The sequence below is a fragment of the Klebsiella sp. KP20-425-1 genome, from assembly GCF_025813515.1.
In the GTDB taxonomy this organism is placed as follows: domain Bacteria; phylum Pseudomonadota; class Gammaproteobacteria; order Enterobacterales; family Enterobacteriaceae; genus Klebsiella; species Klebsiella pneumoniae.
Genome location: NZ_CP109614.1, coordinates 3718669 through 3775839 on the forward strand (window position 1 = coordinate 3718669; position 57171 = coordinate 3775839).

The 57171-nt window shown below is 61.5% G+C and carries 49 protein-coding genes (2 of these 49 cut by a window edge); 28 read left to right on the forward strand and 21 right to left on the reverse strand.

What is annotated here, in order from left to right:
* The 4 genes in view from entA to entC are tightly spaced (at most 13 nt apart) and all read right to left on the reverse strand, a layout consistent with a single transcriptional unit that may run on beyond the window.
* Positions 1 to 585 carry the 5' portion of a 2,3-dihydro-2,3-dihydroxybenzoate dehydrogenase EntA gene (gene entA / locus OHJ17_RS18350; protein WP_032432770.1) on the reverse strand. 171 nt of this gene lie to the left of the window's left edge, so 585 of the gene's 756 nt are visible here — the first part of the coding sequence; it begins with the start codon at positions 583 to 585; its stop codon lies beyond the left edge, outside the window.
* Complete coding sequence (gene entB / locus OHJ17_RS18355; protein ID WP_021313366.1) at positions 585 to 1436, reverse strand: enterobactin biosynthesis bifunctional isochorismatase/aryl carrier protein EntB; 852 nt, start codon at positions 1434 to 1436, stop codon at positions 585 to 587. The genes entA and entB overlap by 1 nt, the downstream gene beginning before the upstream one ends.
* 13 nt (positions 1437 to 1449) lie before the next feature.
* On the reverse strand, positions 1450 to 3057 hold the full coding sequence (gene entE / locus OHJ17_RS18360) for a (2,3-dihydroxybenzoyl)adenylate synthase EntE (RefSeq protein ID WP_032432768.1): 1608 nt from the start codon (positions 3055 to 3057) through the stop codon (positions 1450 to 1452).
* 9 nt (positions 3058 to 3066) lie between these two features.
* Positions 3067 to 4242 carry an isochorismate synthase EntC gene (gene entC, locus OHJ17_RS18365; RefSeq protein ID WP_032432766.1) on the reverse strand — a complete coding sequence of 392 codons (1176 nt, stop codon included), beginning with the start codon at positions 4240 to 4242 and terminating at the stop codon, positions 3067 to 3069.
* 188 nt (positions 4243 to 4430) lie between these two features.
* On the opposite strand from entC, the gene fepB reads away from it, so the two are divergent.
* Positions 4431 to 5390 (forward strand): Fe2+-enterobactin ABC transporter substrate-binding protein, encoded by a 960-nt coding sequence (gene fepB / locus OHJ17_RS18370; RefSeq protein WP_004147526.1) that lies wholly within the window; start codon positions 4431 to 4433, stop codon positions 5388 to 5390.
* Positions 5391 to 5534: 144 nt separating this feature from the next.
* Here fepB and entS read toward each other — a convergent pair whose 3' ends face one another.
* Positions 5535 to 6776, reverse strand: coding sequence for an enterobactin transporter EntS (gene entS / locus OHJ17_RS18375; RefSeq protein ID WP_004147525.1), 1242 nt, complete (start codon positions 6774 to 6776; stop codon positions 5535 to 5537).
* Between the two features lie 112 nt (positions 6777 to 6888).
* Between entS and fepD the strand changes: the two genes are divergently transcribed.
* From fepD to fepC, 3 genes are read left to right on the forward strand one after another with little or no spacing between them, the layout of a single operon-like run.
* Positions 6889 to 7896, forward strand: coding sequence for a Fe(3+)-siderophore ABC transporter permease (gene fepD / locus OHJ17_RS18380; protein ID WP_004176917.1), 1008 nt, complete (start codon positions 6889 to 6891; stop codon positions 7894 to 7896).
* Complete coding sequence (gene fepG / locus OHJ17_RS18385; RefSeq protein WP_004147521.1) at positions 7893 to 8885, forward strand: iron-enterobactin ABC transporter permease; 993 nt, start codon at positions 7893 to 7895, stop codon at positions 8883 to 8885. Before fepD ends, fepG begins: the two co-directional genes overlap by 4 nt.
* On the forward strand, positions 8882 to 9676 hold the full coding sequence (gene fepC / locus OHJ17_RS18390; protein ID WP_004223579.1) for an iron-enterobactin ABC transporter ATP-binding protein: 795 nt from the start codon (positions 8882 to 8884) through the stop codon (positions 9674 to 9676). The genes fepG and fepC overlap by 4 nt, the downstream gene beginning before the upstream one ends.
* Positions 9677 to 9740: 64 nt before the next feature.
* On the opposite strand, the gene entF is transcribed toward fepC, so the two are convergent.
* From entF to fes, 3 genes are read right to left on the reverse strand one after another with little or no spacing between them, the layout of a single operon-like run.
* Positions 9741 to 13622: an enterobactin non-ribosomal peptide synthetase EntF gene (gene entF, locus OHJ17_RS18395; RefSeq protein WP_032432764.1), complete on the reverse strand. Its 3882-nt coding sequence runs from the start codon at positions 13620 to 13622 to the stop codon at positions 9741 to 9743.
* Between the two features lie 10 nt (positions 13623 to 13632).
* The gene (locus tag OHJ17_RS18400; RefSeq protein ID WP_004176919.1) at positions 13633 to 13836 is read right to left on the reverse strand and encodes an MbtH family protein; all 204 of its coding nucleotides are present in this window, start codon (positions 13834 to 13836) and stop codon (positions 13633 to 13635) included.
* 27 nt (positions 13837 to 13863) lie between these two features.
* Positions 13864 to 15072, reverse strand: a complete 1209-nt coding sequence (gene fes, locus OHJ17_RS18405) for an enterochelin esterase (RefSeq protein ID WP_023328714.1) — start codon at positions 15070 to 15072, stop codon at positions 13864 to 13866.
* A 259-nt stretch (positions 15073 to 15331) separates the two neighbouring features.
* Between fes and fepA the strand changes: the two genes are divergently transcribed.
* The 7 genes from fepA (at position 15332) to OHJ17_RS18440 (ending at position 23704) form a co-directional block, all read left to right on the forward strand.
* Positions 15332 to 17560, forward strand: a complete 2229-nt coding sequence (fepA, locus tag OHJ17_RS18410) for a siderophore enterobactin receptor FepA (RefSeq protein WP_012737617.1) — start codon at positions 15332 to 15334, stop codon at positions 17558 to 17560.
* Between the two features lie 66 nt (positions 17561 to 17626).
* Positions 17627 to 18286, forward strand: coding sequence for an enterobactin synthase subunit EntD (gene entD / locus OHJ17_RS18415; protein WP_012068421.1), 660 nt, complete (start codon positions 17627 to 17629; stop codon positions 18284 to 18286).
* 117 nt (positions 18287 to 18403) lie between these two features.
* Positions 18404 to 19345 carry a D-ribose ABC transporter substrate-binding protein gene (locus OHJ17_RS18420; protein WP_004178959.1) on the forward strand — a complete coding sequence of 314 codons (942 nt, stop codon included), beginning with the start codon at positions 18404 to 18406 and terminating at the stop codon, positions 19343 to 19345.
* 10 nt (positions 19346 to 19355) lie between these two features.
* Positions 19356 to 19964: a DUF2291 family protein gene (locus OHJ17_RS18425; protein WP_025368359.1), complete on the forward strand. Its 609-nt coding sequence runs from the start codon at positions 19356 to 19358 to the stop codon at positions 19962 to 19964.
* On the forward strand, positions 19964 to 21490 hold the full coding sequence (locus tag OHJ17_RS18430) for a sugar ABC transporter ATP-binding protein (protein WP_012068418.1): 1527 nt from the start codon (positions 19964 to 19966) through the stop codon (positions 21488 to 21490). The genes OHJ17_RS18425 and OHJ17_RS18430 overlap by 1 nt, the downstream gene beginning before the upstream one ends.
* A gap of 1 nt (position 21491) precedes the next feature.
* The gene (locus tag OHJ17_RS18435) at positions 21492 to 22580 is read left to right on the forward strand and encodes an ABC transporter permease (protein WP_004885708.1); all 1089 of its coding nucleotides are present in this window, start codon (positions 21492 to 21494) and stop codon (positions 22578 to 22580) included.
* 155 nt (positions 22581 to 22735) lie between these two features.
* Positions 22736 to 23704, forward strand: a complete 969-nt coding sequence (locus tag OHJ17_RS18440) for an Rpn family recombination-promoting nuclease/putative transposase (RefSeq protein ID WP_032432761.1) — start codon at positions 22736 to 22738, stop codon at positions 23702 to 23704.
* Here OHJ17_RS18440 and OHJ17_RS18445 read toward each other — a convergent pair.
* On the reverse strand, positions 23694 to 24644 hold the full coding sequence (locus tag OHJ17_RS18445) for a sugar-binding transcriptional regulator (RefSeq protein WP_004893547.1): 951 nt from the start codon (positions 24642 to 24644) through the stop codon (positions 23694 to 23696). The genes OHJ17_RS18440 and OHJ17_RS18445 overlap by 11 nt on opposite strands.
* Before the next feature lie 312 nt (positions 24645 to 24956).
* Here OHJ17_RS18445 and OHJ17_RS18450 point away from each other — a divergent pair, with 312 nt between their 5' ends.
* The 4 genes from OHJ17_RS18450 to OHJ17_RS18465 are packed head-to-tail and all read left to right on the forward strand — an operon-like array spanning position 24957 to position 29697.
* Entirely contained in the window at positions 24957 to 25787 is an 831-nt protein-coding gene (locus OHJ17_RS18450; RefSeq protein ID WP_004178953.1) for a transketolase, read from the forward strand.
* The gene (locus OHJ17_RS18455; protein WP_004178952.1) at positions 25780 to 26730 is read left to right on the forward strand and encodes a transketolase family protein; all 951 of its coding nucleotides are present in this window, start codon (positions 25780 to 25782) and stop codon (positions 26728 to 26730) included. The genes OHJ17_RS18450 and OHJ17_RS18455 overlap by 8 nt, the downstream gene beginning before the upstream one ends.
* 34 nt (positions 26731 to 26764) lie before the next feature.
* Positions 26765 to 28183 (forward strand): L-fucose/L-arabinose isomerase family protein, encoded by a 1419-nt coding sequence (locus OHJ17_RS18460; RefSeq protein ID WP_032411800.1) that lies wholly within the window; start codon positions 26765 to 26767, stop codon positions 28181 to 28183.
* Positions 28184 to 28197: 14 nt separating this feature from the next.
* Entirely contained in the window at positions 28198 to 29697 is a 1500-nt protein-coding gene (locus OHJ17_RS18465; RefSeq protein ID WP_032411798.1) for an FGGY family carbohydrate kinase, read from the forward strand.
* A gap of 58 nt (positions 29698 to 29755) precedes the next feature.
* Here OHJ17_RS18465 and OHJ17_RS18470 read toward each other — a convergent pair whose 3' ends face one another.
* The gene (locus OHJ17_RS18470; RefSeq protein ID WP_020803773.1) at positions 29756 to 30361 is read right to left on the reverse strand and encodes a glutathione S-transferase family protein; all 606 of its coding nucleotides are present in this window, start codon (positions 30359 to 30361) and stop codon (positions 29756 to 29758) included.
* Between the two features lie 254 nt (positions 30362 to 30615).
* Between OHJ17_RS18470 and OHJ17_RS18475 the strand changes: the two genes are divergently transcribed.
* Entirely contained in the window at positions 30616 to 31509 is an 894-nt protein-coding gene (locus OHJ17_RS18475; protein WP_025368363.1) for a LysR substrate-binding domain-containing protein, read from the forward strand.
* Here OHJ17_RS18475 and OHJ17_RS18480 read toward each other — a convergent pair.
* On the reverse strand, positions 31506 to 32762 hold the full coding sequence (locus tag OHJ17_RS18480; protein WP_002893489.1) for a mechanosensitive ion channel family protein: 1257 nt from the start codon (positions 32760 to 32762) through the stop codon (positions 31506 to 31508). The two genes, OHJ17_RS18475 and OHJ17_RS18480, sit on opposite strands and share 4 nt — an antisense overlap.
* A gap of 224 nt (positions 32763 to 32986) precedes the next feature.
* On the opposite strand from OHJ17_RS18480, the gene ivy reads away from it, so the two are divergent.
* Complete coding sequence (gene ivy, locus OHJ17_RS18490) at positions 32987 to 33433, forward strand: Ivy family C-type lysozyme inhibitor (protein WP_004210923.1); 447 nt, start codon at positions 32987 to 32989, stop codon at positions 33431 to 33433.
* Positions 33434 to 33478: 45 nt separating this feature from the next.
* Here the strand turns inward: ivy and betT are convergent, their stop codons facing one another.
* Complete coding sequence (gene betT, locus OHJ17_RS18495) at positions 33479 to 35512, reverse strand: choline BCCT transporter BetT (protein WP_004142478.1); 2034 nt, start codon at positions 35510 to 35512, stop codon at positions 33479 to 33481.
* Between the two features lie 128 nt (positions 35513 to 35640).
* Between betT and betI the strand changes: the two genes are divergently transcribed.
* Genes betI through betA form a run of 3 tightly spaced genes read left to right on the forward strand, consistent with a single transcriptional unit; the run spans position 35641 to position 39392 of the window.
* Positions 35641 to 36228 carry a transcriptional regulator BetI gene (gene betI, locus OHJ17_RS18500; protein ID WP_004151671.1) on the forward strand — a complete coding sequence of 196 codons (588 nt, stop codon included), beginning with the start codon at positions 35641 to 35643 and terminating at the stop codon, positions 36226 to 36228.
* Between the two features lie 13 nt (positions 36229 to 36241).
* Entirely contained in the window at positions 36242 to 37714 is a 1473-nt protein-coding gene (betB, locus tag OHJ17_RS18505) for a betaine-aldehyde dehydrogenase (RefSeq protein ID WP_004147503.1), read from the forward strand.
* Positions 37715 to 37727: 13 nt separating this feature from the next.
* The gene (gene betA, locus OHJ17_RS18510) at positions 37728 to 39392 is read left to right on the forward strand and encodes a choline dehydrogenase (RefSeq protein ID WP_004142489.1); all 1665 of its coding nucleotides are present in this window, start codon (positions 37728 to 37730) and stop codon (positions 39390 to 39392) included.
* Between the two features lie 120 nt (positions 39393 to 39512).
* Here betA and OHJ17_RS18515 read toward each other — a convergent pair whose 3' ends face one another.
* Positions 39513 to 40208, reverse strand: coding sequence for a GNAT family N-acetyltransferase (locus tag OHJ17_RS18515; protein ID WP_004223536.1), 696 nt, complete (start codon positions 40206 to 40208; stop codon positions 39513 to 39515).
* 205 nt (positions 40209 to 40413) lie between these two features.
* Here OHJ17_RS18515 and OHJ17_RS18520 point away from each other — a divergent pair, with 205 nt between their 5' ends.
* From OHJ17_RS18520 to OHJ17_RS18540, 5 genes are all read left to right on the forward strand, one after another.
* Complete coding sequence (locus OHJ17_RS18520) at positions 40414 to 41982, forward strand: ABC transporter substrate-binding protein (protein WP_004142499.1); 1569 nt, start codon at positions 40414 to 40416, stop codon at positions 41980 to 41982.
* 119 nt (positions 41983 to 42101) lie between these two features.
* On the forward strand, positions 42102 to 43124 hold the full coding sequence (locus OHJ17_RS18525; protein WP_004176937.1) for an ABC transporter permease: 1023 nt from the start codon (positions 42102 to 42104) through the stop codon (positions 43122 to 43124).
* On the forward strand, positions 43124 to 43957 hold the full coding sequence (locus tag OHJ17_RS18530) for an ABC transporter permease (RefSeq protein ID WP_004142505.1): 834 nt from the start codon (positions 43124 to 43126) through the stop codon (positions 43955 to 43957). Before OHJ17_RS18525 ends, OHJ17_RS18530 begins: the two co-directional genes overlap by 1 nt.
* The gene (locus OHJ17_RS18535; protein WP_032432760.1) at positions 43950 to 44786 is read left to right on the forward strand and encodes an ABC transporter ATP-binding protein; all 837 of its coding nucleotides are present in this window, start codon (positions 43950 to 43952) and stop codon (positions 44784 to 44786) included. The genes OHJ17_RS18530 and OHJ17_RS18535 overlap by 8 nt, the downstream gene beginning before the upstream one ends.
* Positions 44773 to 45477 carry an ABC transporter ATP-binding protein gene (locus OHJ17_RS18540; protein ID WP_004176939.1) on the forward strand — a complete coding sequence of 235 codons (705 nt, stop codon included), beginning with the start codon at positions 44773 to 44775 and terminating at the stop codon, positions 45475 to 45477. The genes OHJ17_RS18535 and OHJ17_RS18540 overlap by 14 nt, the downstream gene beginning before the upstream one ends.
* Before the next feature lie 246 nt (positions 45478 to 45723).
* Here the strand turns inward: OHJ17_RS18540 and OHJ17_RS18545 are convergent, their stop codons facing one another.
* On the reverse strand, positions 45724 to 47061 hold the full coding sequence (locus OHJ17_RS18545; RefSeq protein WP_004214933.1) for an aspartate aminotransferase family protein: 1338 nt from the start codon (positions 47059 to 47061) through the stop codon (positions 45724 to 45726).
* A 180-nt stretch (positions 47062 to 47241) separates the two neighbouring features.
* Here OHJ17_RS18545 and OHJ17_RS18550 point away from each other — a divergent pair, with 180 nt between their 5' ends.
* Positions 47242 to 48006 (forward strand): SDR family NAD(P)-dependent oxidoreductase, encoded by a 765-nt coding sequence (locus OHJ17_RS18550; RefSeq protein ID WP_004176941.1) that lies wholly within the window; start codon positions 47242 to 47244, stop codon positions 48004 to 48006.
* 53 nt (positions 48007 to 48059) lie between these two features.
* Here the strand turns inward: OHJ17_RS18550 and OHJ17_RS18555 are convergent, their stop codons facing one another.
* From OHJ17_RS18555 to OHJ17_RS18570, 4 genes are read right to left on the reverse strand one after another with little or no spacing between them, the layout of a single operon-like run.
* On the reverse strand, positions 48060 to 48821 hold the full coding sequence (locus OHJ17_RS18555; RefSeq protein WP_004151676.1) for an amino acid ABC transporter ATP-binding protein: 762 nt from the start codon (positions 48819 to 48821) through the stop codon (positions 48060 to 48062).
* Positions 48814 to 49479 carry an amino acid ABC transporter permease gene (locus OHJ17_RS18560; protein WP_002893189.1) on the reverse strand — a complete coding sequence of 222 codons (666 nt, stop codon included), beginning with the start codon at positions 49477 to 49479 and terminating at the stop codon, positions 48814 to 48816. The genes OHJ17_RS18555 and OHJ17_RS18560 overlap by 8 nt, the downstream gene beginning before the upstream one ends.
* Before the next feature lie 14 nt (positions 49480 to 49493).
* A complete protein-coding gene (locus OHJ17_RS18565) occupies positions 49494 to 50135 on the reverse strand; it encodes an amino acid ABC transporter permease (RefSeq protein ID WP_002893187.1) in 642 nt (213 codons plus the stop codon).
* A gap of 47 nt (positions 50136 to 50182) precedes the next feature.
* A complete protein-coding gene (locus OHJ17_RS18570; RefSeq protein ID WP_032432757.1) occupies positions 50183 to 51034 on the reverse strand; it encodes a transporter substrate-binding domain-containing protein in 852 nt (283 codons plus the stop codon).
* Between the two features lie 241 nt (positions 51035 to 51275).
* Here OHJ17_RS18570 and OHJ17_RS18575 point away from each other — a divergent pair, with 241 nt between their 5' ends.
* Complete coding sequence (locus OHJ17_RS18575) at positions 51276 to 52739, forward strand: MocR-like pyridoxine biosynthesis transcription factor PdxR (RefSeq protein ID WP_023300819.1); 1464 nt, start codon at positions 51276 to 51278, stop codon at positions 52737 to 52739.
* On the opposite strand, the gene OHJ17_RS18580 is transcribed toward OHJ17_RS18575, so the two are convergent.
* On the reverse strand, positions 52736 to 54070 hold the full coding sequence (locus tag OHJ17_RS18580; protein ID WP_012068408.1) for an aminotransferase-like domain-containing protein: 1335 nt from the start codon (positions 54068 to 54070) through the stop codon (positions 52736 to 52738). The genes OHJ17_RS18575 and OHJ17_RS18580 overlap by 4 nt on opposite strands.
* 124 nt (positions 54071 to 54194) lie before the next feature.
* On the opposite strand from OHJ17_RS18580, the gene OHJ17_RS18585 reads away from it, so the two are divergent.
* A complete protein-coding gene (locus tag OHJ17_RS18585; protein ID WP_025368372.1) occupies positions 54195 to 55103 on the forward strand; it encodes a DMT family transporter in 909 nt (302 codons plus the stop codon).
* 103 nt (positions 55104 to 55206) lie between these two features.
* Here OHJ17_RS18585 and OHJ17_RS18590 read toward each other — a convergent pair whose 3' ends face one another.
* The gene (locus OHJ17_RS18590) at positions 55207 to 56475 is read right to left on the reverse strand and encodes a Zn-dependent hydrolase (protein ID WP_012068407.1); all 1269 of its coding nucleotides are present in this window, start codon (positions 56473 to 56475) and stop codon (positions 55207 to 55209) included.
* A gap of 97 nt (positions 56476 to 56572) precedes the next feature.
* Positions 56573 to 57171, reverse strand: partial view of an ABC transporter ATP-binding protein gene (locus tag OHJ17_RS18595; protein ID WP_004191439.1) — the 3' portion only. 412 nt of this gene lie beyond the right edge of the window; the window shows 599 of its 1011 coding nt (coding positions 413–1011); its start codon lies beyond the right edge, outside the window; the stop codon is at positions 56573 to 56575.

The window sequence follows — 57171 nt, forward strand, 5'->3', positions numbered from 1 at the left end:
CTCTGCATCGTCGCTGACCCACAGGGTGCGCTGCATATCGGTATCGGTGGAGCCCGGCGACACCAGATTACAGCGCACCCCGCAGCCCGCCAGCTCAAGCCCGACGGTCAGCGCCAGGCTTTTCAGCGCCGCCTTCGAGGCTCCATAGGCGCTCATGCCGATGCGCGGCGTGTGCGCAGCATCGGAGGCGACGGTGACGATCGCCCCGCCCCGCTGGCGACGGAACTGGGCCATCGTCTGCTGAAACAGGTTGAACGCCCCGCCGACGTTGACCGCGAAGGTCTGCTGCCAGTCTTCCGCGCTCAGCTGGTCGGTAGCGCCCATGCGCAGGATCCCGGCGGCGTTCACCAGCACGTCCAGTCGTTCGATGTTGTTGAGCAGCCGCGCGCACAGGTCGCGTACCTGGTCGGCATCGGCGACGTCCAGCGTTTCGGTGGCAAACGGGTAGCTTTCGCCGTCAAAGGCGAGGTCGAACCCGGTGACGTTAGCCCCGGCCTCGACGAAAGCCAGCGCGGTGGCATAGCCAATCCCTTTACCTGCGCCGGTCACCCACACGGTCTGACCGCGAAAATCCAGCGCCGCCATTAGTGCACCTCGCGGGAGAGCAGCGCCCACCAGGCGTCGATGGTCGGGTTTTTCGCCAGCATCACGAAGTCGATATCACCGTGCACTTTGCGCCAGCGGGCGGCCAGGGCCATCATCCGCACCGAATCCAGACCGTAGTCGATCAGGTTTTCATCATCCAGCGGTTCATCGGATTCGTCGAGCAGCGGCAGGATCAGCGCGCGCAGCGCCGCTTTGGAGGCTGGGAGCGGTAGCAGCTCTTCGGTCATCACCACCCGTCCGGAGCGGCCGGCAACGTATTTCAGCGCCATCAGGTGCTCTTCACGGCTGAAATCTGCCAGCGCGTCGGCGACAAAGAACGGTTTGATATCGCGCATGAAAGCATCGGTGGCGGTGGTCATGCAGCCGATATGGGCGTAAACGCCGGTGATGATCAGCTGGTCGCGACCGGTCTCTTTCAGCATCTCCTCCAGCGGCGAGCGATGAAACGCGCTGTAGCGCCATTTCACCAGCACGGTATCGTCTTCATCCGGCGCCAGCGCGGCAATCACCTGCTGCTGCTCCGGCGAGCGGGTCAGACCCGGCCCCCACATATCATTCAGCAGGGCGCGGTCTTCATCGCTCTGCTCTTTCGGCTGGGCGGTGTAGTACACCGGAATGCCGTTCTGTTTGCAGAAGTCGCGCAGGGCGGCGATATTAGCCACCACTTTCTCCATCATCGCGCTGTTTTCGCCCCAGAAGTTGAGGAAATACTCCTGCATATCGTGGATCAGCAGCGCGGCGCGCGACGGCTCAAAGGCCCAGTTGACCTTGTTCGCCGGGATATCGCTGGCTTCCGGCAGCGCATATGCCTGTAATTTAGGGATTGCCATTCTCTGTTCTCCTTCAGCCCAGCTTGCCTTCGGCCAGCCACTGACGTAATTGTTTTTTATCGACTTTGCCCACCGGCGTCAGCGGCAGCGCGGCAACGCACTCCACGCGGTCCGGCAGTTTAAATTCCGCCACCCCCTGCTCGCGCAGGAAGCGGCGCACGGCGACGGCGCGCAGCGGCGAGGTCACCACCAGATAAGCGCAGCTTTTCTCGCCCAGCAGATTGTCTTCGATGCTGACCAGCGCGGCGTGGATCACCGCCTCATGGCGCAGCAGCAGGTTTTCGATCTCTTCAGCGGCGATCTTCTCGCCGCCGCGGTTGATCTGATCTTTTTCCCGGCCCTGGACGGTGATATAGCCATCTTCATCGATCGAAATCAGATCACCGGAGCAGTAAAATCCATCGGCATCAAAGGCTTCAGCGTTATGTTGCGGACTGTTGTAATAGCCGCGGAAGGTATAAGGGCCGCGGGTCATCAGACGGCCCACTTCGCCGCGCGGCAGCGGGTTGCCGTCGGCATCCGCTACCCACACTTCATCGTCCGGGCACATCGGACAGCCCTGGGTATTGATGATCCGCTCCGGGCTATCGTTAAGGCGGGTGTAATTCACCAGCCCCTCCGCCATGCCGAACACCTGCTGCAGCTGGCAGCCGATTTCCGCCGGAATGCGCGCGGCGAGGGTCGCTGACAGGCGCGCGCCGCCGACCTGCAGCAGCTGCAGCGATTGCAGCTGGGCGTTGCTGCCCCATTCGTGAATCGCCTGCAGCCACAGGCTGACCGCCGGCGGCACCAGCGACGCGACGTTAACCTGATGTTTTTCGATCAGCGGGAAACAGAGCGTGGCGCTCGGGTCAGCGGCGAGGATCACCCGCCCGCCGGCGAGGAAGACGCCGAGCGAACCCGGGGAACTCATCGCATAGTTATGCGCCGCCGGCAGCGCGTTGAGGTAGCGCGTTTCAGCGTTAATCCCGCAGATCTCATTGCTGCGGCGGATACTGTAGTCGTAATCGTTATGGGTGCGTGGGATAAGCTTCGGCGTCCCGGTGCTGCCGCCGGAGAGCTGGAAAAAGGCCACTTCGTCGGCAGGGGTTGGATTGGCGATAAAGTTATCCGCCGGGCGGTTAATCTCCGTCGCCAGATCGCGCTCGCCGCCGTCGTTACGCAACAGTGCGACGCGCAGGGAAGGATGTTCCGCGATAAACGCGTGGAGAAAGCTATCGTCAGCAAACAGAGCGTGCTCGCGATCGGCAATCAGCAGCGCCGGTTTAATCTGCGCGGCGTAGGCATTAAGTTCGCTGCGCTGGTGGCTGAACAAAGCGTTCACTGGCGCGACGCCGATGCGCAGCAGCGCAAAGAAGGTCATGTAAAACTCGGCGACATTGCCCAACTGCACCAGCGCGGTCTCCCCGCGCTTCAGTCCCTGGCGCTGCAGCGAGCAGGCGAGGTTGTCCACCAGCTGGTTAAACTGGCGGTAGCTAATCTGCCGCTCGCCATCGATAATCGCCACGGCGTCGTTTTCCGCGTGACGGGTGATCAGATTGGTTAACGGCAGATCCTGCCAGTAGCCTTTTTGACGATAGCGGGCCGCAAACTCTTCCGGCCAACGGGTAAATGCAATCATCCTTGCCTCTTAGTTCAAGCCAAATACGTTAAGCATGGTGGTCAGTTTGACGTCGGTTTCGCGCCATTCGCCCAGCGGCGAGGAGGCCGGAACAATGCCCGCGCCGGCAAACAGGCGCAGCGTACGCTGCTGCAGACGCGCGCAGCGGATAGTCACCACCCACTCGCCGTTGCCTTCGTCATCGCACCAGCCGACGATGCCGCCGAACAGCTGGCGATCGAAGGGTTCCAGTTCAGCAATCAGGCGCTTCGCCGCCTGATGCGGGAAACCGCTCAGCGCCGGCGTCGGGTGCAGCAGACAGGCCAGCGACATGGCGTTTTCTTCCGCCAGCGCGGTACCTGCGATCGGCGTCGCCAGATGCCAGAGCGTCGGGGTGGTAATCAGCTGCGGCGACTCCGGTAGCGACAGCTGACTGCTGCGCGGGCCCAGCACGCTCTTCATCGCCTGGGTCACCAGCTCGTGCTCGTGGCGATCTTTGCCGGAGGCCAACAGCCTGTTGCCTGCTTCCCGGTCCAGCACATCGTCCGGCTGGCGACGGGCGGAGCCGGCCAGCGGCAGAGAGCTGAAGTGCTGTCCTTCTTTACGCAGCAGCAGCTCCGGGCTGGCGCCCAGCAGCACGCCGCCGTCGGAGAGCGGCACGTGGAAGTTAAAGCTGGCGGGGTTCTGGGCGATCAGTCGCTCCATCAGCGCGCCGCTGTCGACGCGGTCGCGGGTGGTAATATCGATAAGCCTTGATAGCACCACTTTGTCGACTTCCGGGGTGGCGGTCAGCGCGGCGGCGCGTTCCACCATGGCTAAAAACGCGTCCTGCTCCGGGATCTCCCGACGCTCCACCACCTCCATCGCCTCCAGCGGCGCGGCATAGCGGGCGGAACGCTGCTTTTCCGGGCGAGAGAACGCTTCCCAGCGCTCGGGGATATAGAGCTCGGAAGGCTGACAGGTGTCGAACGGGATAGCCCCGACCATCACCGGCTTGCGGATCCCCGCCGCCCGGGCCTCGGCAAAGGCGGCCGCCATCTGCTGCTGGAACTCGCCGTTCAGCGCATCGCCGCCAACGGCGGGCTGTGAGAAGCGACGGAAGCAGCCTGAAGTGGTAAAACTGCGGTACGGCGACATAAAGAAGAAGCTGTCCGGCGACAGGGTCCGGGTCGGTTTCTTTACATCCTCAGCCAGTGACGTTTCCATATCATCCTCCAAAAACGATAAAGATATTAAGAATAATTATCATTTATATTTTGGTTGGCTAACCTAAAAGGTATTGCCCGCCATGTCAACCGCGTTACGTCATGGCGCCGCCACTTTGGCTTGCATCCTGCTGACACAAAGTTGAAAATGAGACGCATTTATCACCTTTCAAATCAGGATGCGATGACGTGAACTTCTTTTCTTTCTGCCGCCGCGGTGCGCTGACCGGCATGCTGTTGCTTTTAGGAATTACCTCAGCCCAGGCGGCGGACTGGCCGCGCCAGGTCACCGACAGCTACGGGACGCATACCCTGCCGAGTCAGCCGCTGCGCATTGTCTCCACCAGCGTGACGCTTACCGGTTCGCTGTTGGCGATTGACGCTCCGGTGGTCGCCAGCGGCGCGACCACGCCGAATAACCGCGTCGCCGATAGCCAGGGCTTTCTGCGCCAGTGGAGCGAGGTTGCCAAAGCCCGCAAGCTGGCGCGGCTGTACATCGGCGAACCAAGCGCCGAAGCGGTGGCCGCCCAGATGCCGGATCTGATCCTGGTGAGCGCGACCGGTGGCGACTCCGCCCTGCCACTGTACGATCAGCTTAAAACCATCGCCCCGACGCTGGTCATCAACTATGACGATAAAAGCTGGCAAACCCTGCTCACCCAGCTGGGGCAGATCACCGGTCATGAACAACAGGCCAGCGCGCGCATTGCCGACTTCAATAAACAGCTCGTTTCGTTAAAAGAAAAAATGAAACTGCCGCCGCAGCCGGTGACCGCCCTGGTCTATACCGCCGCCGCGCACAGCGCCAATATCTGGACGCCGGAATCGGCTCAGGGGCAGATGCTCGAACAGCTGGGCTTTAGCCTGGCGACGCTGCCGGGCGGCCTGCCCGCCAGCCATAGCCAGGGTAAACGCCACGATATCGTGCAACTGGGCGGGGAGAACCTCGCGGCCGGTCTGAACGGCCAGAGCCTGTTCCTGTTCGCCGGCGACCAGAAAGATGCGGATGCCATCTACGCTAACCCGCTGCTGGCGCATCTCCCGGCGGTCGCAGGCAAACGCGTCTACCCGCTGGGCACCGAGACCTTCCGCCTTGACTACTACAGCGCTCTGCTGGTGCTCCAGCGTCTCTCCAGCCTGTTCGGCTAACGCGGGCTACGCCATCAGGACGGGCACTCGGCCTGCACACCTTGCCGGGCGGCGCGGCGCTTGCCCGGCCTACAATGCCAGCGTCCCCCAGTCCAGACCGTAGGCCCGGTAAGGCGCAGCCGCCACCGGGCAAGCGCACCCGACTTAACTTTCGTTGACAATTTCCGGGCGCTGGAAACGGCGCAGCTCGCGTAGCAACCCAACCAGCAGCACACCGACAAGCGCCAGCGCCCAGCCGCTGGCGCTGGCGGATGCCGCCGGCGTCATCACCGCCCCTAAGCCGCCGAGCAGCGCCGCGCCGATGGCGTCGCCGGTGACGTTTTGCGCGGTCCACAGACCGTTAATCCGCCCGAGCATATGTTCCGGCGTCTGGGTCTGGATCAGGGTGTACTGCAGCAGCGAGCTAATAGCGCTCAGCCAGCCAAACAGCGCCAGGCACAGCGCGCCCAATGCCCAGTGCGGCATCAGGCTGAACAGCGCAATGGCGACAAACGATCCCACCGTGGTCGCCAGCATCAGCGCGCCCGGCCGCACCGTCTGGGCCAGCTGGCCGCTGGTCAACGCCCCCAGCGCCGCACCGAGCGGAATAGCGGCGTACAACAGGCCAATCTGTCCGGCCGACATCTGCCAGCTACCGGCCAGCGCCGGATAGAGCACCCGCACCGCGCTGGCCATGGTCAGCAGACCGCCAAGCAGCGCAATCCCGCCGATAAGCGGGCTCCGGCAGAGGAAGGTCAGCCCCGCCAGCAGGGAGCGCAGCGGATGCTCGCGCGGCTGCGGAGGCGGCGGCAGCTGCGGCAGACGCAGCAGGGTTAAGGTGGTGATAAAGGTCCCCGCCGCCGCCAGGCCGAAGTTCCAGGCCACGCCGCCGGTGGCCAGCAGCAGGCCGCCGATCATCGGCGAAATCACCGAGCCCAGGCGCACCGTCAACATAGTGATGGCCCCGGCCTGCATCAGGTTTTCCCGTCCCACCAGCGCCGGGGTCGCCGCCAGCAGCGCGGTCACCCCCAACGAGGCGAAGAACCCGTCCCAGATCCCCAGCAGGTAGATCGCCGCCAGCGACGGCTCCGGCAACAGGGCGTTCAGACACAGGCCGACAAAGCCCACGCCGCAGGTGCCGCGCGCCAGCAGGATCAGGCGTTTACGTTCATAGCGGTCAGCCAGCACGCCCCCCACCATCAGACCAACAAACATCGACGCCCCGGTCAGCGTCACCGACAGCCCGACCTGCCAGGTCGAATGGGTCATCATCTGGATCTGCACCGGAATGGCCACGCCCAGCAGGCCAAGCGACAGAATAGAGATAAAGCGAGCGATAAAAACGGCGCGAAACGCCGGGTGAGTTTTCAGCAGGCTGAGATTGAGCAGCCAGGATTGTCGGTTCATTACAGCGCCTTGTCGTTATTTTTAATACCCTTTTTACTGTGGGTCATGCTACCATAGCTGAATAAAATCGATAACGATAATTACTATCATTATCATATCAGGGATGTCAGTTATGTCGTTTTCTACGACCGCGGTACGCTCTGTCGCCGTGCCCGGATTGTTGCTATTACTCGCCTTAGCCGCCGCGCTTAGCCTGACCATCGGCGCCAAATCGTTGCCGATCGGCACGGTATTCACCGCCTTCAGCGGAACCTGTCAAAGCGCTGATTGCACTATCGTGCTGGACGCGCGCCTGCCGCGCACTCTGGCCGGTCTGCTGGCCGGCGTCGCCCTCGGCCTCGCCGGCGCGCTGATGCAGACGCTCACCCGCAACCCGCTGGCCGACCCCGGCCTGCTGGGGGTCAACTCCGGCGCCAGCTTCGCCATCGTCCTCGGCGCGGCGCTGTTTGGGATCACTTCCCCGCAGGAGCAGCTGCTGCTGGCATTCTGCGGCGCGCTCTGCGCCTCGCTGCTGGTAGCCTTTACCGGCAGCCAGGGCGGCGGTCAGCTGAGCCCGGTGCGCCTCACTCTCGCCGGGGTCGCCCTTGCGGCGGTACTCGAGGGGCTGTCCAACGGCATCGCCCTGCTCAACCCGGACGTCTACGATCAGCTACGCTTCTGGCAGGCCGGTTCGCTGGATATCCGCACCCTGCAAACGCTGAAAATTGTCCTGCTGCCGGTAGTGGTGGCGGGGATCGCCGCTCTGCTGCTGAGCCGGGCGCTGAACAGCCTGAGCCTGGGCAACGATACCGCCACCGCCCTCGGCAGCCGCGTCGCCCGTACCCAGCTGATCGGCCTGATCGTCATCACCGTCCTGTGCGGCAGCGCCACCGCCGTCGTCGGCCCCATCGCCTTTATCGGCCTGATGATGCCGCATATGGCGCGCTGGCTGGTGGGGGCCGATCATCGCTGGTCGCTGCCGGTCACCCTGCTCGCCACCCCGGCCCTGCTGCTGTTTGCCGACGTGATTGGCCGCCTGCTGGTGCCCGGCGAACTGCGGGTATCGGTGGTGAGCGCCTTTCTCGGCGCGCCGGTGCTGATCTGGCTGGTGCGCCGCCAGCCGCGGGGAGGTGGCCTGTGATTGCCCCGTCCCGCCGCCTGATAGCCAGTTGCCTTCTGCTGATGGCCGCCAGCCTACTGATTTCCCTGCTCGGGCTGGCGCAAGGCCCGGTGCCCCTGACGATTGACCAGGTGTTCTCGGCGCTGTTCGGCGATGCGCCGCGCAACGTCGCGATGGTGGTGAACGAATGGCGGCTGCCGCGGGTGTTAATGGCGCTGCTCATTGGCGCCGCGCTCGGCGTCAGCGGCGCCATTTTCCAGTCGCTGACCCGTAACCCGCTCGGCAGCCCGGACGTGATGGGCTTTAACACCGGCGCCTGGAGCGGCGTGCTGGTGGCGATGGTCCTCTTCGGCCAGAACCTGACGGCGATCGCCCTGGCGGCGATGGCCGGCGGGGTGCTGACCTCGCTGGTGGTCTGGCTGCTGGCCTGGCGCAACGGGATCGAAACCTTCCGCCTGATCATTATCGGCATCGGCGTGCGCGCCATGCTGGTGGCATTCAACACCTGGCTGCTGCTGCGCGCCTCGCTGGAGACCGCCCTTTCTGCGGGCCTGTGGAACGCCGGATCGCTTAATGGCCTGACGTGGGGTAAAACCTGGCCGTCGGCGCCGCTGATCCTGTTGATGCTGGTGGGCAGCGCCCTGCTGGTTCGCCGGATGCGACTGCTGGAGATGGGCGACGATACCGCCTGCGCGCTGGGGGTGCAGGTCGAGCGTTCGCGCCTGCTGCTGATGCTGGTGGCGGTGGTGCTCACCGCCGCCTCGACGGCGCTGGCCGGGCCGATCTCATTTATCGCGCTGGTGGCGCCGCATATCGCCCGCCGCCTGAGCGGCACGGCCCGCTGGGGACTGACCCAGTCGGCCCTGTGCGGCGCGCTGCTGCTGGCGCTGGCCGATTACGGCGCCCAACGGCTGTTTATGCCGTGGCAGCTGCCGGTTGGCGTGTTAACCGTCAGCCTCGGCGGTATTTACCTTATTGCATTGTTGATTCAGGAGTCCCGCAAAAAATGAGTGCTGTCCCCTCCCGTTTGCGCGGCGAGCAGTTAACCCTGGCCTACGGGAACAAGACCATCGCCGAGTCGCTGAACGTGACCATCCCTGACGGTCACTTCACCGCCATTATCGGCCCCAACGGCTGCGGCAAGTCGACGCTATTGCGCACCCTCAGTCGCCTGATGACGCCGGCCAGCGGCCACGTCTGGCTCGACGGCGCGCAGATCCAGCAGTACGCCAGTAAAGAGGTTGCCCGCCGCATCGGGCTGCTGGCGCAGAATGCCACCACCCCTGGCGATATCACGGTGCAGGAGCTGGTGGCCCGCGGGCGCTATCCGCACCAGCCGCTGTTTACCCGCTGGCGCAAAGAAGATGAAGAGGCGGTGAACAAGGCGATGCGGGCGACCGGGATCAGCGATCTGGCGCAGCAGAGCGTCGACACGCTTTCCGGCGGCCAGCGGCAGCGGGCGTGGATTGCGATGGTGCTGGCCCAGGAAACGGCGATTATGCTGCTGGATGAGCCGACCACCTGGCTGGACATCAGCCATCAGATCGACCTGCTGGAACTGTTGAGCGAGCTGAATCGCGAGAAGGGCTATACCCTGGCGGCGGTGCTGCACGATCTTAACCAGGCCTGCCGCTACGCCACCCACCTGATCGCCCTGCGCGACGGCAGGATCGTCGCCGAGGGGGCGCCGAAGGAGATCGTCACCGCCGATCTGATTGAACGGATTTACGGTCTGCGCTGCACGATCATTGAAGATCCGGTGGCGCATACGCCGCTGGTGGTCCCGCTGGGCCGCCGGTAATCTCCTCTTTCCCCGGCTTGCGCTACGCTGAGCCGGGCTACCTGCTGTAGCCCGAACTCAACCGTTACCCCAGAATCTCCCTGACCACCGGACCGATGGCCTCAAAGGCCTGCGGGGAGATGATATCGACGTGGGCGCAGTTCTGGCTGAACACCTCCAGTTCCCCCACCCACGGGCCCCATACGACCTGCGGATCCATCCCCTCCTGCCGCGTCTTCTCCGCCACGAACAGCGTCGCCTTGCCGTCAAACTTCGCGCTGTGCGCGGTGGTTAACAGCCGCACCGCATCGGCATAGTTGCCTTCGATGGCGCTGAACAGCTCGCCAGAGGCTTGCCCCTGCTGGGCGGCGAGGAACGCCTCGCGCTCGCGGTCGATCTCCGCCAGTACCTCGGGATCCAGCCCGTTGGCCTCTTTCTCTGCCCAGTTTTGCGTCTCCGGCGGCCAGGTATCCAGCAGGCCGAGGAAGGCCACCGCTTCGCCGCGCTGGCGCAAGCGGGCGGCAATCCCCTGGGCTAAGGTGCCGCCCAACGAATACCCGAACAGGTAATAAGGGCCGTGCGGCTGCTGCGCCAGCAGCGTGCGCAGATGATGCTCGCAGACCTCGTCGAGGCTGGCGGCGCTGGCCATCGGCCCCTGCGGGCGCGGCGACTGAATACCGGTAATCGACCAGCGCGGGCTGAGATAGCGCGCCAGCACGCTGAACTGCCAGGCGAAGCCGGAGGCGGGATGGAAGCAGAACAGCGTCGGGCCGTCGCTCTCGCGCAGCGGCAGAAGCGTATCCAGCCCCAGGCGCTGGGCCTGCTCATCGCTGAGATCGGCGGCCAGCAGCGCGCTCAGTTTGCCCACCGTCGAGGCCACCATCACCTGCCCCGGGGTCACCTGCCGCGCCAGCTGGCGGCTGAGCTGTGCCGCCAGGCGCATCGCCAGCAGCGAATGACCGCCAAGGGCGAAGAAATCGGCGTCGATATCGTTCACCTCGCAGCCCAGCAGCTGGCTGAAGGCGGCGGCGACAAGAGTTTCCATGCCGGGCTCCGGCGGCCGGCCGCTGCGCTCGCCGCCGAGGGTCGGCAGCGGCAGCGCTTTGCGGTCCAGTTTGCCGTTGGCGCTCAGCGGCAGGTCGGCGAGCTGCATCAGCACCACCGGCACCATATGCGGCGGCAGCTGTTCCGCCAGCCGCGCTTTCAGCGCCGCGGTATCCAGCGGCAGGCCGGAGTCAGAGACCAGATAGCCCACCAGCTGCCGGGCATCGCCGCCGGTCGCCGCCGCCTGGTTGAAGACGCAGGCATGACTCACCGCCTGCCCCACGTCCGGCAGGGCCGACATCACCCGATCAATCTCGCCAAGCTCGATGCGCTGCCCGCGGATCTTCAGCTGATCGTCGCTGCGGCCAAGGTACTCCACCGCGCCGTTCGTCAGCCAGCGCGCCACGTCGCCGGTGCGATACATCCGCTCGCCGGGGGCAAACGGGTCGGCGATAAAGCGGCTGGCGGTGAGATCCGGGCGCCCCAGATAGCCCTGCGCCAGCTGGATGCCGGTGAGATAAAGATCCCCCGCCACCCCCGGCGGCACCGGGCGCATCGCGGCATCGAGAATGCGCAGCCCGGTGTTCCACACCGGCCAGCCAATCGGCACGCTGCTGCCGGTCACCGCCGCCAGCTCAGATCCGCAGGCCGGGTACCAGCTGACGTCCACCGCCGCCTCCGTCGGGCCGTACAGGTTATGCAGCGGCGCGCCGGTTAAGCGCTCCCACTCGCGGCACAATTCCGTCGGCAGCGCTTCGCCGCTGCAGAATACCCGCCGCAGCGTGCGGCAGGCAGCGACGCTGTCGGCATCCAGCGAGGCGACAAACGCCGCCAGCATCGACGGCACAAAGTGGGTGGTGGTCACGCCGTAGCGGGCGAAGAACTGCTGCATCGCCTGCGGGTCGCGGTGCGCCTCCGGCTCGGCCATCACCAGCTGCGCGCCGGCGATAAACGGCCACCAGAATTCCCACACCGACACGTCGAAACTGCACGGCGTTTTCTGCGCCACCACGTCGTCGGCAGATAACGGATAGCGATCCTGCATCCACAGCAGGCGGTTGACGATGGCGGTCTGGCCGACCATCACCCCTTTCGGCCGCCCGGTGGAGCCGGAGGTAAAGATGATGTAGGCGGTATGGTCTGGTTTTGACAGCGCCAGCGGCGCGTCATCCCCGGCGGCCAGCGGCTGCTGGTAGCAGAGGCTTTCCAGCCCCGGAATATCGCTGAAGCGGGCCAGTTGATCCTCCGTGGCGATCAGCAGCGACGGCCGGGCGTCTTCCAGCATCATCCGCAGGCGGTCGTCCGGGTAGCCTGTGTCCAGCGGCAGCCAGGCGGCCCCCGCTTCGACAATGCCGTGCAGCGCCAGGGTCAGGAACACCGAGCGCGGCAGGGCCACCGCCACGCTGTCCCCAGGCTTCACGCCGCGCTGACGCAGCAGCTGCGCGAGCGCCACCACCTGCTGACGCATCTCGCGATAGCTGAACTGCCAGCGGGCATCCGCCAGCGCCGGCGCATCCGGGGTCTTCCGCGCCTGGTCGGCCACCAGCGCGCTGAGGGTGGTGGCAGGCAGCGGCACAACGGTATCGTTGACCGCCGCCAGCCGGGCCAGCTCGTCGGCGGAGAGCATCTCTGCTTCGCCGCAGCGCAGCGCCGGATCGGCGGCGAACTGCGCCAGCAGCGCGGTCAGTCGCGCCATGTGGCGACGAAGCTCGGCTTCGTCGTACCGGGCCTTGTTGGCGAGGATCTCCAGCGACAGCCCGCCGGTCTCATCCGGGAACAGCGCCAGCTCGAGATCGTTGACCGGGCCGGTGGCGAGGGTGTGGGTCACTGCCTGCACACCATCGATATCCAGCTGGTAATCAAAGACTTTGACGTTCAGCACCGGGCCGAACAGCGGTTCGTCCCCTGCCGCTTTGCCGCTGTCGCGGACGATCTGCTCGGCGTCATAGCGCTGATGGCGGCGCATCTTTTTCAGCTGACCGGCGAGGCGCATCGCCAGGTCCGCCAGCGTCTCCCGGGCGTCAATATGCACCGCCAGAGGCAGGACATTGAGCACCGGCCCCGTCGAGGTCAGCGCGGCTGAACCCATCCGGCGCATAAAGATAAAGCCCGCCGCGTAGTCCATCCGGTTGCACAGGCGGCCCAGCCACAGCGTGGTGAGCGCCAGCGCCAGATCAGCGGGCTGACACTGCGGCGCATGGCTGGCCAGGCGGCGGAAGCCGTCGGCGTTCATCTCCAGCTTCATCCGCCAGATATCGCTCCCGGCGGCGCGCCCGCCCAGCGGCGCGGCAGAGAGTGAGGCAGGCGCCGGTAACGCCTGGCGCTGGGCCTGCCAGAAAGCTTTATCCCGCTGCCAGGCCTCGCTGCCGGCGTAGCGCAGGTACTCGTCCACCACCTCGGCGAAGGGGGTGAAAGGCGACTCAGGAGTAGCTTCCCCCCGCTGCCAGGCGCGATAAATGGCGGCGATCTGCCGGGTTATCGCCGGGAAGCTGAAGCCATCCACCAGCAAGTGGTGATAACGCTGATACCAGTACCAGCGGTCGTCGCCGACGCGCAGCAGCTGATGGCACACCAGCGGGTTGCCGCCGTCGACGCGCAGATCCTGCGCCAGATCCGCCTGCATCCGCTCCGTGGCGGCGCGATGCGGATCCGGCGCCGTCCGCAGGTCAATGATCGACGGTTCGCCAAAGGTGCGGTCGGCCGCCAGCCACTGCCAGACTTCCCCCTCCTCTTCCTCAAAGCGCAGGCTGAGGGTGTCCGCCTGCTGCAGACCGGCGACAATCGCTTTTCCCAGCAGCGTCGGATCGAGGGCGCCGCGTAGTTCAACATAGTGGGCTACGCTCCAGGCGCCTGGCAGAGTGGAGAGGCGCTCGGCCATCCAGATCCCCGGCTGCGCGGCAACCAGCGGTAAACGAGTGGTCATTGTCAGCTCCTTATGACGCATGATGGGCGGGGGTCAGTGTCGACCAGTTGGCCGCCAGCCAGGCGTTGCAGGCCTCGGCCGACTGCGGGGGGCACACCACCGTCCAGCCGGCAGGCAGGTCGCAATGCGCCGGCCACAGGCTGTACTGCTGTTGATCATTGCGCAGAATGTAAAACTGCCCTTGCGGATTGTCGAAGGGGTTACTGAATTGCATATCAAACTCCTGTCGTAAAACGCGATGCTAAGGGTGCGACAGCAGAGGCTGCCAGAGCTGGATAAGCCCTGCCGTCAGCCCGCCGCGCCAGCAAAGCGCATCATGCCCGCCGTCAACCTGACGCCAGAAAATCGTCTGCTGTGTTGTGATGAGTTGCGCCAGTAGCGCCTGGTTCGCGCGAAAAATGATCGGTTCGCGTTGGCCCGCTTCCAGCCAGACGCGCAGCCCGGCCGCGGACACCTCACCCTGGCGAAGCTGTTCGCCGATAAAGCCCGTCCCGCGGCCATCGCGGTGCGGCCACCAGTAGGAGCCTGACTGGCTGAGCACGCAGCCAAAGCGCTGCGGCCAGTTGAGAGCGGCGAACATCGCCGCCAGACCGCCGAAGCTTTGCCCGGCCGCCACCGTCCGATCCGGGCGGTCGCTGAACGGGGCATAGCCGTGGACCAGCGGCAGGAGCTCCTCCTGCACCGCCAGCCAGAAATCGCGGTGACAGGGCAGCTCAACCCCGCGGCGCTGGTTGTCGATCGCGTCGATCAGCAGGTAGACCGCCGGCGGCAGTCTCCCCTCGCGGGTCAGGGCGGCCAGCGGCGACCACACCGGCATGCTCTCGGCCCAGAACTGGCCGTCGAGCAGGATCGCCAGCGGCCGCGTTTGCGGGTCGACAGCCTCGCCGGTGGTGTAGATCCAGACCCGGCGATGGTTGCCCAGACGCGCGCTGCGCCACTCAAGGCAACGGGCGGCAGGATGCGCCTCATTAAGCGGGTCCCAGCCGGGCTGCGCGGGGGCCTGCGGCATCTCCAGGGCGGACACGCCATGGCCGCGTCCGCCCCGCCAGCTGTGCGGGTTCAGCGGATCGGCTATCGCCCGCGGCAGCAGTTTGCGCCAGCCTTCGCGTAGCAGCGCGCGGTCGGGCGCATCAGCGCTGAACACCTCAGGGGAAAAATCATCGTCACGGTCGGAGGGAATAAAACAGTAGCTGCCGCGCCAGGTCGGCGACAGCGTAGTGCGCCAGAACCAGGCGTCGGTCCCGGGGAGACGTTGCAGCGATTGCGGACGCGCATTCTGATGGTGGTCGGTCACGCCGGTGATATAGAGCCATACCCGACGATGGGGAGAGCAGGTTTCATCCCCCGCCGGGTCCCGCCACCAGAACGTTACCTCGATGGCGTCATCCACTGCGCGGCACTGCGGCCCCCGCAGGGTTTGCCACCACTCCTCGCTTCCTGTCCTTAACATTCTGTCATTAACCCTATGTATAGCGTGACTTTTTTAATTAATTGTCATTATTTATTGATAATATTATTGATAACTATTTGCATTTGCAATAGCGTATTAGCGCGCCGTGGGAAGCGCGTCTTTCATCAGAACATGTCAAATCGGGCCTATTCAGCCAGCGACGGAGTGCCTTTGCCCGCTTTTGGCAACATTTATGCCGCCTCCCCTCCCGGTGGGAAGGGGCGTTTGGGGAACGTGGCGACAAAAAGCAGGAATAACAATGAATAACAGGATCAAATCCCTGGCCTTGCTGGTCAATCTGGGAATTTACGGGGTTGCTTTTCCGTTAAGCGCAGCGGAAACCGCCACCGACGATAAAAACAGCGCCGCTGAAGAGACCATGGTGGTCACCGCCGCCGAGCAGAACCTGCAGGCGCCGGGCGTCTCCACCATCACCGCCGATGAGATCCGCAAACGCCCCCCGGCGCGCGACGTCTCGGAGATCATTCGCACCATGCCGGGAGTCAACCTGACCGGCAACTCCACCAGCGGCCAGCGCGGCAACAACCGCCAGATTGATATCCGCGGCATGGGCCCGGAAAATACCCTGATCCTGATCGACGGCAAGCCGGTCACCAGCCGCAACTCCGTGCGCCTTGGCTGGCGCGGCGAGCGCGACACCCGCGGCGATACCAGCTGGGTGCCGCCGGAGATGATCGAACGTATCGAAGTGATTCGCGGCCCGGCCGCCGCCCGCTACGGCAACGGCGCCGCCGGCGGCGTGGTGAATATCATCACCAAAAAAACCGGCGATGAGTGGCACGGCTCATGGAACACCTATATGAACGCCCCGGAGCACAAGGATGAAGGCTCCACCAAACGCACTAACTTCAGCCTCAGCGGCCCGCTGGGCGGCGATTTTAGCTTCCGCCTGTTCGGTAACCTCGACAAAACGCAGGCCGACGCCTGGGATATCAACCAGGGCCATCAGTCCGAGCGTACCGGGATCTATGCCGATACTCTGCCGGCCGGGCGCGAAGGGGTGAAAAACAAAAACATCGATGGTCTGGTGCGCTGGGAATTCGCTCCGATGCAGTCGCTGGAGTTTGAGGCCGGCTACAGCCGCCAGGGCAACCTCTACGCCGGCGACACCCAGAACACCAACTCCAACGACCTGGTAAAAGAGAACTACGGCAAAGAGACCAACCGTCTGTATCGCAACACCTACTCGGTTACCTGGAACGGCGCCTGGGACAACGGGGTGACCACCAGCAACTGGGCGCAGTACGAACGCACCCGCAACTCGCGCAAAGGCGAAGGCCTGGCCGGCGGCACCGAGGGGATCTTTAACAGCAACCAGTTCACGGATATCGATCTGGCGGATGTGATGCTGCACAGCGAAGTCAGCATTCCCTTCGACTATCTGGTTAATCAGAACCTGACGCTGGGCAGCGAGTGGAACCAGCAGCGGATGAAGGATAACGCCTCCAATACCCAGGCGCTGTCGGGCGGCAGCATCCCGGGCTACGACAGCACCGGCCGCAGCCCGTACTCGCAGGCGGAAATCTTCTCGCTGTTCGCTGAGAACAACATGGAGCTGACCGACACCACCATGCTGACCCCGGCGCTGCGTTTCGATCATCACAGCATCGTCGGCAATAACTGGAGCCCGTCCCTCAACCTGTCGCAGGGCCTGTGGGATGACTTCACGCTGAAGATGGGCATCGCCCGCGCCTATAAAGCGCCGAGCCTGTATCAGACCAACCCGAACTACATTCTCTACAGTAAAGGCCAGGGCTGCTACGCCAGTAAAGACGGCTGCTATCTGCAGGGTAACGACGACTTAAAAGCCGAGACCAGCATCAACAAAGAGATTGGCCTCGAGTTTAAACGCGACGGCTGGCTGGCGGGCGTCACCTGGTTCCGCAACGACTACCGCAACAAGATTGAAGCGGGCTATGCTCCGGTCTATCAAAACAATAAAGGTACCGATCTCTACCAGTGGGAAAACGTGCCGAAAGCGGTGGTGGAAGGTCTGGAGGGGACGTTGAACGTTCCGGTGAGCGAGACCGTCAACTGGACCAACAACATCACCTATATGCTGCAGAGTAAGAACAAAAAGACCGGCGATCGTCTGTCGATTATCCCGGAATACACGCTGAACTCCACCCTGAGCTGGCAGGTTCGCGATGACGTTTCGCTGCAGTCGACCTTCACCTGGTACGGCAAGCAGGAGCCGAAGAAGTACAACTACAAGGGTCAACCGGTCACCGGCAGCGAGAAGAACGAGGTTAGCCCCTACAGCATCCTCGGCCTGAGCGCGACCTGGGACGTCACCAAATACGTCAGTCTGACCGGCGGCGTGGATAACGTCTTCGATAAGCGCCACTGGCGCGCGGGCAACGCCCAGACCACCGGGGGCGCCACCGGCACGATGTACGGCGCCGGCGCCGAGACCTACAATGAATCGGGCCGCACCTGGTACCTGAGCGTCAACACCCACTTCTGATAGCGGGTTCTCCCTCCCCCGCCCTTGCTGGACAAAGGGCGGGGGCAACCGCGGTAACCTTATCCTATGCGCCACCATCGCACCGTTTTGCCTCTGGCCGGCTATACCATCCAGCAGATCGACTTCGACCCGGCGACTTTCCAGCCTGAAGATCTGTTCTGGCTGCCCTATCACGCCAGCCTGACCGGGTGGGGCCGCAAGCGGCAGGCGGAGCACCTGGCCGGACGCATCGCCGCGGCATACGCCCTGCGCGAGGTGGGGGAGAAACGGCTTCCCGCCATCGGCGATCGGCGCCAGCCGCTGTGGCCCACGCCCTGGTTCGGCAGCATAAGTCATTGCGGCCAGCGCGCGCTGGCGGTGATCGCCGATCGGCCGGTGGGCGTCGATATCGAGCGCCGGTTTACCCCACAGCTGGCCGCGGAGCTGGAGAGCAGCATTATCAGCCCGGCGGAAAAAACGGCGCTGCTGCACAGCGGCCTGCCCTTCCCGCTGGCGCTGACGCTGGCGTTTTCGGCAAAAGAGAGTGGGTTTAAGGCCTGGTCCTCACACGCTTCCGGCCTGCCCGGCTTCCACAGCGCCCGGATTGTGGCACTCACTACGCAGCAGATCCATTTACGTTTTACCGCCAGCTTCTCCCTGCAACTTGCTGATTTCCCCCTTCAAATCAATCATCTGATAAAAGACGATCTCGTTATTACCTGTACCTGCCCGACTCGCGAAGCGTGATCCTTTTCGCTTTTTAAGAAATTACCTGTGCAAACCGTAGACAGTTCTGACTGGCCGCTTTATGGTTACATTGAATAATAAATCATTATTGAATATATATTCAATGCGGAGATAATAATGAAAACTACCCTGATAAAGTCTGTTCTGTTTGCCTCCATGATGGCCGCATCTGGCTCACTTTTCGCCGCCGATAATGGCCTGATCGCAATCATTACCCCTTCACATGATAATCCTTTCTTTAAAGCCGAGGCTGACGGCGCAGCGGCGAAAGCAAAAGAACTGGGTTACAGCACCCTGGTCGCCTCTCACGACGACGACGTCAACAAACAAAACCAACTGATTGAAACGGCTATTGCGCGGAAAGCCAAAGCCATCATCCTTGATAATGCTGGCGCGGATGCTACCGTCGGCCCGCTGGAAAAAGCAAAAGCGGCAGGTGTGCCGGCATTTTTAATCGACAGGGAGATCAATAAAACCGGCGTCGCCGTGGCGCAGATCGTCTCTAACAACTATCAGGGCGCCCAGCTTGGCGCAGAAAAGTTTGCCAGTCTCCTCAACGGTAAAGGCAAGTATGTCGAACTATTAGGTCGTCAGTCAGACACTAACGCCAGCGTCCGCTCGCAGGGTTATCACGATGTGCTGGACGACTATCCGGAAATGAAAATGGTCGCCCAGCAGACGGCGAACTGGAGCCAGACGGAGGCCTTTACCCGTATGGAAGCCATTCTGCAGACGAATCCGGATATCGTCGGCGTGATTTCCGGCAACGATACCATGGCGCTGGGGGCGGAAGCGGCGCTGAAAGCCGCGGGTAAAAACGACGTGATTGTTGTCGGCTTCGACGGCAGCGACTACACGCGCGACTCGATACTCAAGCAGGGCAACATTAAGGCCACAGTTCTCCAGCCCGGCTGGAAGCAGGCGCAAATGGCCGTGGAACAGGCGGACTTTTTCCTGAAGAACGGGAAAGCCCAGAAAGAAGAGAAGCAGTTGATGGACTGCATCCTCATCGATAGTGGCAATGCGAAAAAACTCAACATGTTCAACCTCAGCGAGTAAGGCGGAAATGATGCGGTTAAAACAATGGGGCGCCGTGCTGATGGGCTGCGCCGCCCTGTTGCTGACGGCCTGCACGGTGGTGGACTTAGATGAGAATGGCAAGCCAGTGCTGCCTGCCGACCCGAACGCGAAACCCAGCTTCGACCATCTCACCCCGCAGCAGATCGCGCAACAAACCTGGCAATCTCGAGTGATTGACGCAGCGAACCAACATGCGCTGGACGCGACTGCGCTGGAAAAAGTGCGCCAGGCGTCTGGCGCTACGCCACAGAGCGTCTTTGTCCGCCTGAACAGCGAGGTGACCGGGACTGACGTCAGCAACCCACGCGAGCAAAAGCTCACTCTTACGCTACTGGGCCAGCCGTTGGTCGTGCAGTTGGGTCCTGTCATGAGAGGCAACGCCATTCGCGATGCCAGCGGTTTTAAATTTGAAGACTTTACCAACCAGGTGCAGTTTGCGCAGCTTTCACGCGCCTACAACCGGGAGGCAATAAAATCGTTGCCGACAGTGGACGCGAGCTGGACAGGCAAGCCTATCGATATTCTCTTTGCGGTCACGGTGGTTAACGGCAGCCTGCAGGATGCGGCCGCTCTTGAGCTAAAACAGGAGGCGCGCTGATGGCCAGTTCACCCGCAGAGGAAATCATTTTACGCACCCGTGGTATTTCCATGCTGTTCCCCGGCACGGTGGCCCTGGATAACGTCGACTACAACGTCTGGCGTGGCAAAGTTAACGTGATCATCGGCGAAAATGGCGCGGGTAAATCAACGCTCATGAAAATTCTCGCCGGTGTGCAACAGCCGAGCCTGGGCGAAATGGAACTCAACGGCAACATAGTCCATTTCTCCAGCACCCGCGAGGCCGCCGCCCACGGCATTGGTATGGTCCACCAGGAGCTGAACCTGTTTGAAAATCTTAGCGTCGCGGAAAATATCTTTCTTGGTCGCGAGCTACAGCGCGGGCTTACGCCAATTAACGAAGCAGAGCAGGAACGACAAGCCGCGGAGCTGTTGCAGCGACTCGATCAGCCGATCTCGCCGCGGGAGCTGGTGGGTAACCTGAAGGTCGGTCAGCAGCAGTTGGTTGAGATAGCCAAAGCGCTGGCGGAAAATGCGGACATTCTGATCCTTGATGAGCCTACATCCGCCTTAAGCAAAACCGAGGTGGATATCCTGTTTCGGGTCATCCGCGAGCTGACGCGTCAGGGGGTGTCCATTATCTACATCTCACACCGTCTGGAAGAGCTGATGGCCATCGGCGACGTCATTACCATTCTGCGTGACGGCAAATTCCAGGCGGAGGCCAGGGTGAGTGAAATTGATGTGCCATGGATCGTCCGTGAAATGCTGGGAAGCGATCCGGTAAGTCATTTTCTTCCCCCGAATCGCCGCTTCGGTGCCCCACTGCTGGAAGTGGAGAACCTGACCTGCGTGAATGCCGCGGGCAATACGGTGGTGGATAACGTCAGTTTTAAAGCACATGCCGGTGAAATTATTGGGATCTACGGCCTGATGGGCGCCGGACGAACCGAGCTGTTTGAATGTCTGCTGGGGACAGCGCGCCACTACTTTGGCAAGATCTGGCTGGACAGCAAACCGGTTCCCCAGCGGTTAACCACGGCCGAACGCATCCGCATGGGCATGAGTCTGGTGCCGGAAGATCGTAAGCGGACCGGGATTTTTCCGATCTCTTCAGTCGCCAGCAATCTGACCATTGCCAGCCTGTGGCGTCGTCTTCAGCGCGGGGTAACCATTGCCAATAAAGAGGAAGAGGCCGTCGTCGCCAGCACAATTGGCAATCTATCCATCAAGGTCTCATCACCAGAAGTCGAGATCCAGGCGCTCAGCGGCGGCAATCAGCAAAAGGTGGTTATTGGCCGTTCGCTGTTAACCAATCCGAAGGTGCTGTTTCTTGACGAGCCTACGCGCGGAATCGACATCGGCGCCAAGGGGGATGTGTTTCGCATGATGGTGCAATTGTCGCAGCAGGGAATGGCGGTGGTGTTCTCCACCTCCGATTTAAAAGAAATCATGGCGGTCTCTGACCGTATCCTGGTGATGTCAGGCGGCAAACTGACCGCCGATATCGTTCGTGACCAGGCCGAAGAGTCGGCGCTGGTTTCAGCAAGCGCTCAGGGGTTCTAAGATGAAAATGACACAATCGGTCGCACTGGCGCCGCGCGGCGGAGCCTCTCTCTCCCGTGAAAATATCCTGCTGTTGTTATTAAAACTGCGCACCTTTATCGCGCTGTTTCTGATTGTCGGCTTCTTCACGATGACCGTGCCCGGATTTTTATCCGCTGGCAGCATGGTGATTATGATTAAACACATTGCGATTAACGCCTTTCTGGCGTTGGGGATCACCTTTGTCATTATCACCGCCGGTATCGACCTCTCGATTGGCGCCACGCTCGGTCTCTGCGGAATGATAGCCGGCTGGCTTATCACCAAAGGGATCGTCCTGCCGATGTTCGGCATCGCCATTTTTCCAAGCGTGTGGGTCATTGTGCCCCTGGTGCTGCTGATAGGCGCCCTGATTGGCGCCGTTAATGGCTGGATCATTACCCGCTACAATGTGGCGCCGTTTATCTGCACCCTCGGTACCATGTATGTGCTCCGCGGAGCCGCGATGCTGACCTCTGATGGCCAAACCTTCCCCGGGCTCGCGGGCAATCCGCAGCTGGGCAACACGGGTTTCGATGAAATTGGCGCAGGTGCGCTCTTTGGCATCCCGTGGGCCATCTGGCTGATGATCCTCCTGGCGCTGATCATCGCCTATATCGCCCGGCGTTTGCCTTTTGGCCGCCATGTTTATGCGATCGGTGACAACGAGCGCGCCGCCGAGCTTTCCGGCGTGAAAGTGAAGCAAATTAAAGTGCTGGTCTACACGCTGTCCGGTTTTTGCGCCGCCATTGCCGGGATCGTGGTCTCCGCGCAGCTGCTGGCCAGCCATCCGGCTAACGGTACCGCTTTTGAGATGAATGCTATCGCCGCCGTCGTACTGGGCGGAACATCGCTGGCCGGCGGCCGGGGAACCATTCTGGGTACGCTGATTGGTGCGTTTGTCATCGGTTTTCTCGCCGACGGGCTGGTGATGATGGGGGTGAGCGAGTTCTGGCAGATGGTCATCAAAGGGATCGTGATTATTGTGGCGGTCATTATCGATCAGATGCAAAACCGGATGCAGCAGAAAGCGGCGGTGGTCGCCCAGAAAGCGGTCATGGAGAATAAGTAACCGCAAGACCTCCTGTGGCTCAGGCCACAGGGGGAGCGGGCCTGACTCACGATGCGCCTTTCTCCGAGGCGCTTCGCAAAATCTCATCGAAAAATCCTGCCCGACGGCAAGCGGTGGTAGCATCCCGCCACTCTGCTCTGCCAGGCAAGGAAGCCATGAAAAAACGTCCGCACTCGACTCCGCACGACAGCCTGTTTAAACGCTTTTTGCGCGACAACGAAACCGCACGCGATTTTCTGGATATTCATCTGCCGCCCGCGCTGCGGCAACTGTGCGACTTAAGCACTCTGCACCTGGAATCCGGGAGCTTTGTTGAGGACAACCTGCGCGCCAGCTATTCCGATATTCTCTACTCTCTGCAGACCAGCAAGGGAGAGGGCTATATCTATGTGGTCATTGAGCATCAGAGCACCCCGGACAGCCATATGGCGTTCAGACTCCTGCGCTATGCCCTCGCGGCCATGCAACAGCATCTTGATCGCGGCCATAAAGCGCTGCCGCTGGTGATCCCCATGCTGTTTTATCATGGCACCATTTCTCCCTATCCCTTTTCACTGTGCTGGCTGGACGAGTTCCCACCTGACTCACCGGCAAAGCAGCTTTATCTCGGGGCTTTTCCGCTCGTCGATGTGACCGATATTCCCGACGACGCCATATTACAGCATCGGCGGATCGCGCTTCTGGAACTGGTCCAGAAACACATCCGTCAACGCGATCTTAGCCATATCCTCCAGCAGTTGGTGGAGGTGGTGCTGATGGGATACACTGACCACCAGCAGTTCAAAACGTTATTTACCTATATGTCGCTGCATGGCAATAGCGCCGACCCGGACAACTTTATCGACCAGCTGGTCGAACGTCTGCCGCAATATGAGGATACCCTGATGACGATTGCCGAGTACCTGAAGCAGAAAGGGCGCGAAGAGGGAAAACAACGCTGGTTACAGGAAGGCTTGAACGAAGGTTTACAGGCGGGTGAGCATCGCGAAGCCTGCCGCATCGCACTGATGATGTTAGAGAACGGCATGGACACTGAAACCGTATTGCGGATGACTCGCCTCAGCGCGGACGAACTGGCGATGCTGGCGCGCCAGGCACGCCAGTCTCCCCCGCTTAGCCCTTAATTAACGCGCGCGCGGTCGGGAAGTCGGTGATCAGGACATCAATATAGTCGCCCTGCAACGCGCCGCGGATGGCGTTCTCTTTGTCCACGCCGCCGGCCAGCGCAATCACCTGCGGACAGCGACGAATTTGCTCAAGTTCCATACCGATCACCGGATCCTCATCCTGGCTCAGTACCGGTTTGCCCGCCGCATCATAGTAATGCAGGCAGATATCCCCCACCGCGCCGCGCGCCGCCAGCAGCTGGAGCATGGTTTCATTATAATAGTTACCGGAGTTTTTCAGCAGCTGCGAAGGCTCCAGTTCACCAATACCGACGATGGCCACATCCACTTCGGCAAATTTCGCCACCACCGCCGCGACGTCCGGGCTGTTTACCAGACGGCTGCGCTCCTCCACGGAGTGCTCAATACTCTGCGACGGCAACAGCCACGCCGGGCAGCCTAAATGCGCCGCCAGCTGCTGGGTTAAGATGGTGGCCTGCACGTTGCCGTTGGGACCGACGCCGCCCAACAGCTGAATCACCCCGGCGGCGCGAATGTTCTGCGGATGCATCTCATCCACCATGCAGCGGATCGTACTGCTCCAGGACGAGATCCCCACGAGGTCTTCCGGCCGCAGCCGCGTTTCGACATAGTGCGCCGCCGCGCTGCCGATGGCATGCTTTACCTGGCTGTAACTGGCGTTCTCGCCCACATCGACGACTATCGCCTGTCGAATGCCAAAACGCTCCTCAATCGCCTTTTCCAGATCGACAAAAATATTTGTCGGCTGGACCACGGTAATTTTCACCAGCCCCTCTTTCTGACAGCGGGTTAGCGCCCGTGAAACAAAAGACTGGGACAGATGCAGCAGCGAGGCGATCTCGGACTGCTTTTTATTCTCGCTGTAGTAAAGCGTGGCGATCTTCACCAGCAACCGCTGTTCATCCTGCTTCGACATGGCATTCCCCTCTGTTTTCTGCTCGTTATTTTTATGCATCATTGAATAGATAACAAGCGCAGCGCCCTTTTCCCGACGATCCAAATGTGATCATTTTCTCCTTTTTTAGAAAATAGGCCGTACAAATCGTGGACAAACCCCGTCACAGGGCATATCTTACCTATGTGAATAATAAATCAGTAGTGAATATATATTCAATCACTTATTAATACCTTGTTTTGTCGACGATTAAAGGTAGTCAGGATGGGAAGTGTTTTTTTTACCCTGCTGGAATATTTATTCATACAAGAATTTACTTTCAAGAGGTGTTTTATGAATCCGTTTTCACTCTCCGTTAAGGAGTTAGAACAAAAAGCACGCGCCATCCGCCGCCGCATCATCGTCTTGAATGCGGAAAGCCCGGCAGGCGGCCACACCGGTGCCGATCTGTCACAAGTCGAACTGCTGACCGCCCTCTACTTTCGCATCCTTAACTGCTCCCCTGCGCGAAAAGAGAGCGACGACCGCGATATCTATATTCAGTCGAAGGGGCACGCTGTCGGTGGTTACTACTGCGTGCTGGCCGAAGCAGGCTTTATTCCCGTTGACTGGCTGGCAACCTATCAACACGCCGACTCGGCTCTGCCAGGACACCCGGTAAAGCACAAAACGCCAGGTATTGAGCTCAATACCGGTGCGCTGGGCCATGGTCTGCCCGTGGCGGTAGGCATTGCGCTGGCAGCGAAACGCGATAACAACCCGCGTCGCGTATTTGTCGTCACCGGCGATGGCGAACTGGCGGAGGGCAGCAACTGGGAGGCCGCGCTGGTCGCCGCCCACTACCAGCTGGATAACCTTATTATTATCAACGACAAAAATAATCTGCAGCTGGCCGGTGCGACCAAAGAGATCATGAATACCGATCCGCTGGATGAAAAATGGCGCGCTTTCGGCATGGAGGTTACGCAGTGCAACGGCAACGATATGGCGGAGGTGGTCGCCACGCTTGAGCGCTTGCAGCCGAACGGGAAACCACACGTCGTGATTGCCAATACCACCAAAGGCGCAGGTATTTCCTTTATTCAGGGACGCCCCGAATGGCATCACCGGGTACCGAAAGGAGAAGAAATTGAACTGGCGCTGGAGGAACTGAAAGATGAGTAATAGCGAACATCTCGCCACGGTGATGGTGAATGCCTTTATTGATGCTGTAGACCGCGGCGTGGATCTGGTGCCGGTGGTGGCCGACTCCACCTCAACGGCGAAAATTGCCCCGTTTATCAAAAGATTCCCTGGCCGGCTGGTCAACGTCGGCATCGCCGAGCAGACGCTGGTTGGCGCTGCCGCCGGCCTGGCGCTGGGGGGTAAAGTGGCCGTGACCTGCAACGCGGCGCCATTCCTTATTTCACGTGCTAATGAACAGATTAAGGTCGACGTTTGCTACAACAACACCAACGTCAAACTGTTCGGGCTGAACGCGGGCGCCAGCTACGGTCCACTGGCCAGCACCCACCACAGTATTGACGATATCGCCATTCTGCGCGGTTTTGGCAATATTGAAATTTACGCACCGTCCAGTCCCGGCGAGTGCCGGCAGATTATTGATTATGCCCTTGCCCACGTCGGGCCAGTGTATATCCGCCTCGACGGTAAAGCGCTGCCGGAACTGCATGATGAACATTACCGGTTTATTCCGGGCAACATTGATGTGCTGCGTCTGGGGCGCGATATTGCGCTGGTTGCCATGGGCTCAACGGTACATGAAATTGTGGAAGCCGCCGCACAACTCGCTGCAGAAGGTATTGACGCCACCGTTATCAGTGTCCCATCTATTCGTCCTTGTGATACCCAGGCGCTACTGGCGGCAATCCAGTCCTGTCCGGCCGCAATCACGGTGGAAGAACACAACGTCAACGGCGGCGTCGGGAGCCTGGTGGCGGAAGTGCTGGCCGAGGCCGGGTGCGCTATCCCGTTGCGGCGCTTAGGTATCCCTGACGGGCAATACGCCATTGCCGCCGATCGCGCCGCCACGCGTGCGCGCCATGAAATTGATGCCGCCGGGGTGGTGAAGCACGCCCGCAAGCTGCTCACAAAAAAAGCATGCTGAAAAATAACAAGAACATCTTACTGGAGAGAACGCAATGTCCCGTATTCCTCAACAACTCACCATGGGCGTCATTATTGGCAACCGGGGATTTTTCCCCAGCTACCTGGTCGCCGAAGCGCGCGAACAGGCGGTAGCGCTGTTTAGCCGCCTTGGGATTAACACTATTATGCTTGATCCATCCCAGACGGAACTGGGTGGCGTGGAAACCCGGCAGGATGCCAAAATTTGCGCCGAGCTGTTCCGCACCCACCGCGACAAAATTCACGGTGTCGTGGTGCTGTTACCCAACTTTGGTGATGAAAAAGCCATCGCCGAAACGTTGCGCCTCTCCGGTCTCAACGTCCCGGTGCTTATTCAGGCCGAAGAGGATAATCTGGATAAAATGGGGTTGTCGACTCGCCGCGATAGCTTTTGCGGCAAAATTTCCCTTTGCAACAACCTGCGCCAGTACGGTATCCCGTTTACGCTGACCACCCAGCACGTTTGCGCGCTTAGCGGCGAGGTGTTTGAGCAGGATCTCCGGCGCTTCAAGCAGATATGTCGCGTGGTGAACAGTATGCGCGGCGTGCGCGTTGGCGCGATTGGCGCCCGTCCAGCGGGCTTTAACACCGTTCGCTACAGTGAAAAACTGCTCGAACGTTTAGGCATCGCAGTGGAAACGTTAGATCTATCAGAGGTATTTACCCGGATTAAAGCCCTGCGTGATGACGATATTCGTGTCGATGAGAAGCGCCGCCTGCTGATCGATAATGCCGACGCCAGCGGTATTCCGGCAGATAAACTGATCACCATGGCGAAACTGTTTGTGGTCCTGAGCGAGTGGATTGTTGCCAACGACATCGACACCACCGCAATTCAGTGCTGGACCTCGCTGCAGGAAAATCTGGGGATTAACGTCTGCTCCATCATGAGCGTGATGTCCGGACAACTGATGCCAAGCGCCTGTGAGGTCGATGTCATGGGCGCGCTCTCCATGTACGCGCTCGCCAGCAGCAACCTGAGCCCCGCCTCGATCGCAGACTGGAACAATAACTTCGGCGACGATCGTGATAAATGTGTGCTGTTCCATTGTGGGAACTTTGCCTCGACCAGCCTTGAGTCGCCGCACATGGGAACGGCCGATATTATCGGCACCACCGTCGGCAAAGAAAACACCTGCGGTGCCGTGCACGGTCGCATGAAAAGCGGCGCGCTGACCTATTTTCGCCTCAGCACCGACGACCTGACTGGCGAAATCAAGGCCTACGTCGGAGAAGGTCAGTCAGTTGACGATCCCCTCGATACGGTAGGCTGTCGGGCGGTCATTCAGGTTCCCCACCTGGAAAATCTGCTGTCGTGGATCTGCCGCAACGGCTTTGAGCACCATGTCGCGATGAACCATTCTGCCAGTGCCGCAATTTTGCACGAGGCATTTACGCGCTACCTGGGCGTGTCGACCTATCTCCACCAGTAAGGCCGGAGGCCGCTATGTCGGTAAACAAGGATATTATTATTGCCCTCGATGAGGGCACAACCAATGCCAAAGCCGTTGCCTTCGACAGCCACGGGCGGGTAATCGCGCAATTTTCCCGCGCGCTTGAGATCGCTACGCCGCAGGAAGGATGGGTTGAACAGTCAGCGGAGCTTCTCCTTGCCGCGTCGCTGGAGGTGATTTCTCGCACAGTGGCCGCCGTTGGCGAGGAGCGTGTGGCGGCCCTGGCGATCAGCAACCAGCGCGAAACCGTCGTGGGCTGGTATCGGGAAACGGGCGAGGCCATAGCGCCTGCCCTGAGCTGGCAATGTTCACGTACTGCCGCATTTTGCCACATACTGCGTGAACAAGGTCATGAGCCGCAGATCAAGGCGGTAACCGGCCTGCCAGTCGCCCCGCTCTTTTCCGCCTCGAAAATGCGCTGGCTGCTGGACCACACTCCGGATGGTCTGAACCGAGCGAAAGATGGCGAGATTTGCCTCGGTACGGTGGATAGCTGGCTACTCTGGCACCTGACGCAAGGCCAGCATTTTTGTTGTGATTACGCCAACGCGTCTCGTACACAGCTCATGAATTTGCAAACAGCGGACTGGGATACCGATATGCTCGCCCTGTTTGGCATTCCGCGTGCAGCGCTCCCGGTGATAAAACCTTCAAGTGGACTGTTTGGTTACACCGCTGGTTTAGCCACCCTCCCTGATGGGATCCCGGTAATGGCGATGATTGGCGATTCGCATGCCGCCCTTTTCGCCCACGGTCTGGGCGCCGCCGGTTGTGTTAAAGCCACTTACGGTACAGGGACCTCGGTGATGGCGCCCGTCGATTCGGTGGCGTTTCACGTCAGCAATCTCGCCACCACGGTGGCCTGGCACGACGGAGAAAAGCTGGTCTACGCACTCGAGGGGAACATTCCCCATACCGGCGATGCGGTGGCGTGGATGGCCGACAGTACCGGATTGAGCGAACGCTCTCCCGCCGAACTGGCCCAGGCGCTGAATGCTCTGCCCCGTTCGGTAGATTCCACCTTAGGCGTCTTTTTTGTGCCGGCGCTCACCGGCATGGGCGCCCCCTGGTGGGACGATAAGGCCCGCGGTTTGATCCATGGATTAAGCCGGGGCGTGAAGCGGGCCCATCTCATTCGTGCCGCGCTAGAATCAATTACCTACCAGATTGCCGATGTAATCACTGCGATGCGTGCCCATCATGGCTTTACGCTCAACACGCTGCTGGTGGATGGGGGACCCACCAAAAACGACTGGTTAATGCAGTACCAGGCCGACCTGCTAGGTTGTCCGGTGATGCGCAGCGATGTGGCCGAGCTGTCGGCGACCGGCGCGGCACTGCTGGCGCGTAAAGCGTTGCACAAGCTGACGGTGGCAGAGCTTCAGCCCTTTTTACCAGAACACATCACTTATGCACCAGACCTGATCCGGCATCATCGGCTTGTGCAACGATGGCAGTCCTGGCAACACGCGGTGACGCTGGCAAGACGCTGAGCGCAACCCAGCCGGGCGATAACGTCTTCGTCCGGCTGCAATCCAACGCCCCCTGCCGTTAACCCAGCGGATACTGTTGAAACGCCGGCAGCGCCTCTCCCTTCTCCGCCAGCGCGCGAATATGTGGAAACTCAGCTGCCGACACCACCGCCGGGATCATCAACTGGATAAAGGACCAGACCACCGTGCTGGTGACCAGCACCTGATCCGGCTGCGCGGCGGCGACGCGGTCTGCCAGCCGGGCGTCCCACTCCCGACAGGCGGCCAGCAGTTGGCCGGTCACCCGGGCTATCCACGGCTGATGCTGCTTCTCTTCCGGCCGCAGACGGTGCTCATAAACATGCTGGACCGCTTTTTCACAGGCGGCGAGGATCACCCCCAGCAGGTGCAGATCGCGGGCCAGCGCCTCGGGATGCGTGGGAAGCAGCCGGCGCCCGGCCGGATTGGTCGTTTCGAAATAGTGGAGGATCAGCGTGGAGTCCATCAGCTGCGTCCCGTTATCGAGCACCACCGTCGGCGCCTTGACCACCGGATTAATGCGGGAAAATTCGTCAAAGCCGCTAAAGACCGATAGCGGCAGGCTCTCGAATTCCACGCCATAGAGCGCCAGAGAAACCGCCACGCGTCTTACATAAGGTGAATCCATCATACCAATGAGTTTCATCGTCACTCCTGCCTGCGATAAAGAGGTTGCGGCTTTACCTTACTGGAAAACCGATGCCGCGAATATCACCAGATACTTACCGCAACAGTTAGTAAAACTAACAGATTGGCGACTCGCGGTAGCCCTCCAGTCCCCCTTGTGCTATACCGACTGAGGCAGCATTTAGCCCCTTTTTCAGCCTGTTCGCGGTGGCTATAAAACCCGCTAACCCGGTAGTAACGTTAACGTATCGACTCACTGACTGAGAGATCACCATGGCAGATTTTCCCCCTGTCGCCAGCCTGCGCAGCTTTGAGGCGGTGGCGCGCCTCGGCAGCGTAACGCAGGCCGCCCACGAGATGAGCGTGACCCATTCGGCGGTCAGCCAGCACATCAAACAGCTGGAAGCCCTGGTCGGCGTCACGCTCTTTATCCGCCACGGCCGCGGAGTGCGCATCACGGAAGAAGGACGGCTCTATGCCCTGCAAATCCGCGAGGCGTTACAGCACATCGCCGACGCCACGCGCATGGTGCAGATCAAACCCCGCACCCTGGAAGTGACCCTGGCGACGCTCCCCTCCTTTGGCTGCCACTGGCTGCTGCCGCGGCTGGCGCGCTTTCAGGCGCGGCATCCGCAGATCGCGGTGCGCCTGCTGACCAGCCTGGCGGTGGTTAACCTGCAACAGGAGGGTATCGATCTGGCCATACGCATGGGGCAAGGCGACTGGGAGGGGATGGAAAGCCGGCATCTGTTTGCCGATGAACAGCTGGTGGTCGCCGCCCCCGGCTATCGCGGCGGTAACCTGCCGACCACCCCGCAGGCGATCGCCGCCAGCGATATCATTTTTTCCATGGAGTCCTGGCATGCCTGGTGCAGCCAGGCGGGGCTGGAAAAGCCGATCGTCCCCTCAGGCCTGCGCCTGAACGACTCCAATCTGGTGCTGGAGGCGGTTCGTCTGGGGGCCGGCGTGGCGCTGGAGCGGCGCTCCCTGGTGGCGGGGGCGATAGCCCGCGGCGAGCTGGTGCAGCTCACCGCCGTCACCGTCCCCTACCCCTGGCACTACTGGCTAACCGTCTCCCCGCAGGCGGAGAACCGGCCGGAAGTCGCCCGGTTCATCGCCTGGCTGGAGGAGGAGAGCGCCCTCTGGCGCCAGCAGATCAGCGCTTAGCCTTCGGCCGACGGCGGCAGGCCCGTCCGGGCGGCGTGCTCCTGGGAGAGACGCCAGAAATCGTGCCCGGCGGGATACTGATAGAGGCGCAGGGAAAACTGTCCAGCCACCGCGGTAATGTACTCAAATATCGCCGACTGGGTGTTTTCGTAGTCTTTCCACAGCGTTGAGGTGGTGAAGCAGTAAATCTCCAGCGGGATGCCCGACGGCGACGGTTTCAGCGTTCTCGCCACAATGTACATCTCCTTAATAATATCCGGCCGCTCGGCGAGATAGTGCATCAGATAGTGGCGAAACAGGGTCAGGTTGGTCAGCCCGTTATCGATAAACCAGCGGTCGGCCACGCCGCCGGGATCCCGGCCGTCAAGCAGCGTCGCCAGAGGCTCACTCACCCCGCGGATGGTCAGCATCGAGGAGAGCATCTCCTGGTCGAGAAAACGCACCGAGTGTTGATCGATGGCGATACTGCGCATGATCCGCCGCGCCCCGGAGGAGAACATCGCCTGCCAGTTGGTATAGGTCTCGGTGAGGAAATTCTTGGTCGGGATACGGGAGATGGTATTGTCCCAGTTGCGGATGGTAATGGTGTGCAGCGCGATATCCGTCACCTCACCGCTGAGGTTCTTGTCAGGCATTTCAATCCAGTCCCCCAGCTGGAGCACGTCGTTGGACGACAGCTGAACGTTCGCCACCAGCGACAGCAGAGTATGCTGGAACACGATCATCAGTACCGCCGCCACGGCCCCCAGACTGGAGATAATAATGATCGGCGATTTGTTCGACATCACGGCGAGGATCATAATCGCCGCCAGGATGTGGACTAAGATTTTGCCTATCTGGATATAGCCCTTAATGGAATGATTTTTACGTTTGGTCTTTCGCAGATAGGAGCTGTTGACAATATCCAGCATCTCGTTGAAAAACACCGACATAAAAATAAAAAACAAGATCCCGCAGATAGTATTAATCGCCGTCACCAGCGATGCCGGCATCGCCGGCATAAACTGCAGAACGTAATAGACGATAATAACCGGAATGAAATTGGACAGCTTTTCGGCGATGCGTCGATCCTTCTCCAGCGGCACATCCTGTTTGTGGCTACTAAAGAAGACCTTACGCACCACTTTAATCAGCAAGAACTTGCATAAAAGATGGGCAAATATGCCGGAGAGCAGCAGCAGAATAAGATTAAACCCCACCGCCAGCGCCGGATTACTCTCAATAAACGTCAGTAGATGATTCACATACGCCATGCTTTATCGCCTGAATAACTATGCCACTTCGCTAACTGCTTTATCCCAAGGGCATATATTTGGAAAATAAATCAATCCGCATCATGGCATATCGCTTAGCGTAACGTCCATGCGCGCACCGCTTCTAATCATTCACAGAAAATATGTCAGAGTTTGCATTAATCATTCTCTACGCTCACTATAAAGAGGCTTGTTATGAGGACGGAATAAGTCCAGGAGGAAACATGTTTAAAGCTCTTACCGCTATCGTCGCCTTAGCCGCCTCCGCCAGCGTTATGGCGCAAAGCGATGTCACGCTGAACAGTCTGGCTCACGATGCCGCCACCCGGGCGTCGTTTAACCAGATGGTCAAAGGCCATCAGCTGCCCGCCTGGGTGACCACCGGCGGCACCGGTTCGCCCGCGCAGACGGTGAAACTGGGTAGCGAATCCTGGCAGGTGTTAAGCGCCTGCAAACCCCACGACTGCGGCCATGAACGTATCGCGGTGATCTGGTCGGAAAAAAGCAAACAGATGTCCGGCGTTTACTCGGTGGTCGATGAAAAAACCGACCAGGAGAAGCTGACCTGGCTTAACGTCAGCGATGCCCTGTCCATCGATGGCAAAACCGTGCTGTTTGCCGCCCTCAGCGGCAGCCTCGACAACCATCCGGACGCCTTTAACTACCAGTAACGACCATCGCCCCCGTCAGCCTTTCCCCGACGGGGGCTTCCCTGATTAGCCATCCGGGAACATCACGCTGTTCCCCGGCGCTTCCCGATGCAGATGGATAAAGTTCAGGTGCCGCTCGTACTGGTCGAGAATATCGGTGATCACCTGCTCTTTGCTGTAGTCCATCAGGTCATTACCCTGACTGCCCTCCAGCAGGAAGGTCTCCAGCCGGTAATAGGTGGATTTCCCGCTGCGCGCCCGATAGGTAAAGCCCGGCACCGAGTACTGCTGCGGCCAGATCTTGTAGATAAAGTTCTGCTCGTCGCCCATGTGCACCAGCAGATCGAGGTGGCCAAGGTTCTCACCCTCTTCCGGCGGCAGGCTCTTCAATTCCACCGCCGCGCCGCGCAGCCGCAGCTCCTGGGCCACCTCCTCCATCGCCGGGTAGCACACCGTCTCCATCATCAGTTTGGTATAGCGCGTGCCGGGGTAATTCATCAGCCGCGACAGGCGCTTCTTCCAGCTCAGACGATCCTGGAGGCCCATCGGGCGCGGGGCGGTGTCGCGGCTGGCGCTGACCCGGCGGTAATCTTCCACTTTCAGAGATTTATACAGTCCGGCCATCACGAAGAAAATCACAAAGCTGAACGGCAGCCCCATGATCACCGTGGTGTTCTGCAGCGCCGAGATGCCGTTGGTCATCAGCATCCCGAGGGTCAACAGACCGATGGCCACCGACCAGAAGATGCGCAGCCAGTTCGGGGCGTCGCTGTTGATGTCCTTCAGCTTCGAGGTGAAATTCCCCAGCACCAGCGCGCCGGAGTCGGCGGAGGTAACGTAAAACAGCAGACCGGTGATGGTCGCCACCGACGCGCTAAAGGTAAACGCCGGATACTGCGCCAGCAGGCTATAGAAACCGCGCTCCGGGTGGGCCATCGCCTCCTGGGCAAAGGCCGCGTCGCCGTGGATGATCTCATACAGCGCGCTGTTGCCGAACACCGACAGCCACAGCAGGGTAAAGGTGAAGGGAATAATCAGGGTGCCCATCACAAACTGGCGGATGGTGCGCCCGCGCGAAATGCGCGCCAGGAACAGGCCCACAAACGGCGACCAGGCCACCCACCACGCCCAGAAAAAGAGCGTCCAGTTGTTCATCCATTCTACCGGCCGGTCGAAGGCGAAGCTGTTCAGCGTCATGCCCATAAAGCGATTGACGTAGTCGCCGACGTTGAGCACTAACGCATTGAGCAGGAAGGAGGTATCGCCCATGAACAGCACGAACAGGATCAGCCCCAGCGCGAGGGCGACGTTCAGTTCGGAGAGCACGCGGATGCCCTTGTCCACCCCGGAGGTGACCGAGATGGTGGCGATGATCACCGACAGCGCAATCAGGGCCGCTTTCGCCGCCAGCGAGTCCGGAATATCGAACAGCACGCTCAGACCGTAGTTGAGCTGCACTACGCCGATACCGAGGGTGGTGGCGATGCCGAAGATGGTGCCGATCACCGCCGCAATATCGACGCTGTGGCCGATGGGCCCATTGATCCGTTTACCAAAAATCGGGTACAGCGCCGAGCGGATGGTGAGCGGCAAATTATAACGATAGCTAAAGTATCCCAGCGCCATGCCCATCAGGGCATACATTGACCAACCGGTTAAGCCATAGTGAAACAGGGTCCAGACCATCGCCTGGCGCGCCGCCTCGATGGTCTGCCCCGCCCCTTCCGGCGGCTGCATATATTGCGTCACCGGCTCGGCGACTGAGAAGAACATCAGGTCGATGCCGATGCCGGCGGCGAACAGCATCGCCGCCCAGCTCAGCAGGCTGAACTCGGGCTTTGACTGCTCCGGCCCGAGCTTCACCGAGCCGAAGCGCGAGCAGGCAATGCAGACGACGAAGACGATATACAGCGTCGCCGCCAGCAGATAGTACCAGCCGAAGGTTTTCGACACCCAGTCCAGGGTGCGCCCAATCCACTCGGCAGAAAAATCGCGAAAAAAGATCGTCATCAGGGAAAACAACAAAATCAGTCCGGCCGAGGTATAAAAAACCACCGGATTGATTTTGTCCTTTTCTCTGCTTTGCGAAAGATCTGTCATCCAGTATCCCCACTGTTTTTGTAACTATTAAAATCCAAATCCGCAACAATTAAGACACATTTTATATTGAACGTCCAATCAAAAACCGCTTTAATAGTTAACCAACGCTGATGAATGGAGTGGCAAAAATGCCCAAACTGGGGATGCAGCCGATCCGGCGCAGGCAGCTGATCGACGCCACGCTGGACGCAATAAATGAAGTCGGAATGCACGACGCGACCATCGCGCAAATTGCCCGGCGGGCGGGCGTATCGACGGGGATCATCAGTCACTATTTCAAAGACAAAAATGGTCTGCTGGAGGCGACCATGCGCGACATCACCAGCCAGCTGCGCGACGCGGTGCTCAACCGTCTGCACGCTCTGCCGGACGGCAGCGCCAGCCAGCGCCTGCAGGCGATTGTCGGCGGCAACTTTGATGAGACGCAGATCAGCAGCGCGGCGATGAAGGCCTGGCTGGCCTTTTGGGCCAGCAGCATGCACCAGCCGATGCTTTATCGGTTACAGCAGGTCAGCAGCCGTCGCCTGCTGTCGAACCTGGTGTACGAATTCCGCCGCGAGCTGCCGCGCGAGCAGGCGCAGGAGGCCGGCTACGGGCTGGCGGCGCTGATAGACGGCCTGTGGCTGCGGGCGGCGCTCAGCGGCAAACCGCTGGATAAAACGCTGGCGCAGTCGCTGACCAGCCACTTTATTCGTCAGCATTTACCGAACCCATAACCGAGGAGGCGTTATGTCCCGAATGGCAGAACAGCAGCTTTATATTAATGGTGGTTATACATCGGCCACCAGCGGTCGCACCTTCGAGACCATCAACCCTGCCACTGGCGAGGTGCTGGCGACCGTTCAGGCTGCCGGACGCGAGGATGTCGACCGCGCCGTCGAGAGCGCGCAGCGTGGGCAAAAAATCTGGGCGGCGATGACCGCCATGGAACGCTCGCGTATCCTGCGTCGCGCCGTCGACCTTCTGCGCCAGCGCAACGATGAGCTGGCGCGACTGGAGACGCTGGATACCGGGAAACCCCTCAGTGAAACCGCCGCCGTCGATATCGTCACCGGCGCCGACGTGCTGGAGTATTACGCCGGATTGATCCCGGCGCTGGAAGGCAGCCAGATCCCGCTGCGCGACAGTTCCTTCGTCTACACCCGTCGCGAACCGCTGGGGGTGGTAGCCGGGATCGGCGCGTGGAACTACCCGATCCAGATCGCCCTGTGGAAATCGGCGCCAGCGCTGGCCGCTGGCAATGCGATGATTTTCAAACCGAGCGAAGTCACCCCGCTGACCGCCCTCAAGCTGGCGGAAATTTACAGCGAAGCGGGCCTGCCGGACGGGGTGTTTAACGTCCTGCCAGGGATCGGCGCGGAAACCGGCCAGTATCTGACCGAGCATCCGGACATCGCCAAAATATCCTTCACCGGCGGCGTCGCCAGCGGCAAAAAAGTGATGGCCAACTCGGCCGCTTCATCACTGAAAGAGGTCACCATGGAGCTGGGCGGCAAATCGCCGCTGATTATCGCCGACGATGCCGACCTCGACCTCGCCGCCGATATTGCCATGATGGCCAACTTTTACAGCTCCGGTCAGGTGTGCACCAACGGCACCCGGGTGTTTGTCCCGGCGAAACAGAAGGCGGAATTCGAGCACAAGATCCTCGAGCGGGTGGCCCGCATCCGCGCCGGCGATCTGTTTGCCGACGACACCAACTTCGGCCCGCTGGTCAGCTTCCCCCATCGCGACAACGTTCTGCGCTATATCGAGAGCGGCAAACGCGAAGGCGCGCGCCTGCTGTGCGGCGGCGAGGCGCTGAAAGGCGACGGTTTCGATAACGGCGCGTGGGTCGCCCCGACGGTGTTTACCGATTGCAGCGACGAGATGACCATCGTGCGCGAAGAGATCTTCGGCCCGGTGATGTCGATCCTCAGCTATGCCGACGAAGCGGAGGTCATTCGCCGCGCCAACGCCACCGAATACGGCCTCGCCGCCGGCGTGGTGACGCCCAACCTCAACCGCGCTCACCGAATTATCCACCAGCTGGAAGCCGGCATCTGCTGGATCAACAGCTGGGGGGAATCCCCGGCGGAAATGCCGGTTGGCGGCTACAAACACTCCGGCATTGGCCGCGAGAACGGCGTCATGACGCTGCAGAGTTACACCCAGGTGAAGTCCATCCAGGTTGAGATGGGTAAATTCCAGTCCATATTTTAACCGGGAGGTTTTTTTGCAATTTGACTACATCATTATTGGTGCCGGCTCCGCCGGCAACGTTCTGGCAACACGACTGACTGAAGATCCAAACACCACCGTCCTGCTGCTGGAAGCCGGCGGCCCTGACTACCGGTTCGATTTCCGCACCCAGATGCCCGCCGCGCTGGCTTATCCGCTGCAGGGCAAGCGCTACAACTGGGCCTACGAGACCGAACCTGAGCCGTACATGAACAATCGCCGCATGGAGTGCGGACGCGGCAAAGGGCTCGGCGGCTCCTCGCTGATCAACGGCATGTGCTACATTCGCGGTAACGCGATGGATCTGGATAACTGGGCCAAAGAGCCGGGTCTGGAACACTGGAGCTATCTCGACTGCCTGCCCTACTACCGGAAAGCGGAAACCCGCGATATCGGGCCTAACGACTACCACGGCGGCGATGGCCCGGTGAGCGTGACGACGCCGAAGCCGGGCAATAATCCGCTCTTCGAGGCGATGGTTGAAGCCGGGGTGCAGGCGGGCTATCCGCGTACCGACGATCTCAACGGCTACCAGCAGGAAGGCTTTGGCCCGATGGACCGCACCGTGACGCCGCAGGGCCGTCGCGCCAGCACCGCCCGCGGCTATCTCGACCAGGCGCGCGGTCGCCCGAACCTGACCATCCGCACCCATGCGCTGACCGATCACATTATTTTTGCCGGCAAGCGCGCGGTGGGCGTCGAGTGGCTGGAGGGAGAGAGCACGATCCCGTCAAAAGCGACGGCCAACAAAGAGGTGCTGCTGTGCGCCGGGGCGATTGCCTCGCCGCAGATCCTGCAGCGCTCCGGCGTGGGTAACCCGGAGCTGCTCAGGCAGTTCGATATCCCGGTGGTGCACGATCTCCCCGGCGTGGGTGAGAACCTGCAGGACCATCTGGAGATGTATCTGCAGTACGAGTGCAAAGAGCCGGTATCGCTCTACCCGGCGCTACAGTGGTGGAACCAGCCGAAGATCGGCGCCGAGTGGCTGTTCGGCGGCACCGGCATCGGCGCCAGCAACCAGTTCGAAGCGGGCGGTTTTATCCGCAGCCGCGCAGAGTTCGCCTGGCCGAACATTCAGTACCACTTCCTGCCGGTGGCGATTAACTACAATGGCTCCAACGCGGTGAAAGAGCACGGCTTCCAGTGCCACGTCGGCTCGATGCGTTCGCCCAGCCGCGGCCACGTGCGCCTGAAGTCGCGCGACCCGCACGCCCATCCGGCGATCCTGTTTAACTATATGTCCCATGAGCAGGACTGGCAGGAGTTCCGCGACGCCATCCGCATTACCCGGGAGATCATGAACCAGCCGGCGCTGGATAAGTATCGCGGCCGCGAAATCAGTCCGGGAATAGAATGCCAGAGCGATGCCGAACTGGATGAGTTTGTGCGCAACCACGCCGAGACCGCGTTCCACCCGTGCGGGACCTGTAAGATGGGTTACGACGAGATGGCGGTGGTCGATGGCGAGGGCCGCGTCCACGGTCTGGAAGGATTGCGGGTGGTCGACGCCTCGATCATGCCGCAGATCATCACCGGCAACCTCAACGCCACCACCATTATGATCGGCGAGAAGATGGCCGACGCCATTCGCGGCCGCCAGCCGCTGCCGCGCAGCACCGCGACGTATTATGTCGCTGGCGACGCGCCGGTTCGCCGTTAACAGGTCAATGCCGGGCGGCGACTACGCCTTGCCCGGCCTACCCTGAGGCGATGTAACGTAGCCCCGGTAAGCGCAGCGCGACCGGGGTGCCGTTCCGGGTTTTGACCCCATAGGTTGATGTTAGCGAAACGCCTCCAGGCGCTTAATCTGCTGACCGTCGGCAGTAAAGTTCTCCGCCGCCAGCCACGCCCGCAGCGCCGCATCGCGCGCAGGCCACTCGCCGTCGATGATGGACAGCATATCGCTGTCGCGCGTCCGCCCTTTACGCACCAGCCTCTGCCGCAGACGTCCTTCCCAGCTAAAGCCCAGCCGCTCGGCGGCGCGGCGCGAGGCGACATTCATCGAATCGCATTTCCACTCCAGCCGACGATAGCCATGGTCAAAGCCGTTTTTGAGCAGCAGCCAGACCGCTTCGGTACCCAGCGGGGTGTTTTTCATCCGTCGCGACCAGGTGACATGGCCGATCTCAACCGTGCCCATTTCCCGCTCGATCGCCATATAGCTGACGATGCCCACCGCCTGCTCGCTACGCAGGTCAACCACCGCATACGGCACCAGGGCATCATCATTCACCTTGCCCGCGATCCAGTGGGCGGTCGCCGTCACGCTCTCCGGCCGCGTAGACGCCAGCCACGTCCAGTCGCTGTTGTCGCCGAGCGCATAGGCGGCAAACAGATCCGCCGCATGACGGTCAACGTCCAGCGGCTCCAGGCGGCAAAAACGGCCATTTAACGCCGTCCGCCGCAGGACTTGCGCCCCCTGCCAGCCAGGGACCAGGTCGTTCACCTGCTGGCCATACTCATTGATTTCCGGCACACCCACCTCCTCGCAATAGACAATGCGTTATAGCAAGAACCCCGCAGCGGAGAAAGGCGCTTCTGCGCGACCGGCAATAACCTGTCGTTCTTGAATATGCGTTTTTAGCATAAGGATATCCTTATTTTGACTTTACGCCTTATGGCAAGCGGCCTAACGTAGCGAGGCATAAAACAATAAAATAACCATTCTTCAGGGATTGCACATGACCAAAAAACTGTTGCCTTTACTGCTACTGTCGGCGCTCTCCGCCGCCGCGCATGCCGCCACGCCGCCCAACACGCTGGTGGTCGCCCAGGGTCTCGACGATATCGTCAGCCTCGACCCGGCGGAAGCGAACGAACTCTCCAGCATTCAGACGGTCCCCAGCCTCTATCAGCGTCTGGTGCAGCCCGACCGCAACAACCCTGAAAAAATCGTACCGATCCTCGCCGAAAGCTGGCAGGCCGATCCGGCGGCGAAAACCCTGACCATTAAACTGAAGCCGGATGCCAAATTCGCCTCCGGTAATCCGCTGCGCCCGGAAGATGTGATTTTCTCTTACACCCGCGCGGTGACGCTGAATAAATCGCCGGCGTTTATTCTCAACGTGCTCGGCTGGCAGCCGGACAACATCGCCAGCCAGCTGAAAAAGGTTGATGACCATACCCTGACGCTGCACTGGACCGCCGACGTCAGCCCGGCGGTGGCGCTGAATATTCTCTCCACCCCCATCGCCTCTATCGTTGATGAAAAACAGGTGGCGCCGAACGCGAAAAATAACGACTTCGGCAACGACTGGCTGAAAATGCACTCGGCGGGCAGCGGGGCCTATAAAATGCGCGTCTACCAGCCGCATCAGGCCATCGTGCTGGAGGCCAACGCCAGCTCCCCAACCGGCGCGCCGAAGATCAAGAGCATCATTATTAAAAACGTCCCCGACCCGGCTTCCCGCCGCCTGCTGATCCAGCAGGGGGATGCCGACGTGGCGCGCGATCTCGGCGCTGACCAGATTGCCGCCCTGCAGGATAAACCCGGCGTGAAGGTGCTGAGCATCCCGTCCGCCGAGCAGAACTACCTGGTGTTTAATACCGCCAACAGCGCCAACCCGCTGCTCAATAACCCGGCCTTCTGGGAGGCGGCGCGCTGGCTGGTCGATTATGAGGGCATCACCAAAAATCTGCTGAAAGGCCAGTACTTTATTCACCAAAGCTTCCTGCCGGCCGGCCTGCCGGGGGCGCTGGAGACTAATCCGTTCACCTTTGATCCGCAAAAAGCTAAGGCTATCCTCGATAAAGCGGGCATTAAGGATGCCCACTTCACCCTCGATGTGGAGAACAAACCGCCGTTTATCACCATCGCCCAATCGCTGCAGGCCAGCTTTGCCCAGGGCGGGGTGAAGGTGGATCTGCTACCCGCCGCCGGCAGCCAGGTCTATGCCCGGGTGCGCGCGAAGCAGCATCAGGCGGCGATCCGCCTGTGGATCCCCGACTACTTTGATGCCCACTCCAATGCCAGCGCCTTTGCCTGGAACGATGGTAAATCCAGCACCGTGGCCGGGCTCAACGGCTGGCAGATCCCTGAGCTGAATAAAGCCACCCTCGCCGCGGTGGCGGAGCCGGACCCGGCGAAACGCCTCGGCCTGTACAAAACGATGCAGGAAACCCTGCTCCAGCATTCGCCGTACGTCTTTATTGACCAGGGGAAAACCCAGATCGTGGTGCGTGACAACGTGAAGGGCTATCAGCAGGGACTGAACGCCGACATGGTCTGGTACGATAACGTGACCAAGTAAGCGGGTTTTGTCACCGGGTACGGCGGCCTTGTCTGCCCGGATGACCGACTCCTCTCCCGGGCCCGGTCGGCATCGCGCCGCCGGGTACAATGCTGATATACCAGGAATTTCCATTTTCCATGCCATCGTTTTCCACTCACCTTACCCGCCTGCTGCAGGGGCTGTTTACGCTGCTGCTCACGCTGTTCGGGCTGTTGCTGGTCACCTTCTCGCTCTCCGCGCTGTCGCCCGTCGACCGCGTACTGCAGATCGTCGGCGACCATGCCAGCCAGTCGACCTATGACCAGGTTCGCCATCAGCTGGGTCTCGACCAGCCGCTGCCGGTGCAGTTCTGGCACTACCTGGTCAACCTGGCCCATGGCGATCTTGGCATCGCCAGCGCCACCGGCCAGCCGGTGCTCCACGACCTGCTGGCAGTCTTCCCGGCGACCCTTGAGCTGGCGACCCTGGCGCTGATCGTCGGCGCGGTACTGGGCATCGTCGCCGGGGTGCTGTGCGCCCGTTACGCCGGTTCGCCGTGGGATCTGGCGGTTCGCACCTTTACCCTGTTGGGCAACTCGGTGCCCATTTTCTGGCTCGGCCTGCTGATGCTGGCCCTGTTCTACGCCCGGCTGCAGTGGGCGCCGGGCCCGGGTCGCCTCGACGATATTTATCAGTACACCGTCGAGCCACGCAGCGGTTTTGCGCTGATCGACACCTGGCTCTCCGGCGATACCGCGGCGTTTAAAAATGCGATCGGCCATCTGGCGCTGCCGGTGCTGGTGCTGGCCTATTACTCGCTGGCCAGCATCACCCGCCTGACCCGCTCCGCCTGCCTGAGCGAGATGAACAAAGAGTACATTCTGCTGGCGCGGGCCAAAGGGGCCGGAGAGATGACGATTCTGCTGCGCCATGTCCTGCCCAATATCCGCGGCACTCTGCTGACGGTGACCGCCCTCGCCTGGACCTCCATGCTCGAAGGGGCGGTGCTCACCGAAACCGTCTTCTCGTGGCCGGGGATCGGCCGCTATCTCACCACGGCGCTGTTCGCCGGGGATACCACGGCGATCATGGGCGGCACGCTGCTGATCGGCGTGAGTTTTGTGCTGATCAATAACCTGACCGATCTGCTGGTACGGTTAACCGATCCGAGGGTGCGCTGATGCCGACTTATCTGTTTTTACGCCGTCTGCGCCGCTCACCCGCCGCCTTCAGCGGCCTGACCCTGGTGATCCTGCTGGTGCTGACCGCGCTGTTCGCCCCGTGGCTGGCGCCGCACGATCCCAACTGGCAGGATGCCGCCGCTCGTCTGCAGGGGCCCGGGGCGGGACACTGGCTCGGCACAGACAGCTACGGCCGCGACCTGCTGTCGCGCTTGCTCTACGGCGCCCGCCCGGCGCTGGGTCTGGTGGCGCTGGTGACCGCCATTACCCTGCCCGTCGGGCTGCTGGTAGGTATCCTCTCCGGCTACTATGGCGGGTGGCTGGAGCGGATACTGATGCGCTTTACCGACGTGGTGATGTCGATGCCGCGCCTGATCCTCGCCTTCGCGTTCGTGGCGATGCTTGGCCCGGGGCTGGTCAACGGCGCGCTGGCGTTAGCCCTGACCACCTGGCCGGCCTACGCCCGTCAGGCGCGCAGCGAAATTCAGCGCCTGCGCCATAGCGACTACCTCGCCGCGGCGGAGATGCTGGGCATTCGCGGCGGGCGGCTGCTGGTCGGCCATATTCTGCCGCTGTGTCTGCCGTCGGCGATTGTCCGGCTGGCGCTCGATCTGGCGGGCATTATCCTCGCCGCCGCCGGGCTCGGCTTTCTCGGCCTGGGCGCCCGCCCGCCGATGGCGGAGTGGGGAGCGATGATTGCCGACGGGATGCAGGTGATTTTCGACCAGTGGTGGATCGCCGCCATCCCCGGCGCGGCGATCCTGCTTGCCAGCCTGGCGTTTAACCTGCTGGGCGATGGCCTGCGCGATATTCTGGAGCCGCAACATGACTGACATCCGACTGACCGTCCAGGGACTCGCCGTCGACTATCCCACCGCCCGGGTGGTGGACAACGTCAGCTTCACCCTCGGCAACGAGCGGCTGGCGCTGGTGGGCGAATCCGGCTCCGGCAAATCGATGACCGCCCGTGCGCTGATGGGCCTGGTGCGCAAGCCCGGGGTGGTGAGCGCTGAACGGCTGGAGGTGCTGGGGCGCGATGTGCTGACCCTCAGCGCCCGCGGCTGGCGCGCGCTGCGCGGCAACGATATCGCCATGGTGCTGCAGGACCCGCGCTATGCGCTGAATCCGGTGCAGTCCATTCAGACGCAGCTGGAGGAGGCGTTAACCCTGCATCAGCGTCTGAGCCGCCGCGCGCGCGCTGAGGCGGTCAAAGACGCCATCGCCGCCGTCGGTCTGGATCTGCCGGTCCTCAGCCGCTATCCCGGCGAACTCTCCGGCGGGATGGGACAGCGGGTGATGATCGCCCTCGCGCTGCTCAATAACCCGAAGGTGCTGACAGCCGATGAGCCGACCTCGGCCCTCGACGCCCGCCTGCGCAACCAGATCCTCGAGCTGCTGGTGGAGCAGTGCGCGCAGCGGCAGATGGCCATGTTACTGATCAGCCACGATCTACCGCTGGTAGCCGCGCATTGCGATCGCGTGCTGGTGATGTACCAGGGAAGACAGGTCGACGAGATGCCGGCGCGGGCGCTGCCGAGCGCGACGCACCCTTACACCCGCACCCTGTGGACCTGCCGGCCAAATGCGCATACCTACGGCCAGATGCTGCCGACCCTCGACAGAACCCAGGACTTTACGGAGACAGCCCATGGCGATCGTTAATCTTCAGGATTTACAGGTTACATTCGGCGCGAAGACGGCGGTCTCCGCCGCCAGTTTCCGTGTCGACGCCGGGGAAACCTTCAGCCTGATCGGCGCCTCGGGCTGCGGCAAATCGACGATTTTGCGCGTGCTGGCCGGATTGCAGCGCGAATGGCGCGGCAGCGTGGATCTGCTCGGCCAGGCCATTACGCCGGGCGCCCGCTTTCAGGGCGATCTGCGGCGCAACGTGCAGATGGTGTTTCAGGATCCGTACGCCTCGCTGCATCCCAACCATACCCTGTGGCGCACCCTGGCGGAGCCGCTGCAGATCCACGGCATCCGCGACGTTGCCCCGCGAGTAACCACCGCCCTTGAGCAGGTGGGTCTGGCCGCCGACGCCGTGCGCCGCTATCCGCATCAGCTCTCCGGCGGCCAACGGCAGCGCGTGGCCATTGCCCGCGCCCTGCTGCTGCGCCCGCAGATCCTGCTGCTGGATGAGCCGACCTCGGCGCTGGATATGTCGGTACAGGCGGAAATCCTTAATCTACTTAATCGTCTTAAACAGGAGCACGGCATGACCTATCTGCTGGTCAGCCACGATGCCGACGTCATCGCCCATATGTCCGATCGGGCGGCGTTTATGGCGGAGGGCGTGATCCAGCGCTTTTTCGATCGCGAAGCGTTGGTCAACGGAGAGCACCGGATGAGGTGAGGTCAGCGGATGCGCGGTTGTTTTGTCGGGTGGCGCTTCGCTTACCCGACCTACAGGATCCATTCACAGGCTCACACCCCGTAAGCCCGGCAAGCGCAGCGCCGCCGGGCAAGATATCAGGCACGGTATCCTTGATTTCGCCGGGTGGCGGCTGCGCCTTACCCGGCCTACAGGATCCACTCACAGGCTCACACCCCGTAGGCCCGTGCAAGCGCGCCGCCGGGCAACAGTATCCGGCCCCCTCCCCTACTTCGCCAGGCTGGCAAAGCGAGCAAAGACCGCATCAAAAATCGCCAGCCCCTGCGCCACCTGCTCAGCAGTAATGGTGCACGGCGGCACCACGTGAATGCGGTTCTCCACCACAAAGGCCAGCAGCCCGGCTTCGGTCAGGGCCCCTTTGATCGCAGCCATGTCGGCGGCGGTCAGCGGCGTTTTTTGTTCACGGCTGCTCACCAGCTCCAGCGCCTGGAACAGGCCGCGACCGCGCACCTCGCCGATAATGGCGTGCTTCTCCGCCAGCGCCTCGAGACCGGGGCGCAGCACCTCGTTGCCGATAGAGGCCGCGTTCTCAACCACCTTCTCCTCTTTCATCGCGTCGATGGTGGCGACAATCGCCGCCATCGCCAGCGGATGGCCGGAGTAGGTCAGCCCCCCGGCAAAGAAGTGATCGTCAAAGTAGCGGGCAATCGGCTCGCTAATCAGCACCCCGCCCGCCGGCACGTAGCCGGCGTTAACCCCCTTGGCAAAGGTCACCAGATCCGGCACCACGCCATCCTGCTCGAACGCGAACCAGCTGCCGGTGCGGCCAAAGCCGGCCATCACCTCATCGAGGATCAGCACGATGCCAAACTCGTCGGCCAGGGCGCGCACGCCCTGCATATAGCCTGCCGGCGGCACGAGGATCCCGGCGGTGCCGGGGATGGACTCCAGCAGGATCGCCGCGATGGCCGTCGGCCCCTCGCATTCAATGATCCGCCGCAGATGCGCCAGCGCGCGCTGGCACTCCTCTTCCTCAGTCGCGGCGTTGAACTCGCTGCGGTAAAGGTAGGGGTTGAAGAAGTGAACGTGGCCGCGGGAGAACTCATTCGGCACCCGGCGCCAGTCGCCGGTAGCGGCGATCGCGCTGCCGGTGTTGCCATGATAGGAACGATAGGCCGACAGCACCTTGTCGCGCCCGGTATAGAGCCGCGCCATGCGAATCGCGTTCTCATTGGCATCCGCCCCGGCGTTAGTGAAGAACACCTTACTGAAGCCCGCCGGCGCCAGGTCGACGATGCGCTTCGCCGCTTCGCCGCGGGCAAGGTTGGCGGTGGCGGGCGCGATGGTGACCAGGGTCTCCAGCTGCGACTTCATGGCCGCCAATACCCGGGGGTGCTGATAGCCAATGTTGACGTTCACCAGCTGGCTGCTGAAATCGAGCCAGGTGTTCCCCTCATAATCCCATAGCTCGCAGCCTTGCGCCCCGGCGATGACCAGCGGGTTGAGATTGCCCTGCATCGACCATGAATGAAACACATAGGCGCGATCTAATTGCCGAACTTCGTCATTGCTTACCGCGACCTCGTTGTGAATTGCCAGCTTCATACCCTGCCCTCTCTCATGTCGTAGTGGTTGGCTTCATCATTGGCCTTGGCCGCGCAAATCGGATAGAGCCAGTGCGCGCATAACGATGTGACACGGTGTCACATCCCCGCCCGTCGTCTGGCCCTGTGCCTTGTCGTCCGGCGTTTTTATAGTGAAGGGACAACCGCACAGGAGAATGAGATGGCAACGAGCAACGTAGTGTTTATCACCGGGGCGACCTCGGGTTTTGGCGAAGCGGCAGCGCAGGTGTTTGCCGACGCGGGCTGGTCGCTGGTGCTGAGCGGGCGCCGCTATCCGCGACTGAAGGCCTTGCAGGACAGACTCGCCGCCAGGGTGCCGGTGCATATTATTGAGCTTGACGTTCGTGACAGCGAGGCGGTGGCTGCCGCCGTGGCGTCGCTGCCCGCCGATTTCGCCGATATCACCACCCTGATCAACAACGCCGGGCTGGCGCTGTCGCCGCTGCCGGCGCAGGAGGTGGCGCTGGAGGACTGGAAAACGATGATCGACACCAACGTCACCGGTCTGGTGACAGTCACTCACGCCCTGCTGCCGACGCTGATCCGCCATGGCGCCGGGGCGAGTATTATCAATATCGGCTCGATCGCCGGGCAGTGGCCCTATCCCGGCAGCCATGTGTATGGCGCCAGCAAGGCGTTTGTGAAGCAGTTCAGCTATAACCTGCGCTGCGATCTGCTTGGCACCGGCGTGCGGGTCACCGATCTGGCGCCGGGGATTGCCGAGACCGAATTTACCCTGGTGCGAACCAAAGGCGACCAGGCGGCATCGGATAAGCTCTATCGCGGCACCACGCCGCTGAGCGCGCGCGATATCGCCGAGCAGATGTTTTATATCGCCACGCTGCCGGCGCATATGAACATTAACCGGGTGGAGGTGATGCCGGTGCGTCAGGCGTGGCAGCCGTTCGCTATCGACCGGGATTAAGCGAAACCCGACGCATCCCCTGTCGGCGCTGCCGGCAGGGAATGCAGGCCGGACTAACGGCTGCTTTGCAGAAACTGCCTGACGCGTTCGGAGTCAGGCTGAGTGAAGAACTTCTCCGGCGGCGCCTTCTCAATCAGCAGTCCCTTCTCCAGAAACACCACCTCATTGGACACCTGGCGGGCAAAATCCATCTCGTGGGTCACCACCACCATGGTGTAGCCCTCGGCGGCAAGGGCTTTCATTACCCCCAACACCTCATTAACCAGCTCCGGATCCAGCGCCGACGTCGGTTCATCGAAGAGAATAACTTCCGGCGACATCGCCAGCGAACGAGCGATCGCCACCCGCTGCTTCTGCCCGCCGGAGAGAGTGATCGGGTAAACATCGGCTTTGTGCGCCATGCCCACTTTCTCCAGCTGCTGCATGGCCATGGCCTTCGCCTCGTCTCGTTTCATGCCCTTAACGCGCAGCAGCGCCTCGCTGACGTTCTGCTGCACGGTCAGATGCGGCCACAGGTTAAAACTCTGAAAGACCATCCCCACCCGCTCGCGGATTTTGGCCAGCTGGCGGTGCGACATCGCCCGGCCGCGCTGTTCATCAATCCCCAGCCGCTGACCGCCGATATGAATTTCACCGCGGTCCGGCTGTTCCAGCCAGTTCATACAGCGCAGCAGGGTGGATTTTCCCGACCCGGACGAGCCGAGAATACTCACCACGGTCCCCTTCTCCACCGTCAGGTTAATATCCCGCAGGACTTCCACATTATCGAACTGTTTGGAGACGTTTTTGACGCTTACGGCAATAGACTCAGGCATGGCTCATTCCTCTTTTGGCTCCCCAGGCGGTCAGGCGCTTAATCAGCAGCTCCAGTAGAATGCTGATCGCCCAGTAAAGCCCAATGGCGACGATAAAGGCGTTAAACGGAATAAAATAGGTCGCCTGGACGCTGTTGGCGGCGGCGGTGATCTCCTGAACGGTAATAATGCTCAGGAAAGCGGTGTCCTTCAGGCAAATAATCAGCTGATTGCCGATCAGCGGTAAGGCGGAAGAGACGATATTGGGTAAAATAATCCGCCGAAAAATGGCATAGCGAGAAAAGCCCTGAGCAATTGCCGCTTCAATATATCCGCCGGAAAATACCCGCCGCTGGCTGCGCAATATTTCAAAGAAATAGGCGCCATGATAAATAATCAGGGCCAGTAAACCGGCGGTCCACGGCTCCATGCTAATACCGAGCTGCGGCAGTCCGTAATACAGAAGATAAGCGAGGATCAAAAAAGGGATCGCGCGCATCAGGCTGACGAAACCAATAATAATCCGGTTAATCACTTTCTTTTGATATTCGCTAAAATAACACAGCGCAATACCGATAATCAGCGCCGCCAGGGCGGCGGTAATAAACAGTTCGAGGGTCGCGAATAACCCGGCAATAAAGCTATCGCGAACCGACCAGATAACGCCCCACTGATTCATAATGCCTCCCGTTCCTAGCGCGCCAGACGCCTGGCTTTACGTTCCGCGATACCCTGCAGCTTCAACAAACAGCCGATGATCGCCACATACAGCAGGCCGGCGGCGAGGATCGGCGACAGCGGCTCGTAGGTGACCGAGGAGATACGGTTGGTGACCCGGGTGAGATCCACCACGCCAATCACGGCGATCGCCGGGCTACCTTTGATCAAAAAGGACATCTCATTGACCAGCGCCGGCAGGCTCTCGATCCACATCTGCGGCAGCATGATGTAGCGGAAGTAGGTCCAGCGGCGCATCCCTACCGACTCCGCCGCCTCCCGCTGTTCGCGCGGAAAGGTGCGGAAGGCATTGCGCCAGATCTCAGCGTTAAACGCCGACGTGTTAAGCGTCAGCGCCACGATGGCGGCCACGTTCTTGTCGAGGTTAATGCCCATCGTGGGCAGGGAAAGGAACAGAAATAGCACCAGCGTCACCAGCGGCGTCGCGCGGGCCAGACTGATATAGACCACCAGCAGCTGGTCGATCACCGGCAGGCGCAGCATCCGTACCAGGGCGATCAGCAGGCCAGCCACCACCCCGAAGGCGATAGCGATGGCCGAAATCCAGAGGGTCGTCCATGCGCCTTCGATTAATAACTGCCAGGAAATTGCATCCATGAGGCCCTCCTTCTCAGCAACAGGCGGCGGTCGCCCGCCGCGGAATATTACAGTCCGGCGAGTTTGTGAAACTGTTCCGGGCTGGTGATCGCCTCGGTCGGCAGGTTGTCATAGGTTTCGCCGAACCATTTTTTCTGCAGTTCGGCGAGCTTGCCGGTCTCCTTCATGTGGTTCATAAACCTGGTCATATAGGCCAGCAGCTGCGGCGAGTTTTTCGGGATCGGCCACGCCATATACCCCGGTCCGGAGACGGCCAGCCCTTTGGCGAAGACCTTCGGTTTGGCTTTCGCCAGGTCGTTTACCGAGATCACCACGTTAATCACGTAATCCAGTCGCTTGTTCGCCAGGTCGGCGTAGGCTTCCGGATAGGAGGGATACTCCACCACCGGCCCCAGATTGCCGCCGGTCTTCTCCAGCATCGCCTTCAGCTCCGGCAAACGCGCCAGCAGCGCGCTCCCGGCCTGTACCCCCACTTTTTTGCCGCTGAGATCGGCAATGGTATTTAGCGAGGTATCGCCAGCGCGTTTGACGAAATAGTGCTGCGCGGAGGCCCACGGTGGGGTGAAATCAAAGACCTTCAGCCGCTCATCGGTAATAACCGCCCCGGTTAAGGCCATATCGTATTGCCCGGTGGAGACAGCCGCTAATAATCCGGTCCACGGTAATATGCTCTGGTCGACATGGAATTTTGCGTACTTACGTAATTCCTCAAGCATATCTTTGTTAAAGCCATCAGCCTGGCCATTATTCATAAAGTTAAACGGCGCATAATCATCTTCCGTCGCCACTTTCAAGGTGCCGGATTTTTCTATTTCCGGAAGATCGGCCGCGACGGCGTGATAAGAAAAAGCGACCGTTAATACAGCGCTCAGACACATTGATGCCAATGATTTTTTCATTATTTCACCCCTGATGGATTGGCCAGACGGGTTCATTCCAGAACGCGAAAAGGTTTCTGCAAAATAGTGGCCGGGGACGTTCCAGTCCACGGCGGCTGAATACGTTTTTAATGTGGGAGCGTTTTTCAATTCCGTATAGAGCCAGATGAACCGCATCGCTGTGTCAGATGGCGGCAGGGTGGTATGGAATTTGCTGAGTGTAACGGGTGGTCGCAATGCGTTATTGCCAGAGGAGCCCCGTATGATCCGTCACCTGTTACACGTTGATTTTCAGCCTGGCCGCGGTTTGCAGGAACAGGTGCGAGAGACGCTGGTGAATGCCATTCTCAGCGGGATCTTCGCCGCCGACACCCCGCTGCCCTCCTGTCGCCAGTTGGCCAGCCAGCTTCGCGTCTCGCGCAACACCACCGCGCTGGTGTTTGAAAGTCTGGTCAACGAGGGCTACCTGATTAGCCGCCCACGCAGCGGTTACTACCTGCATCCCGACTATCATGAAGCTTCGCCTGCCGCCGTCGAGAGTGCACCGCAGCGCGAAGCCGCTGCACCACGCTGGGGCGACCGGCTGCAGATGACCCCCAGCCAGCAGGAGTCGATCCTCAAACCGGCGGGCTGGATGCACTACCGCTACCCGTTTATCTACGGCCAGCCCGATACCCGGCAATTCCCGCTGGCCACCTGGCGCTCGGCGGCGAACTGGCTGCACGGCGGGGTGCGCGACCCGGCCTGGGTCATCGACCATATTGACCAGGATGTGCCGATGCTGATCGAGCAGATCCGCACCCGGGTGCTGCCCAAGCGCGGCATTGTCGCCGCGCCGGATGAAATTCTCATCACCCTTGGCTCGCAAAATGCCCTCTACCTGCTGACCCGACTGCTGCTCTCTTCCACCACCCGCATTGGCGTCGAAAACCCCTGCTTCCGCGAAGCCATCAACACCTTTCTGCTCGCCGACGCCGAGGTGGTGCCGCACCCGGTGGATGAAGAGGGGATCGTGCTTAATGAGCGTCCCTGCGATTACTACTATGTCACTCCAGGCCATCAGGTGCCCACCGGGGTGACCATGAGCAGTGCGCGGCGTCGCCAGCTGCTGGAGCATGCCGCCCGCCATGACGCGGTCATTATTGAAGATGATTATGACTCGGAGAGTAACTTTACCCTCAACCCGCTGCCGGCGCTGAAGGCCAGCGATCGCAGCGGCCGGGTGGTGTATGTCAGCAGCCTGTCAAAAGCGCTGTCACCGGGGTTGCGGTTGGGGTTTATGGTCGCCGACCCGGACCTGATCGACGAGGCGCGCGCCCTGCGCCGGCTGGTCTATCGCCATCCGCCGACCAACATTCAGTACCAGATGGCCCACTTCCTTGCCCAGGGCCATTATGAAACCCATCTGCGGCGCTACCACTTTGACTCCGCCCAGCGCTGGGAGCGTCTGCACGCCGCCCTGCAGCGCTATCTGCCGTCGTGTCGCGCGCTGGCGGGGAGCGAACATGCTAACGCCTTCTGGCTGCAGACCCCGGCGCAGATCAACACCCAGCAGCTCACCTGGCGCGCCGCCCACGCCGGCGTGCTGATTGAGCCCGGGGCGCGCCATTTTCTCAGCGCCGCGCCGCCGGATAACTATTTTCGCATGGGATTCCACGCCATTAACCCCGACGCCATCGCCCAGGGGGTGGAGGTCCTGCGCGGCCAGCTGGAGCAGATGGGTTAGCGGTATTGTTCATACTCAACGGCGTCGCGCACGCTGAGCAGCGCCGGGCGCAGGCTGTCGAAAGGCACCGATCCGAGCGCAATGCGCAGCGCCTGCGGGATCGTGGCGGAGACGCAGAACGGCTCGGCGGTCGATACCGAAATGCGGCGTTCCATCAGCGCATTCGCCAGCCGATCGGCCCGGCTCTCTTCACCCAGCGGCAGCCAGACGAAGTACGAATCGGGATGACTGACGACGGGAAGCCCACAAAGCACCTCGCGGGCCACCTGCTGTCGCTGTCGCGCATCCTGGCGTTTCTGCGTTTCAAAGCGCGCCACCGTGCCATCTTCAATCCAGGCGCAGATCAGCGAACTTATCAGCGTCGGCGTATTCCACGTCGTGGCCCGGATGGCGCGCTCAATCTCCGGGCGATAGCGCGGCGGAGAAATCACCACGCCCACGCGCAGTCCGGTGGCGATATTTTTTGAAAATCCGGTGACATACACCGTTCTTTCCGGCGCATAGCTGACCACCGGCGGCGGCGGATGGCTCACCAGCCGGGCGTAGGCGGCATCTTCAATAATCAGCAGGTCGTGCTGGCGCGCGAGATCGGCCAGCGCCTGCCGCTGACCGGTGTTGAGCACCCAGCCCAGCGGATTGTGCAGCGTCGGCATGGTATACACCGCCCGCACCCGCCGCTGCTGGCACAGGGTATGAAGCGCCTGCAGGTCCGGTCCCTCCGGTCGACAGGGGATCGCCGCCAGCTCCAGATGATACAGCGCCGCCAGAGCCTTGAAGCCCGAATAGGTCAGCGCATCCACCGCCACCACATCCCCCGGACGTAACAGCCCCATGACGGTCACCGCCAGCCCGTGCTGTGCGCCGTTGACGATCAGGACATTTTCCGCGTCCGGCGCAAAGTGCTGGCAGGTCAAATGGCGGGCGATAATGTCCCGCTCGGCAAGCCGCCCGGCGTGAGGCTGATAGCGCAGATGCGAGTCAATATCGCCCGCCATCGCCAGCTGCCTGAGCGCCTCGCGCAGCGCATCGCCCTGCTCCGGCAGCGAAGGGTAGTTGAAATTGAGATCCACGACATCGGCGGCGACCACCTGCTGATCGACCCCGTGCCCCGGCGGCAGCGAGAGGTCGCGCACGAAGGTGCCGCGGCCGGTTTCGCCGCTGACCAGCCCCATCTCTTCCAGTTCACGGTAGACGCGCGTGGCGGTGGCCAGCGAGATGCGCTCCCCGGCGGCAAGGGTACGGTGCGTCGGCAGACGGCTGCCTGCGGGCAGCTGCCCGCTGCGGATCGCCTGCGCATATCGATCGACAACGGCTTTATATCGGGCTTTCATCGCGAAATGTATCTATGACAATAATTTGATTGTATTAGATTGGGCACATTACCATCGCCGCTGACGATGCTCAAGCGGGCGAAGCCCAATCAGATAACGCGAGGTTAACGTGGTAGATTCAACACTGGATAAATCGGCGCCCGGCCCCTGGTCCGGATGGCTTCATGGTTTACTGGGGGTGATCATTTTCAGCGGTTCGCTGCCCGCGACGCGGCTGGCGGTGCAGGATATGGATCCGTTGTTATTGACCTTTCTGCGCGCCTCTATCGCCGGGCTGCTTGCCATCGCGCTGCTGGTGGGCTTTCGCCAGAAACGCCCGCGCCTGGCGCAGCTTGTGTCCCTGATCATCGTCTCATCCGGGGTGGTGCTCGGCTTTCCGCTACTCACGGCGCTGGCCCTGCAGCGCATCACCTCGGCGCATTCGATTGTGTTTATTGGCCTGCTGCCGCTGATGACCGCCCTCTTTGGCGTACTGCGCGGCGGCGAACGCCCGCGGCGGGCTTTCTGGATCTTTTCGCTGCTGGGCAGCCTGCTGGTGGTGGGATTCGCCCTGACGCAAAATGCGGCGGCCTCGCTCAGCGGCGATCTGCTGATGCTGGCGGCGGTTATCGTCTGCGGCCTCGGCTATGCGGAAGGGGCGAAGCTGACGCGGGAGCTCGGCGGCTGGCAGGTGATCTGCTGGGCGCTGGTGATTGCCCTGCCGTTGATGCTCCCCGCCTCGCTGCTGGTTCAGCCCGCCTCCTGGCATGCCATCTCGGCCTCCTCCTGGGTCGCGCTCGGCTATGTGTCGCTGTTCAGCATGCTGATCGGCTTCATCTTCTGGTACAAAGGGCTGGCCGCGGGCGGGATCGCCGCCGTCGGCCAGCTCCAGCTATTGCAGCCGTTCTTCGGGCTTGGCCTGTCGGCGGCGCTGTTGCACGAAACCGTCAGCCCCTTGATGCTGGCGGTCACGCTGGGCGTGGTGCTGTGCGTGGTGGGCTCGCGCAAATTTGGCCGTCAGCGGGTTGTCGCAGGGAGCGGGAGCCGTGATTGACCGCCCCGTCATCCGCCGTCCCGGGTCGCGGCGGCGTAACCGCCTTACCCGGGTGACAGCATGATAAACGGCTGGAGGACGCGCCGCCGGGGAGGACGACCGTCTACACCGGCCGCGCGTACTGAAGCATCACCTGCAGCAGCACGTTGGCCCCGGCGGCGACGTGCTCCGGCGAGGCATACTCAATTTCGTTATGGCTGATCCCGTCCTTGCAGGGGATAAAAATCATCCCGGTGGGCGCCAGGTAGCTCATATACACTGCGTCATGCCCGGCGCCGGAGACGATCGGCCTCGCCGGATAGCCCAGCCGCTGCGCGGCATCGGCAATGGCCTGCTGGCATTCAGCATCGAACGGCGCCGCCGGATAGTGGCTTACCTGCTTCAGGGCCACCTGCAGACCGCTCTCCCGCTCAACCTCCGCTATAAACGCCCGCAGCTGGCGATCCATCTCGTCCACCAGCGCATCGCTGAGATTGCGCATATCAATGGAGAAGGTGACCTCCCCTGGCACCACGTTGCGGCTGTTGGGCCACACCTGCACGCTGCCGACGGTGCCGCGTCCCTCTTCGCTGCGCCCGGCAATGGCCACCACTTCCTGCATAATGCGGGTCGCCACCTGCAGGGCATCCTGACGCAGGCGCATCGGCGTGGGTCCGGCGTGCGAGGCCTGGCCGGTGACCACGCAGTCGTACCAGCGGATCCCCAGCACGCCCTGCACGATACCGATGGTTTTCGCTTCATCTTCGAGAATCGGCCCCTGCTCAATGTGCGCCTCAAAATAGGCGCCGATGGGATGGTCCCCCGGGGTCTGCTCGCCGATATAGCCGATCTGCGCCAGCGCCTCGCCGACGCTGACACCCTCTTTATCCGTGACGGCCCAGGTCTCTTCCAGCGGGAAGACGCCGGCAAAGACCCCGGAGCCCATCATCACCGGTACAAAGCGCGACCCCTCTTCGTTGGTCCAGAACACCACCTCAATCGGCGCGTCGGTGTCAATCTGCAGATCGTTGAGCGTGCGCACCACCTCCAGCGCCGCCAGCACGCCGTAGTTGCCGTCAAATTTGCCGCCGGTGGGCTGGGTGTCAATATGGCTGCCGGAGACGATGGGCGGCAGGCCGGGGTTGCGGCCTTCCCGGCGCATAAACACATTGCCGATTTTATCGATGGTGACGCTCATCCCGGCCTCCCGCGCCCAGCCTATTACCTTGTCCCGCCCCTGGCGGTCGAGGTCGGTGAGGGTCAGACGGCGGCAGCCGCCCTTCGGCGTGGCGCCGATCTGCGCGAGATCCATTAACGACGCCCACAGGCGGTCGCCATTGATGCGCCAGCCGGTGGTGTCGGTCGCGGGGGTAAAAAGTACATCACTGCTCATGGTAGTCTCCTGACATCAAGGTCGCCGCCAGCGTAACCGGCGGTGGGAATGCGCTATCAACGCCTGGTCTTCATCCTGTATGGTTTTTTGCCGCCGATCAGACGGCCAGGGCCTGGGCGTTAGCGTCAATCGCCAGCTCGCGCCAGCGGTGGCAACTCACCGCGTGGCGCTCCGCGACGGATTCCGTCGGCGGCAGACTCTGCTCACAGACCGGGCGACGGTGCGGGCAGCGCTCGGCAAAGGCGCAGCCGGGCGGCAAGCGCGCCAGATCCGGCGGCGCGCCGGGAATGCAGTGCAGGGCATCACCTTTCTTAAGCCCCTCTTTCGGCCGACTGCCCAGCAGCACCTGGGTATAAGGATGGCGCGGGTGGCGCAGGATCTCGCTCATCGACGCTTCCTCGACGATCCGCCCGGCGTACATCACCGCCACCCGGTCGGCGATCTCCACCGCGGCGCCGATATCGTGGGTCACAAACACGATCGACAGCCCGCGCTGCTTTTGCTGCTCGCGCAGCAGGATCAGGATCTGGATTTGCACCGTGGCGTCGAGGGCGGTGGTCGGCTCATCCGCCAGCAGCAGCTGCGGGTTACAGGAGAGCGCAAGGGCGATCATCGCCCGCTGGCGCATTCCGCCGGACATCTCGTGCGGGTAAGCATCCAGCCGCCGCTCGGGGCTGGGAATGCGCACCTGGCGCA

What these genes read in the sequence shown, in the direction of transcription:
- entB (WP_021313366.1), bottom strand. Translation starts at nt 1,436, where the DNA reads ATGGCAATCCCTAAATTACAGGCATATGCGCTGCCGGAAGCCAGCGAT.
- entE (WP_032432768.1), bottom strand. Translation starts at nt 3,057, where the DNA reads ATGATTGCATTTACCCGTTGGCCGGAAGAGTTTGCGGCCCGCTATCGT.
- entC (WP_032432766.1), bottom strand. Translation starts at nt 4,242, where the DNA reads ATGGAAACGTCACTGGCTGAGGATGTAAAGAAACCGACCCGGACCCTG.
- entS (WP_004147525.1), bottom strand. Translation starts at nt 6,776, where the DNA reads ATGAACCGACAATCCTGGCTGCTCAATCTCAGCCTGCTGAAAACTCAC.
- fepD (WP_004176917.1), top strand. Translation starts at nt 6,889, where the DNA reads ATGTCGTTTTCTACGACCGCGGTACGCTCTGTCGCCGTGCCCGGATTG.
- fepC (WP_004223579.1), top strand. Translation starts at nt 8,882, where the DNA reads ATGAGTGCTGTCCCCTCCCGTTTGCGCGGCGAGCAGTTAACCCTGGCC.
- entF (WP_032432764.1), bottom strand. Translation starts at nt 13,622, where the DNA reads ATGACCACTCGTTTACCGCTGGTTGCCGCGCAGCCGGGGATCTGGATG.
- OHJ17_RS18400 (WP_004176919.1), bottom strand. Translation starts at nt 13,836, where the DNA reads ATGCAATTCAGTAACCCCTTCGACAATCCGCAAGGGCAGTTTTACATT.
- fes (WP_023328714.1), bottom strand. Translation starts at nt 15,072, where the DNA reads ATGTTAAGGACAGGAAGCGAGGAGTGGTGGCAAACCCTGCGGGGGCCG.
- fepA (WP_012737617.1), top strand. Translation starts at nt 15,332, where the DNA reads ATGAATAACAGGATCAAATCCCTGGCCTTGCTGGTCAATCTGGGAATT.
- entD (WP_012068421.1), top strand. Translation starts at nt 17,627, where the DNA reads ATGCGCCACCATCGCACCGTTTTGCCTCTGGCCGGCTATACCATCCAG.
- OHJ17_RS18420 (WP_004178959.1), top strand. Translation starts at nt 18,404, where the DNA reads ATGAAAACTACCCTGATAAAGTCTGTTCTGTTTGCCTCCATGATGGCC.
- OHJ17_RS18425 (WP_025368359.1), top strand. Translation starts at nt 19,356, where the DNA reads ATGCGGTTAAAACAATGGGGCGCCGTGCTGATGGGCTGCGCCGCCCTG.
- OHJ17_RS18430 (WP_012068418.1), top strand. Translation starts at nt 19,964, where the DNA reads ATGGCCAGTTCACCCGCAGAGGAAATCATTTTACGCACCCGTGGTATT.
- OHJ17_RS18435 (WP_004885708.1), top strand. Translation starts at nt 21,492, where the DNA reads ATGAAAATGACACAATCGGTCGCACTGGCGCCGCGCGGCGGAGCCTCT.
- OHJ17_RS18440 (WP_032432761.1), top strand. Translation starts at nt 22,736, where the DNA reads ATGAAAAAACGTCCGCACTCGACTCCGCACGACAGCCTGTTTAAACGC.
- OHJ17_RS18445 (WP_004893547.1), bottom strand. Translation starts at nt 24,644, where the DNA reads ATGTCGAAGCAGGATGAACAGCGGTTGCTGGTGAAGATCGCCACGCTT.
- OHJ17_RS18450 (WP_004178953.1), top strand. Translation starts at nt 24,957, where the DNA reads ATGAATCCGTTTTCACTCTCCGTTAAGGAGTTAGAACAAAAAGCACGC.
- OHJ17_RS18455 (WP_004178952.1), top strand. Translation starts at nt 25,780, where the DNA reads ATGAGTAATAGCGAACATCTCGCCACGGTGATGGTGAATGCCTTTATT.
- OHJ17_RS18460 (WP_032411800.1), top strand. Translation starts at nt 26,765, where the DNA reads ATGTCCCGTATTCCTCAACAACTCACCATGGGCGTCATTATTGGCAAC.
- OHJ17_RS18465 (WP_032411798.1), top strand. Translation starts at nt 28,198, where the DNA reads ATGTCGGTAAACAAGGATATTATTATTGCCCTCGATGAGGGCACAACC.
- OHJ17_RS18470 (WP_020803773.1), bottom strand. Translation starts at nt 30,361, where the DNA reads ATGAAACTCATTGGTATGATGGATTCACCTTATGTAAGACGCGTGGCG.
- OHJ17_RS18475 (WP_025368363.1), top strand. Translation starts at nt 30,616, where the DNA reads ATGGCAGATTTTCCCCCTGTCGCCAGCCTGCGCAGCTTTGAGGCGGTG.
- OHJ17_RS18480 (WP_002893489.1), bottom strand. Translation starts at nt 32,762, where the DNA reads ATGGCGTATGTGAATCATCTACTGACGTTTATTGAGAGTAATCCGGCG.
- ivy (WP_004210923.1), top strand. Translation starts at nt 32,987, where the DNA reads ATGTTTAAAGCTCTTACCGCTATCGTCGCCTTAGCCGCCTCCGCCAGC.
- betT (WP_004142478.1), bottom strand. Translation starts at nt 35,512, where the DNA reads ATGACAGATCTTTCGCAAAGCAGAGAAAAGGACAAAATCAATCCGGTG.
- betI (WP_004151671.1), top strand. Translation starts at nt 35,641, where the DNA reads ATGCCCAAACTGGGGATGCAGCCGATCCGGCGCAGGCAGCTGATCGAC.
- betB (WP_004147503.1), top strand. Translation starts at nt 36,242, where the DNA reads ATGTCCCGAATGGCAGAACAGCAGCTTTATATTAATGGTGGTTATACA.
- OHJ17_RS18520 (WP_004142499.1), top strand. Translation starts at nt 40,414, where the DNA reads ATGACCAAAAAACTGTTGCCTTTACTGCTACTGTCGGCGCTCTCCGCC.
- OHJ17_RS18525 (WP_004176937.1), top strand. Translation starts at nt 42,102, where the DNA reads ATGCCATCGTTTTCCACTCACCTTACCCGCCTGCTGCAGGGGCTGTTT.
- OHJ17_RS18530 (WP_004142505.1), top strand. Translation starts at nt 43,124, where the DNA reads ATGCCGACTTATCTGTTTTTACGCCGTCTGCGCCGCTCACCCGCCGCC.
- OHJ17_RS18535 (WP_032432760.1), top strand. Translation starts at nt 43,950, where the DNA reads ATGACTGACATCCGACTGACCGTCCAGGGACTCGCCGTCGACTATCCC.
- OHJ17_RS18540 (WP_004176939.1), top strand. Translation starts at nt 44,773, where the DNA reads ATGGCGATCGTTAATCTTCAGGATTTACAGGTTACATTCGGCGCGAAG.
- OHJ17_RS18545 (WP_004214933.1), bottom strand. Translation starts at nt 47,061, where the DNA reads ATGAAGCTGGCAATTCACAACGAGGTCGCGGTAAGCAATGACGAAGTT.
- OHJ17_RS18550 (WP_004176941.1), top strand. Translation starts at nt 47,242, where the DNA reads ATGGCAACGAGCAACGTAGTGTTTATCACCGGGGCGACCTCGGGTTTT.
- OHJ17_RS18555 (WP_004151676.1), bottom strand. Translation starts at nt 48,821, where the DNA reads ATGCCTGAGTCTATTGCCGTAAGCGTCAAAAACGTCTCCAAACAGTTC.
- OHJ17_RS18560 (WP_002893189.1), bottom strand. Translation starts at nt 49,479, where the DNA reads ATGAATCAGTGGGGCGTTATCTGGTCGGTTCGCGATAGCTTTATTGCC.
- OHJ17_RS18565 (WP_002893187.1), bottom strand. Translation starts at nt 50,135, where the DNA reads ATGGATGCAATTTCCTGGCAGTTATTAATCGAAGGCGCATGGACGACC.
- OHJ17_RS18570 (WP_032432757.1), bottom strand. Translation starts at nt 51,034, where the DNA reads ATGAAAAAATCATTGGCATCAATGTGTCTGAGCGCTGTATTAACGGTC.
- OHJ17_RS18575 (WP_023300819.1), top strand. Translation starts at nt 51,276, where the DNA reads ATGATCCGTCACCTGTTACACGTTGATTTTCAGCCTGGCCGCGGTTTG.
- OHJ17_RS18580 (WP_012068408.1), bottom strand. Translation starts at nt 54,070, where the DNA reads ATGAAAGCCCGATATAAAGCCGTTGTCGATCGATATGCGCAGGCGATC.
- OHJ17_RS18590 (WP_012068407.1), bottom strand. Translation starts at nt 56,475, where the DNA reads ATGAGCAGTGATGTACTTTTTACCCCCGCGACCGACACCACCGGCTGG.